The 54,456-nt window shown below is 71.5% G+C and carries 52 protein-coding genes and 1 tRNA gene (1 of these 53 only partly in view); 28 read left to right on the plus strand and 25 right to left on the minus strand.

Features of this window, described 5'->3' with window-relative positions; all coding sequences use genetic code 11:
* The 6 genes from V7Q31_RS05080 to V7Q31_RS05105 all read right to left on the minus strand — a co-directional run.
* Positions 1-100: 4Fe-4S binding protein (locus V7Q31_RS05080; RefSeq protein ID WP_333832656.1), on the minus strand; the 100-nt coding region annotated here is incomplete at its 3' end.
* A 16-nt stretch (positions 101-116) separates the two neighbouring features.
* Positions 117-3,026, minus strand: coding sequence for a formate dehydrogenase subunit alpha (locus V7Q31_RS05085; protein ID WP_333832598.1), 2,910 nt, complete (start codon positions 3,024-3,026; stop codon positions 117-119).
* A gap of 70 nt (positions 3,027-3,096) precedes the next feature.
* The gene (locus V7Q31_RS05090; protein ID WP_333832599.1) at positions 3,097-3,285 is read right to left on the minus strand and encodes a twin-arginine translocation pathway signal protein; all 189 of its coding nucleotides are present in this window, start codon (positions 3,283-3,285) and stop codon (positions 3,097-3,099) included.
* A gap of 82 nt (positions 3,286-3,367) precedes the next feature.
* Entirely contained in the window at positions 3,368-3,976 is a 609-nt protein-coding gene (locus tag V7Q31_RS05095) for a TorD/DmsD family molecular chaperone (protein WP_333832600.1), read from the minus strand.
* A gap of 118 nt (positions 3,977-4,094) precedes the next feature.
* Positions 4,095-4,937, minus strand: a complete 843-nt coding sequence (locus tag V7Q31_RS05100; RefSeq protein WP_333832601.1) for a DUF3306 domain-containing protein — start codon at positions 4,935-4,937, stop codon at positions 4,095-4,097.
* On the minus strand, positions 4,934-5,503 hold the full coding sequence (locus tag V7Q31_RS05105) for a DUF3305 domain-containing protein (protein WP_333832602.1): 570 nt from the start codon (positions 5,501-5,503) through the stop codon (positions 4,934-4,936). Before V7Q31_RS05105 ends, V7Q31_RS05100 begins: the two co-directional genes overlap by 4 nt.
* A gap of 92 nt (positions 5,504-5,595) precedes the next feature.
* On the opposite strand from V7Q31_RS05105, the gene V7Q31_RS05110 reads away from it, so the two are divergent.
* Genes V7Q31_RS05110 through V7Q31_RS05120 form a run of 3 tightly spaced genes read left to right on the plus strand, consistent with a single transcriptional unit; the run spans position 5,596 to position 9,811 of the window.
* On the plus strand, positions 5,596-7,659 hold the full coding sequence (locus V7Q31_RS05110; RefSeq protein WP_333832603.1) for a 4Fe-4S binding protein: 2,064 nt from the start codon (positions 5,596-5,598) through the stop codon (positions 7,657-7,659).
* Positions 7,656-9,059 carry a multicopper oxidase family protein gene (locus V7Q31_RS05115; protein WP_333832604.1) on the plus strand — a complete coding sequence of 468 codons (1,404 nt, stop codon included), beginning with the start codon at positions 7,656-7,658 and terminating at the stop codon, positions 9,057-9,059. Before V7Q31_RS05110 ends, V7Q31_RS05115 begins: the two co-directional genes overlap by 4 nt.
* A 2-nt stretch (positions 9,060-9,061) precedes the next feature.
* Positions 9,062-9,811: an SDR family oxidoreductase gene (locus V7Q31_RS05120; RefSeq protein WP_333832605.1), complete on the plus strand. Its 750-nt coding sequence runs from the start codon at positions 9,062-9,064 to the stop codon at positions 9,809-9,811.
* Between the two features lie 16 nt (positions 9,812-9,827).
* On the opposite strand, the gene V7Q31_RS05125 is transcribed toward V7Q31_RS05120, so the two are convergent.
* Positions 9,828-10,694, minus strand: coding sequence for a hydroxymethylglutaryl-CoA lyase (locus tag V7Q31_RS05125; RefSeq protein WP_333832606.1), 867 nt, complete (start codon positions 10,692-10,694; stop codon positions 9,828-9,830).
* A 153-nt stretch (positions 10,695-10,847) separates the two neighbouring features.
* On the opposite strand from V7Q31_RS05125, the gene V7Q31_RS05130 reads away from it, so the two are divergent.
* Both V7Q31_RS05130 and V7Q31_RS05135 read left to right on the plus strand, forming a co-directional pair.
* A complete protein-coding gene (locus tag V7Q31_RS05130; RefSeq protein WP_333832607.1) occupies positions 10,848-12,647 on the plus strand; it encodes an NAD(P)/FAD-dependent oxidoreductase in 1,800 nt (599 codons plus the stop codon).
* A 231-nt stretch (positions 12,648-12,878) separates the two neighbouring features.
* The gene (locus V7Q31_RS05135; RefSeq protein ID WP_333832657.1) at positions 12,879-14,111 is read left to right on the plus strand and encodes a glycerate kinase type-2 family protein; all 1,233 of its coding nucleotides are present in this window, start codon (positions 12,879-12,881) and stop codon (positions 14,109-14,111) included.
* A 133-nt stretch (positions 14,112-14,244) separates the two neighbouring features.
* On the opposite strand, the gene V7Q31_RS05140 is transcribed toward V7Q31_RS05135, so the two are convergent.
* Positions 14,245-14,997, minus strand: coding sequence for an adenosylcobinamide-GDP ribazoletransferase (locus V7Q31_RS05140; protein WP_333832608.1), 753 nt, complete (start codon positions 14,995-14,997; stop codon positions 14,245-14,247).
* Positions 14,998-15,068: 71 nt separating this feature from the next.
* Here V7Q31_RS05140 and cobT point away from each other — a divergent pair, with 71 nt between their 5' ends.
* The 6 genes from cobT to V7Q31_RS05170 all read left to right on the plus strand — a co-directional run bounded on the left by cobT (position 15,069) and on the right by V7Q31_RS05170 (position 20,219).
* Positions 15,069-16,085, plus strand: a complete 1,017-nt coding sequence (gene cobT, locus V7Q31_RS05145; RefSeq protein WP_333832609.1) for a nicotinate-nucleotide--dimethylbenzimidazole phosphoribosyltransferase — start codon at positions 15,069-15,071, stop codon at positions 16,083-16,085.
* A gap of 76 nt (positions 16,086-16,161) precedes the next feature.
* Positions 16,162-17,934, plus strand: coding sequence for an SLC13 family permease (locus V7Q31_RS05150; RefSeq protein WP_333832610.1), 1,773 nt, complete (start codon positions 16,162-16,164; stop codon positions 17,932-17,934).
* Positions 17,935-18,082: 148 nt separating this feature from the next.
* Positions 18,083-18,158, plus strand: a tRNA-Glu gene (locus tag V7Q31_RS05155).
* Between the two features lie 103 nt (positions 18,159-18,261).
* Complete coding sequence (locus V7Q31_RS05160; protein ID WP_333832611.1) at positions 18,262-18,891, plus strand: CDP-alcohol phosphatidyltransferase family protein; 630 nt, start codon at positions 18,262-18,264, stop codon at positions 18,889-18,891.
* Positions 18,892-18,900: 9 nt separating this feature from the next.
* A complete protein-coding gene (locus tag V7Q31_RS05165) occupies positions 18,901-19,863 on the plus strand; it encodes an ornithine cyclodeaminase family protein (RefSeq protein WP_333832612.1) in 963 nt (320 codons plus the stop codon).
* Positions 19,860-20,219 (plus strand): VanZ family protein, encoded by a 360-nt coding sequence (locus V7Q31_RS05170; protein ID WP_333832613.1) that lies wholly within the window; start codon positions 19,860-19,862, stop codon positions 20,217-20,219. The genes V7Q31_RS05165 and V7Q31_RS05170 overlap by 4 nt, the downstream gene beginning before the upstream one ends.
* Here the strand turns inward: V7Q31_RS05170 and V7Q31_RS05175 are convergent.
* From V7Q31_RS05175 to V7Q31_RS05200, 6 genes are all read right to left on the minus strand, one after another.
* Positions 20,194-21,210, minus strand: a complete 1,017-nt coding sequence (locus tag V7Q31_RS05175) for a threonine ammonia-lyase (RefSeq protein ID WP_333832614.1) — start codon at positions 21,208-21,210, stop codon at positions 20,194-20,196. The two genes, V7Q31_RS05170 and V7Q31_RS05175, sit on opposite strands and share 26 nt — an antisense overlap.
* Entirely contained in the window at positions 21,138-22,082 is a 945-nt protein-coding gene (locus V7Q31_RS05180) for an alpha/beta fold hydrolase (protein ID WP_333832615.1), read from the minus strand. The genes V7Q31_RS05175 and V7Q31_RS05180 overlap by 73 nt, the downstream gene beginning before the upstream one ends.
* On the minus strand, positions 22,079-22,771 hold the full coding sequence (locus tag V7Q31_RS05185; protein ID WP_333832616.1) for a haloacid dehalogenase type II: 693 nt from the start codon (positions 22,769-22,771) through the stop codon (positions 22,079-22,081). Before V7Q31_RS05185 ends, V7Q31_RS05180 begins: the two co-directional genes overlap by 4 nt.
* Before the next feature lie 70 nt (positions 22,772-22,841).
* A complete protein-coding gene (locus V7Q31_RS05190) occupies positions 22,842-24,755 on the minus strand; it encodes a lytic transglycosylase domain-containing protein (RefSeq protein ID WP_333832617.1) in 1,914 nt (637 codons plus the stop codon).
* A 411-nt stretch (positions 24,756-25,166) separates the two neighbouring features.
* Positions 25,167-25,862, minus strand: coding sequence for an EI24 domain-containing protein (locus V7Q31_RS05195; protein ID WP_333832618.1), 696 nt, complete (start codon positions 25,860-25,862; stop codon positions 25,167-25,169).
* Between the two features lies 1 nt (position 25,863).
* Positions 25,864-26,451 (minus strand): nitroreductase family protein, encoded by a 588-nt coding sequence (locus V7Q31_RS05200; protein ID WP_333832619.1) that lies wholly within the window; start codon positions 26,449-26,451, stop codon positions 25,864-25,866.
* A gap of 126 nt (positions 26,452-26,577) precedes the next feature.
* On the opposite strand from V7Q31_RS05200, the gene V7Q31_RS05205 reads away from it, so the two are divergent.
* Positions 26,578-27,687, plus strand: a complete 1,110-nt coding sequence (locus V7Q31_RS05205) for a trypsin-like peptidase domain-containing protein (RefSeq protein ID WP_333832620.1) — start codon at positions 26,578-26,580, stop codon at positions 27,685-27,687.
* Positions 27,688-27,751: 64 nt separating this feature from the next.
* On the plus strand, positions 27,752-28,300 hold the full coding sequence (locus V7Q31_RS05210) for a hypothetical protein (RefSeq protein ID WP_333832621.1): 549 nt from the start codon (positions 27,752-27,754) through the stop codon (positions 28,298-28,300).
* Positions 28,301-28,334: 34 nt separating this feature from the next.
* Here the strand turns inward: V7Q31_RS05210 and V7Q31_RS05215 are convergent, their stop codons facing one another.
* The gene (locus tag V7Q31_RS05215; protein ID WP_333832622.1) at positions 28,335-29,102 is read right to left on the minus strand and encodes an SDR family NAD(P)-dependent oxidoreductase; all 768 of its coding nucleotides are present in this window, start codon (positions 29,100-29,102) and stop codon (positions 28,335-28,337) included.
* Between the two features lie 111 nt (positions 29,103-29,213).
* Between V7Q31_RS05215 and V7Q31_RS05220 the strand changes: the two genes are divergently transcribed.
* Together V7Q31_RS05220 and V7Q31_RS05225 are read left to right on the plus strand one after the other, a co-directional pair.
* Positions 29,214-29,417 carry a twin transmembrane helix small protein gene (locus V7Q31_RS05220; protein ID WP_333832623.1) on the plus strand — a complete coding sequence of 68 codons (204 nt, stop codon included), beginning with the start codon at positions 29,214-29,216 and terminating at the stop codon, positions 29,415-29,417.
* Positions 29,418-29,420: 3 nt separating this feature from the next.
* Positions 29,421-29,993 (plus strand): cob(I)yrinic acid a,c-diamide adenosyltransferase, encoded by a 573-nt coding sequence (locus V7Q31_RS05225; protein ID WP_333832624.1) that lies wholly within the window; start codon positions 29,421-29,423, stop codon positions 29,991-29,993.
* A 46-nt stretch (positions 29,994-30,039) separates the two neighbouring features.
* Here the strand turns inward: V7Q31_RS05225 and V7Q31_RS05230 are convergent, their stop codons facing one another.
* Positions 30,040-30,231 (minus strand): hypothetical protein, encoded by a 192-nt coding sequence (locus V7Q31_RS05230; RefSeq protein WP_333832625.1) that lies wholly within the window; start codon positions 30,229-30,231, stop codon positions 30,040-30,042.
* Positions 30,232-30,541: 310 nt separating this feature from the next.
* Between V7Q31_RS05230 and V7Q31_RS05235 the strand changes: the two genes are divergently transcribed.
* Both V7Q31_RS05235 and V7Q31_RS05240 read left to right on the plus strand, forming a co-directional pair.
* Complete coding sequence (locus tag V7Q31_RS05235) at positions 30,542-31,303, plus strand: electron transfer flavoprotein subunit beta/FixA family protein (RefSeq protein WP_333832626.1); 762 nt, start codon at positions 30,542-30,544, stop codon at positions 31,301-31,303.
* 1 nt (position 31,304) lies between these two features.
* Positions 31,305-32,234: an electron transfer flavoprotein subunit alpha/FixB family protein gene (locus V7Q31_RS05240; RefSeq protein WP_333832627.1), complete on the plus strand. Its 930-nt coding sequence runs from the start codon at positions 31,305-31,307 to the stop codon at positions 32,232-32,234.
* 59 nt (positions 32,235-32,293) lie between these two features.
* On the opposite strand, the gene gfa is transcribed toward V7Q31_RS05240, so the two are convergent.
* From gfa to kynU, 3 genes are all read right to left on the minus strand, one after another.
* Complete coding sequence (gfa, locus tag V7Q31_RS05245) at positions 32,294-32,926, minus strand: S-(hydroxymethyl)glutathione synthase (protein WP_333832628.1); 633 nt, start codon at positions 32,924-32,926, stop codon at positions 32,294-32,296.
* Positions 32,927-33,031: 105 nt separating this feature from the next.
* Entirely contained in the window at positions 33,032-33,769 is a 738-nt protein-coding gene (locus V7Q31_RS05250) for a HugZ family pyridoxamine 5'-phosphate oxidase (RefSeq protein WP_333832629.1), read from the minus strand.
* A 19-nt stretch (positions 33,770-33,788) separates the two neighbouring features.
* A complete protein-coding gene (kynU, locus tag V7Q31_RS05255) occupies positions 33,789-35,012 on the minus strand; it encodes a kynureninase (protein ID WP_333832630.1) in 1,224 nt (407 codons plus the stop codon).
* Positions 35,013-35,149: 137 nt separating this feature from the next.
* Between kynU and V7Q31_RS05260 the strand changes: the two genes are divergently transcribed.
* From V7Q31_RS05260 to V7Q31_RS05285, 6 genes are all read left to right on the plus strand, one after another.
* Positions 35,150-36,439, plus strand: coding sequence for an NAD(P)/FAD-dependent oxidoreductase (locus tag V7Q31_RS05260; RefSeq protein WP_333832631.1), 1,290 nt, complete (start codon positions 35,150-35,152; stop codon positions 36,437-36,439).
* A gap of 36 nt (positions 36,440-36,475) precedes the next feature.
* Positions 36,476-38,131: an alpha-glucosidase gene (locus V7Q31_RS05265; protein ID WP_442976362.1), complete on the plus strand. Its 1,656-nt coding sequence runs from the start codon at positions 36,476-36,478 to the stop codon at positions 38,129-38,131.
* 345 nt (positions 38,132-38,476) lie between these two features.
* Positions 38,477-39,235 (plus strand): heme ABC transporter permease, encoded by a 759-nt coding sequence (locus tag V7Q31_RS05270; protein WP_333832632.1) that lies wholly within the window; start codon positions 38,477-38,479, stop codon positions 39,233-39,235.
* Entirely contained in the window at positions 39,235-39,405 is a 171-nt protein-coding gene (gene ccmD / locus V7Q31_RS05275; RefSeq protein ID WP_333832633.1) for a heme exporter protein CcmD, read from the plus strand. Before V7Q31_RS05270 ends, ccmD begins: the two co-directional genes overlap by 1 nt.
* A gap of 19 nt (positions 39,406-39,424) precedes the next feature.
* On the plus strand, positions 39,425-40,012 hold the full coding sequence (locus V7Q31_RS05280) for a DsbE family thiol:disulfide interchange protein (protein WP_333832634.1): 588 nt from the start codon (positions 39,425-39,427) through the stop codon (positions 40,010-40,012).
* A 61-nt stretch (positions 40,013-40,073) separates the two neighbouring features.
* Positions 40,074-41,666 carry an MBL fold metallo-hydrolase gene (locus tag V7Q31_RS05285; RefSeq protein WP_333832635.1) on the plus strand — a complete coding sequence of 531 codons (1,593 nt, stop codon included), beginning with the start codon at positions 40,074-40,076 and terminating at the stop codon, positions 41,664-41,666.
* Between the two features lie 10 nt (positions 41,667-41,676).
* Here the strand turns inward: V7Q31_RS05285 and V7Q31_RS05290 are convergent, their stop codons facing one another.
* The 4 genes from V7Q31_RS05290 to V7Q31_RS05305 form a co-directional block, all read right to left on the minus strand.
* A complete protein-coding gene (locus V7Q31_RS05290; RefSeq protein ID WP_333832636.1) occupies positions 41,677-43,194 on the minus strand; it encodes a tripartite tricarboxylate transporter permease in 1,518 nt (505 codons plus the stop codon).
* Positions 43,195-43,206: 12 nt separating this feature from the next.
* Positions 43,207-43,704, minus strand: coding sequence for a tripartite tricarboxylate transporter TctB family protein (locus V7Q31_RS05295; RefSeq protein ID WP_333832637.1), 498 nt, complete (start codon positions 43,702-43,704; stop codon positions 43,207-43,209).
* Between the two features lie 95 nt (positions 43,705-43,799).
* Entirely contained in the window at positions 43,800-44,777 is a 978-nt protein-coding gene (locus V7Q31_RS05300) for a Bug family tripartite tricarboxylate transporter substrate binding protein (RefSeq protein WP_333832638.1), read from the minus strand.
* A 230-nt stretch (positions 44,778-45,007) separates the two neighbouring features.
* Positions 45,008-45,379, minus strand: a complete 372-nt coding sequence (locus tag V7Q31_RS05305; RefSeq protein ID WP_333832639.1) for a response regulator — start codon at positions 45,377-45,379, stop codon at positions 45,008-45,010.
* Between the two features lie 347 nt (positions 45,380-45,726).
* Here V7Q31_RS05305 and V7Q31_RS05310 point away from each other — a divergent pair, with 347 nt between their 5' ends.
* The 4 genes from V7Q31_RS05310 to V7Q31_RS05325 all read left to right on the plus strand — a co-directional run bounded on the left by V7Q31_RS05310 (position 45,727) and on the right by V7Q31_RS05325 (position 52,595).
* On the plus strand, positions 45,727-46,572 hold the full coding sequence (locus V7Q31_RS05310) for a helix-turn-helix transcriptional regulator (RefSeq protein ID WP_333832640.1): 846 nt from the start codon (positions 45,727-45,729) through the stop codon (positions 46,570-46,572).
* Positions 46,573-46,753: 181 nt separating this feature from the next.
* Positions 46,754-50,110 (plus strand): transglutaminase family protein, encoded by a 3,357-nt coding sequence (locus tag V7Q31_RS05315; protein ID WP_333832641.1) that lies wholly within the window; start codon positions 46,754-46,756, stop codon positions 50,108-50,110.
* Positions 50,111-50,271: 161 nt separating this feature from the next.
* Complete coding sequence (locus V7Q31_RS05320; RefSeq protein ID WP_333832642.1) at positions 50,272-51,096, plus strand: hypothetical protein; 825 nt, start codon at positions 50,272-50,274, stop codon at positions 51,094-51,096.
* A 158-nt stretch (positions 51,097-51,254) separates the two neighbouring features.
* Positions 51,255-52,595: a DUF2125 domain-containing protein gene (locus tag V7Q31_RS05325; RefSeq protein WP_333832643.1), complete on the plus strand. Its 1,341-nt coding sequence runs from the start codon at positions 51,255-51,257 to the stop codon at positions 52,593-52,595.
* A gap of 10 nt (positions 52,596-52,605) precedes the next feature.
* On the opposite strand, the gene V7Q31_RS05330 is transcribed toward V7Q31_RS05325, so the two are convergent.
* Together V7Q31_RS05330 and V7Q31_RS05335 are read right to left on the minus strand one after the other, a co-directional pair.
* The gene (locus V7Q31_RS05330) at positions 52,606-53,373 is read right to left on the minus strand and encodes an HpcH/HpaI aldolase family protein (protein WP_333832644.1); all 768 of its coding nucleotides are present in this window, start codon (positions 53,371-53,373) and stop codon (positions 52,606-52,608) included.
* A complete protein-coding gene (locus V7Q31_RS05335; protein WP_333832645.1) occupies positions 53,357-54,082 on the minus strand; it encodes a class II aldolase/adducin family protein in 726 nt (241 codons plus the stop codon). The genes V7Q31_RS05330 and V7Q31_RS05335 overlap by 17 nt, the downstream gene beginning before the upstream one ends.
* A gap of 143 nt (positions 54,083-54,225) precedes the next feature.
* On the opposite strand from V7Q31_RS05335, the gene V7Q31_RS05340 reads away from it, so the two are divergent.
* Positions 54,226-54,456, plus strand: partial view of a 1,4-dihydroxy-2-naphthoate polyprenyltransferase gene (locus tag V7Q31_RS05340; protein WP_333832646.1) — the 5' portion only. It continues 690 nt past the right edge of the window; only the first 231 of its 921 coding nucleotides appear in the window; the start codon lies at positions 54,226-54,228; its stop codon lies off the right edge, out of view.

A 54,456-nucleotide genomic window follows, 5' to 3' on the forward strand; every position in this document is an offset into this window, starting at 1 on the left:
TGATGCCCCAGGGCACCTCGTGCTCGTTCTTGCAGGCCGTGACGCAGGCGTTGCACTCGATGCAGCGCTCGGCGTCGCAGAGGAACTTCATGCGTGCCATTTACTGTGATCCTCCCTCAGGCCCGCTCGATCCGGCAGAGCGTGGCTTTCGTCTCCTGCATCTGCGTGACGGAGTCGTAGCCATAGGTCTGCGCGGTGTTCGAGCTTTCGCCCAGCACGTAGGGGTCCGCGCCCTGCGGGTATTTCGACCGCAGATCCGCGCCCTGATAGAAGCCGCCGAAATGGTAGGGCATGAAGGCCACGCCCTGGCCGACCCGGTTGGTGACCATCGCCATCACCCGGATCTTGCCGCCCTCGGGGCCGTGCAGCCACACCATCTCGCCGTCGCGGACGCCCAGATCGTTGGCGTCGCGCGGGTTGATCTCGACGAACATGTCCTGCTGGAGTTCCGCAAGCCAGGGGTTCGACCGGGTCTCCTCGCCGCCGCCCTCGTACTCCACCAATCGGCCGGAGGTGAGGATGATCGGGAAGTCCTTGGAGAAGTCCTTCTCCTGGATCGAGGCGTAGAGCGTCGGCACGCGCCAAGCCTTGCGGTCGGTGTAGGTGCCGTATTCCGCCACCAGATCGCGCCGCGGCGTGTAGAGCGGCTCGCGGTGCAGCGGAACCGGGTCCGGGAAGGTCCACACCACGGCGCGGGCCTTGCCGTTGCCGAAGGGCGCGCAGCCATGCTTGAGCGCGACGCGCTGGATGCCGCCCGACAGGTCGGTCTTCCAGTTGACGTCGCCAATCTTCTCGACCGAGCCGGCCACCGCGAGGATCTTCTGCCGTTCGGCGTCGGTCAGGTCGCCGTCCCAGCCGAGATCCATGAGCATCTTCATGGTGAACTCGGGGTAGCCGTCTTGGATTTCCGAGCCGACCGGATAGACGCCGTCGGCCAGCAAGCTCGCGCCTTCCCGCTCGACGCCGAAGCCCGCGCGGAAGCCCATGCCGCCGTCCATGACCGGAACCGTCACGTCGTAGAGGTTCGGCGAGCCGGGGTGCTTGACCTCAGCCGTGCCCCAGGCCGGCCAGGGCAGGCCGTAATAGTCGCCGTCGCAGGGGCCGCCATTGGCGCGCAGCGTCGTCTTGTCGAAGGTGTGCTGGTTGGCCATGTGCAGCTTCAGCCGTTCGGGCGTCTGGCTGGTGATGCCGATCGTCCACATGCCGCCCAGATACTCCTTGGCGACATCCTCGATCACCGGCTCGTCGCCCTGGATCGCGATGTTGCGGAACATCCGGTCGGTGAAGCCGAACTTGTCCGCGAACATCTTGATGATCACGTGGTCGGGCTTGCTCTCGAACATCGGCGCCATGATCTGCTCGCGCCACTGGATCGAGCGGTTGGACGCCGTCACCGAGCCGGTGGTCTCGAACTGGGTCGCGGCCGGCAGCAGGTAGCAGTTGTCCTTGCGGTCGTGCAGCACGGCCGAAACAGTCGGGAACGGATCGACCACGACCAGCAGGTCGAGCTTCTCCATCGCCGTCTTCATCTCGGTCATGCGGGTCTGCGAGTTCGGCGCGTGACCCCAGAGCACCATCGCCCGGGTGTTGTCGGGCTGGTCGATGTTCTCCTTGGCTTCGAGGACGCCGTCGATCCAGCGCGACACCGGGATGCCGCTCTCGTTCATCAGGAACTTGTCCTTGCCGTCCGCGCCCTTGATGGTGGCGAAGCGGCTCTTCAGCCAGTCGAGATCCTCGCCCCAGACGCGCGCCCAGTGGGCCCAGGCGCCGGCCACGAGGCCGTAATAGCCCGGCAGCGTGTCCGACAGCACGCCGAAATCGGTCGCGCCCTGCACGTTGTCATGGCCGCGGAAGATGTTCGTGCCGCCGCCGGCCTTGCCCATGTTGCCGAGCGCCAGCTGCAGGATGCAGTAGGCGCGGGTGTTGTTGTTGCCGTTGGTGTGCTGGGTGCCGCCCATGCACCACACGACGGTGCCGGGACGGTTGTTGACCAGCGTGCGGGCCACCCGCTCGAGCTGCGAGCCCGGCGTGCCGGTGACGCGCTCGACTTCCGCCGGGTTCCACTTGGCGACTTCGGCCTTGATCTGGTCCATGCCCCAGACGCGGGTGCGCAGGAACTCCTTGTCCTCCCACCCGTTCTCGAAGATGTGCCACAGGATGCCCCAGACCAGCGCGACGTCGGTGCCGGGCCGGAAGCGGACATATTCGTCGGCATGCGCCGCGGTGCGCGTGAAGCGCGGGTCGCAGACGATGAGCTTCGAGTTGTTCTGCTCCTTGGCGCGCAGGATGTGCAGCAGCGACACCGGATGCGCCTCGGCGGGGTTGCCCCCGATGAAGAACATCGCCTTGGAGTTGAACATGTCGTTGGTGGAGTTGGTCATCGCGCCGTAACCCCACGTGTTCGCGACGCCCGCGACCGTGGTGGAGTGGCAGATGCGCGCCTGGTGGTCGACGTTGTTCGACCCCCAATAGGCTGCGAACTTCCGGTAGAGATAGGCCTGCTCGTTGTTGAACTTGGCCGAGCCGAGCCAGTAGACGCTGTCAGGGCCGCTTTCTTCGCGGATCTTCAGCATCTTGTCGCCGATCTCGTTAATGGCGGTGGCCCAGTCGATGCGGGTCCACTGGCCGTCCACGAGCTTCATCGGGTATTTCAGGCGGCGTTCGCCATGCGCATGCTCGCGCACCGCCGAGCCCTTGGCGCAATGGGCGCCGAGGTTGAACGGGCTGTCCCAGCCGGGCTCCTGCCCGATCCAGACGCCGTTCGAGACTTCCGCGATCACCGAGCAGCCCACCGAGCAGTGGGTGCAGACGGATTTCTTCAGCTCCACCGCCCCCTGGACGGCGGACGCCGCTTCGGCGGGCCGCGTGGCCCCGAAGTTCAGCGCGGCGGCGGCGGCGAGGCCGCCCACGGCGAGACCGGAACCACGGAGGAAGCTGCGGCGGTCGACGGTTTTTTCAGCGATGCGGGTCAGGGCCGAGACCGGGCGGGGGGCCATTCCAACCCCACCCGTTTTTCTCCTGAGCATGTGCGTTTCTCCTGTGACGCGCGGCCGTTGCCGACCGACGACATGGGGTTTCAGTTGCGACGGCGGCCGATCAGAACCGGCAGCTGTCGATGTAGGCCTTGACGTGCGCCGTCTCGCGGTAGCCGTCGCCGGCCGCCGTCTCGACGGACGCGCTCGCGGCGCTCGCGCCGGTCGCCGAGGCGACGCCGGCGCCCACGGCGCCGACCGAGGCGAGGCGGAGGAAATCGCGGCGGCTGGCCGCGGCGTCCTTCTCTGCCATTGTGCTCTCCCTCCAATTTGCGCCGCCTGCGCGGCGCTCCATCCCGGGGGCGCGAGCCCCCGAACTCCCCGGCTGCGCGCCTTCAGGCCTGCAGGCGGAAACCCGTCTTCTCGATCTCGACGAAGGCCGCGCCCAGCGCGCCGACAGGGGCGTAAAGCCCCGCGAACACCGCCTTCTCGAGGTCCGAGAAGAAATGCCCCGCCCAGGGGGCGAGGTGGCGGTTGTAGAAATCGCGCTGTTCGGCCAGGGGGACGGGTCCGCGGTAGCGGCCCCTGATCAGCCCCGCCATCATGTCGCACAGGCTCGCGATGTGGTCCTCGGGCTCGCTGACATGCTCGGCGCGCGCGATGCCGAGGCGGGCCATGTCGTCGCGCAGCGTGGCGAGCGGCTTCTCGTTCAGGAAGCCCGTCAGATAGTAGCTGGCGTAGGGCAGCAGCTCGCCGCGCCCGACGCCGATGAACAGGTCGGTGTACTCGCGGTCGGCGCGTTTCACGTCGAACTGCGCCGCGCGCTCGGCGAGCAGGCCGAAGGCCTTTCCCACCGCGCCTTCGCCGGGCTCGATCGCCGCGCAGCTCTTCAGAAGCTCGGCGGAGGGCGACCGCGCGAGGAGGGCGGCGAGAAGATCGTAGACGTTCGCCCGGATCTGATCTTCCTCGGGCAGTAACTGCGCTGCGCGTTCGGTCGCGGACATGCCGCCGACTCTCCGGTCTTGGGGTGTGGATTTGCGCGAAAGAGTTCGCACAAACCACTCTCAGCCAAAGACGCTACGCCCGTTCCAGTATTTCCGTCCAGTGAAAAGCGCTTCGAATTCAGCTCTCGTCAAAGCGAAAGACCATTCGCCGCGGCTTCGGGGGCGTCGCTGCGGCGCCGAATTGCGTTCGCGCTGCAGCATCCGCGTCACGTTGTCCCAAAGCAATTTCGTCGGGATTTGGACTTAAGTCGGAGAGTTCTGTGTCGAACCGGTCCTTTTCTTGTTGCAATGCGGCGGAACGACGCGAATCGGGTGGGCGGACATGCGGCCGCGCCGGCCGGCCGCCGCCGGCCGCCTCCGCGTCGCGCGCGGCCTCTCCCTCGGCGACCGCATCCCCCGGCTCGACCGTCTCCGCGTCCGACTCCGGCTGCTGGACGGCATCTCCCGCCGCTGCGTCCTCCGCCGCCGCGCGCTCCGCCTCCTCTTCCGCCTTGCGCGCCAGCGCCTCGACATGGGCGCGCAGGCCCTGGCCGACGACGTAGCTCGACCGGACGGCTCCCGCGCCGACGGCCGCGTCCGTGTAGTCGTCGGCGTAGTCGCGCAGGCCGTCGAAACAGGCCAGCTGGCTGTCCGGGGTCACCGCCCACATGCGCCGCAGGGCGAGGCGCTTCAGCCGCGACGGCACGCCCGCGCGCAGGAACGCGCGCGCCTGTTCGGTGTCGAGGATGCTGTCCGGGGCGGGCAGATCGAGCCGTTCGAGGATCTCGGCGTCGCTCATCTTCTCCGCTTCGGCGTCGCTGACGGAGGGCGGCCCTTCCCTCTCGGCGTTCTCCGGCGCGGGCGCCGCAGGCTGCGCGGACAGGTCGCGCTGCGCCGCCTCGGTCGCCGCCCGCTCCGCCGCCTCGGCCGCGACCCGGCGCTTGCGCTGCGACCAGCGCGCAAGGAATCCGTCGTCGCTCATGCGCCGCCTCCGCTGCGCCCGCGCGGCTTCAGCTCGCCCGGCGTGCGGAACACGTCGCTCGCCTGCCGCACGCGCGCGTCGCCTTTCGCGTTCGCGAAGGCTGTCGGATCGGCCGGCGCGCGCTGTCGCTTGCGGAACGCCTCTGGCTCGTAGTGGGTCTCGACGAACTCGGCGATCCAGCCCGCCAGCGCCGGGGTGAGGGGGATCCGCTCGATCAGCTCCTCCCCGGTCTCGAGCGTGAGTTGGGCCTCGTGGGGCGAGGCGGTCAGCGCGTGGAGCCGGAAGGGGCGGTCGGCCTCGCCGGTCTTGTGCATCACCGCCCAGATCGACGGCGCGCCGGAATCGAGGTTCTCGGCGTAGGCCTCCGCGTCGGCCCGATGCAGCACGAGCGCCCCCGTCGCGGCGTGGAACTCCACCGCGTCGCCCTCGCGGCGCAGTTCGCGCCAGTCGGCGTCCTCGGCGCCGGGCAGCGCGGCGACGGCGCGCCAGCACCACTGGCTCCAGCGCGTGGCGCCGGGCGTGCGGCGCACCACGATCCCGACAGGTATCGACCTCCTGCGCTCCATTCGCCGCTCTCCCCGTCGCTTGCGCCGTTGCGTGGCGAAGTTAGACTGACTCCAAACACGGCGCAAATCACCGCGCCGCCGAGGAGACGTCGATGAGCCAAAGCGCCGCTGCGCCCCGTCTGTTCCTGTGCGACTGCCTCGGCAGCCAGAGCGTCGATCCCGGGACGGCGGCGCCCGCCTGCGGCGCGACGGCGGAGAGCCCTGCGACGCATCTGTGCCGGCGCGAGATCGGGCGCGTCTCGCAGGCGCTCGAAGCCGGCGCGCAGGTGATCGTCGCCTGCGGGCAGGAGGTCGCCGTGTTCGCGGACCTCGCCGAGGAACTCGGCGCCTCGGACCGGCTGACCTGCGTCGACATCCGCGACCGCGCCGGCTGGAGCGACGAGGGCGCGCAGGCCGGCCCCAAACAGGCGGCGCTGCTGGCGATGGCGCGGGTCTCGGGGCCTGCGACGCCGGCGCTCACGCTGAAATCGGACGGCGCGCTGCTGATCCTCGGCGCCGCCGACGTCGCCATCCCCGCCGCCGAGAAAGTCGCCGACCGCCTCGGCGTCACCGTCATGCTGCCCGCGCCGGAAGAGGCGGTTCCGCCCTCCGACGGCGCGATCCTCGTGACGACGGGGCGCGTCGCTCAGGCCAGCGGCTGGCTCGGCGCCTTCGGGGTGAAGGTGGCGGCCTTCGCCGAGGCCGAGCCTGCGGGGCGCGGCGGCCTGCGCTTCGGGCGGACCCGCGACGGCGCGCAGACCGAATGCGACCTGATCCTCGACCTCACCGGCGGCGCGCCGCTGTTTCCGGCGCATGAGAAGCGCGACGGCTATCTGCGCGCCGACCCGCGCGACCCCGTCGCCGTCGCCGAGGCGCTGCTCAAGGCCACCGCGCTCGTCGGCGAGTTCGAGAAACCCCTCTATGTCGACTTCGACGCCGGGCTCTGCGCCCACACCCGCGCGCGCAAGCAGGGCTGCGACCGCTGCCTGCAGGTCTGCCCCGCCTCCGCCATCGTCCCCGACGGCGACGCGGTGCGCATCGACCCCAACATCTGCGCCGGCTGCGGCGCCTGCGCCGCCGTCTGCCCCTCGGGCGCCGCGAGCTACGCCTATCCGCCGCTCTCCACCCAATGGCGCCGGCTCGACGCGATGGCGCAGGCGTGGCGCGCCGCGGGCGGAAGGGCGTTCCGTCTGCTGCTGCACGACGCTGCGGGGCTCGAATTGATCGAGGCGTCGGCGCGCTTCGGGCGCGGCTTGCCCGCCGACGCGATCCCCTTCGCGCTCAATCAGGCGACGATGGCCGAGCACGGCCACATGCTCGCCGCGCTGGCGATGGGCGCATCCGAAGTCGTCGTCCACCTCCACCCGCGCAAGGCCGACGAAGCCGACGCGCTGAAAGGCCAGATCGCGCTCGCCAACGCGCTTGCGACGGGGGCGGGATTGCCGGGCGCGCGCGCCCGTCTCGTCGAGACCGACGACCCCGACGCGCTCGAGGCCGCCCTCTGGGTCGCGCCCCCCGCGCCGCACAAGGCGCAGCCGATCACCCCGCTCGGAACGCGCCGCGCCGTCACCCGGCAGGCCGTCCGCGCGCTCGGCGCATCGACCGGCTCCATGAAGGAGGCGATCGACCTGCCGGCGGACCTGTTCCCCTCCGGCCCGCCCTATGGCGAGATCAAGGTGAACACCGAGGCCTGCACCCTCTGCCTCGCCTGCGTCTCGGTCTGCCCCTCGGGCGCGCTGCTCGACAACGCGGACCGTCCGCAGCTGCGCTTCATCGAGGACGCGTGTCTGCAATGCGGGATTTGCGCGAACGCCTGCCCGGAGAACGCCATCGCGCTCGCGCCCCGCTACCTCACGACCGCGCAGGCGACCGCCCCGCAAGTTCTCAACGAGGAAGAGCCCTTCGCCTGCGTCGACTGCGGCAAGCTCTTCGGCGTGAAATCCACCATCGAGAAGATCTCCGAAAAGCTCGCCGACAAGCACTGGATGTTCGGCGACGACAAGCGCGTGCGGATGATCCAGATGTGCGACGACTGCCGAATCCGCGCGCAATACCATTCCGACAACAACCCCTTCGCCTTTGGAACGCGCCCGCGGATGCGCACCACCGACGACGACCTCGCCGAGCGCGCCGCATCGCAGGCCGCCGAAGCCGCGAAAGGGAGGACCGAGCATTGAGCCGTCTCAACCGCCGTCATGTCCTCGGCGGGGGCCTCGCCGCCGCGCTCGCCCCCGCCTTCGCCCCCCGCCTCACCCTCGCGCGGGAGGGCGACGTGCAGGTGCTGACCGCCGCCCCCGCCACCGCGCCCCTCGGCGCGCCGGAACTGCCGGACACGGGCGTCTGGGCCTATGACGGGCAAGTTCCCGGCCCGCTCATCCGCGCCACGGCGGGCGAGCGCGTGCGCGTCCTGCTGCGCAACGGGCTCGACCAGCCGACGACCATCCACTGGCACGGAATCCGCATCGACAACGCGATGGACGGCGTGCCGCACATGACCCAACACCCCGCGCCCCCGGGCGGCGAGTTCCTCTACGACTTCGTCGCGCCGGACGCGGGGACCTTCTGGTATCACCCCCATTCGAGCGCATGGGAGCAGGTCGCGCGCGGCCTCTACGGTCCGCTCATCGTCGATCCCCCCGGCGGGCCAGAGGCCCCGCGCGAGCTCGTCGCGATGGTCGACGACTGGCGGCTGACCGAGGACGGGCAAATCCATGAGAGCTTCGGCTCAGGTCACGACGCGAGCCATGCCGGCCGCCTCGGCAACTGGCTGACGGTCAACGGCCGCTCGTCGCCCGGCTACCCCGCCCGCCCCGGCGAGACGCTGCGGCTGCGGCTGATCTCCCCCGCCAACGCCCGCATCATGTCCTTCGACTTCGCCGGGTTCGCGCCGCTCCTTCTCGCGCTCGACGCCGCCGCGCTCGACGCGCCCGAGCCGGTCGACGGCCCGGTCGCCCTCGCCCCCGGTCAGCGCGCCGACCTCTGGCTCACCATGCCCGACGCGCCCGGCGTGGCCCTCGTGCATGAAGTCTCGACGGGCGAGCCCACCGACGCCTTCGCCTTCGAGATCGCCGGCGACCCCGCCGCCGCCGCCGCGCCGCCGCCTCTCATGCCGTGGGGCCAGCGCGCGCCGGACCTCTCCGCCGCCCGCGTCGCGATGCTGCGCATGGAGGGCGGCGCGATGCGCTGGTTGGCGCAGGCCGAGCACAAGGGCGAAGTCCTCGACGGTCGCGCGCTCGCCGAACGCGGCCAGTTCTGGGCCTTCAACGGCGTCGCCGACATGCCGCCCGAGCCGCTGATCACGCTGCGCCGCGGCGAGACCGCGATCCTCGCCATGCGCAACGACACCCGCTGGCGCCACGCCATGCACCTGCACGGCATGCATTTCCGCGTCGTCGCCCGCAACGGCGCCGAAACGCTGGAGCCGTGGCGCGACACCGTCCTAATGCAGCCCGGCGAAGCGATCGACGCGGCCTTCAGCGCCGACAATCCCGGCGACTGGATGCTCCACTGCCACATGCTCTCCCACGCCGAATCCGGGATGCACACATGGATTCGAATTCTGCCGGACCCGGTCTGACAATGTCCGTCGAAGGCAAGACCGTGCTGGTCACCGGCGCCAGCCGCGGCATCGGGCGGGCCACCGCCGAGGCTTTCCTCGCCGCCGGCGCCCGCGTGGCGCTGGCCGCGCGCGACGAAGCCGCCATCGCCGCGATCGCCGAAGCGCATGGCGACCGCGCCCACGCCATGGCCTGCGACGTGTCCGACCCCGCATCGGTGGACGCGCTCTATGCGCGCATCGCCGACGCCTTCGGCCGCCTCGACGTCGTGTTCAACAACGCCGGCGCCGCGATGTTCTCCACGCCGGTCGGCGATGTCGGCTGGGAGGACTGGCGGCGCGTGCTGTCGGTCAATCTCGACGGCGCTTTCCTGATCGCGCGCGGCGCTTTCCGCATGATGCGCGAGCAGCAGCCGCAGGGCGGGCGGATCGTCAACAACGGCTCGATCTCGGCCCATGCGCCGCGCCCCGGCTCGGTCGCCTACACCGCCTCCAAACATGCGATCACCGGGCTGACGAAATCCCTCTCGCTCGACGGGCGGCCTTACGGCATCGCCTGCGGCCAGATCGACATCGGCAACGCCGCGACCGACATGACCGCCGCGATGGCGAAGGGCGTGCCGCAGGCGGACGGGCGGCTGGCCGTCGAGCCGCTGATGGATGTGCGCCATGTCGCCGACGCGGTGGTCCACATGGCCGGACTGCCGCTCACCGCCAATGTCCAGTTCATGACGCTGACGGCGACGAACATGCCCTATCTCGGGCGCGGCTGACGCGCCCCGCTCGGCCTCAGTCCTCCTCCGCGTCGCCCCGCATGTCGAGCGCGAGCGCCGCGGCCCGCGCGAGGCGGCCCATGTCGATCCCGGTCGCCACGCCCAGCTTCTCCATCCGCGCGACCAGCGCTCCGGTGGCGACGTTCCCCGGGGCCCCCGGCGCGAAGGGGCAGCCGCCCAGCCCCCCCACGGCGGCGTCGAACACGCGCAGCCCCAGATCCATCGCCGCCTCGACATTGGCGAGCGCCCGCCCGCCCGTATCGTGGAAATGGCCCGCCAGCGTCTCGGGCGGGGCCGCGCCCTGCGCGCCGAACAGCATCGCGCGCACGGTCTCGGGCGTCCCCGCCCCGATCGTGTCGCCGAGCGAGACTTCGAAACAGCCCATCTCCACCAGCGCCGCGACCCCGCGCGCGACCTGCGCCGGCGCCGTCGGCCCGTCATAGGGGCAGGCGATCACGCAGGAGAGATAGCCGCGCAGCGCAAGCCCGTCCGCCTTCGCCGCCTGCGCGACCTCGGCCAGCCGCGCCATGCTTTCGGCGACGGAGGCGTTGAGATTGGCCCGCGCGAAGCCTTCCGAGGCCGACGCGAACACCGCGATCTCGTCCGCGCCCGCCGCCTTGGCCCGCGCATAGCCCTTGAGGTTCGGCGCGAGCGCGGCGTAGCGCACCCCCGGCGCGCGGGCGATGCCGGCCAGCACCTCCGCGCCGTCCGCCATCTGCGGCACGGCCCCGGGCGCGACGAAGGAGGCCGCCTCGATGCGGCGGAAGCCGCAGCCCGACAGCGCGTCGATCAGCGCGATCTTGGCCTCGGTGGGGATCGGGCGCGGTTCGTTCTGCAGCCCGTCGCGCGGCCCGACTTCGACGATCTCGATGCTGTCCGGCATGGCGGCCCCTCCTCTCCAACCGTCTCGCCTTCTACGCGCATCGCGCGGTTTTCGCTATCGCACCGGGCTCGGCCCGCGTTAGCCTGCGAACGGCGCCGGAGCCGACAGAGCCCCGCGCCGGGAGCGAAACGACACCCCAGGGGAGGACCATCCATGCTCGACATGACGCCCGAGACGCGCGCCGCGCATGTGCTGACGACGCTCGGCGAGGCGCTCGCCGCAGGCGACATCGACCGCGCGGTCGATCTGTTTCAGGACGTCTGCTACTGGCGCGACCTCGTGGCCTTCACCTGGAACATCCGCACCATGGAGGGCAAGGGCGCCGTCCGCGCGATGCTTCAGGCCCAGCTCGGCCATGTGAAGCCGACCGGCTGGACGCTCGACCCGAACGAGGCCGTGACCGAGGAAGGCGGCGTGACGACCGCCTGGTTCAGCTTCGAGACCGGCGTCGCGCGCGGTTACGGGCTGATGCGCCTGCAGGACGGCAAGATCTGGACGCTGCTCACCACCATGTCGGAGCTGAAGGGCCATGAGGAGCCGCTCGGCTTCGAGCGCCCGCTCGGCGCCAAGCACGGCGCGGGCAAGCACCGCCCGAGCTGGAAGGAGGAGCGCGAGGCGGAGGCGCGCACGCTCGGCTACGCGACGCAGCCCTATGCGCTGATCGTCGGCGGCGGGCAGGGCGGCATCGCGCTCGGCGCGCGGCTGCGCCAGCTCGGCGTGCCGACGATCATCGTGGAGAAGAACGAGCGCCCCGGCGACAGCTGGCGCAAGCGCTACAAGTCGCTCTGCCTGCACGACCCGGTCTGGTACGACCACCTGCCCTATCTGCCCTTCCCGCCGAACTGGCCGGTGTTCAGCCCCAAGGACAAGATCGGCGACTGGCTTGAGATGTATGCGCGCATCATGGAGCTGAACTATTGGGGCTCCACCACCTGCAAGTCCGCGACCTACGACGACGCCAAAAAGGAATGGACCGTCGTCGTGGACCGCGCCGGCGAGGAAGTCGTGCTGCGCCCGAAGCAGTTGGTGCTCGCCACCGGCATGTCGGGCAAGCCGAACATGCCGAGCTTCCCCGGCATGGAGAAGTTCAAGGGCGACCAGCACCATTCCTCGCAGCACCCCGGCCCCGACGCCTACAGGGGCGAGAAGGCCGTGGTGATCGGCTCCAACAACTCCGCCCACGACATCTGCGCCGCGCTCTGGGAGAACGACGTGGACGTGACGATGGTGCAGCGGTCCTCCACCCACATCGTGCGCTCGGACACGCTGATGGAGATCGGGCTCGGCGCGCTCTATTCCGAGCAGGCCGTGGCGAACGGGATCGACCACCACAAGGCCGACCTCATTTTCGCCTCCGTCCCTTACGCGATCCTGCACGAGTTCCAGATCCCGCTCTACGACCAGATGAAGGAGCGCGACGCGGAGTTCTATGCGGGGCTTGAGAAGGCCGGCTTCCAGCTCGACTGGGGCGCCGACGGCTCGGGGCTCTTCATGAAATATCTGCGGCGCGGCTCGGGCTATTACATCGACATCGGCGCGAGCCAGCTGATCATCGACGGCGAGATCAAGCTCAAGCACGGGCAGGTGACCGAGATCACCGAGACCGGGGTGAAGCTCGACACCGGCGAGGAGCTGCCGGCGGACGTGATCGTCTACGCGACCGGCTACGGCTCGATGAACGGCTGGGCGGCCGACCTGATCAGCCGGGAGGTCGCGGACAAGGTCGGCAAGTGCTGGGGGCTCGGCTCCGACACGCCGAAGGATCCGGGGCCGTGGGAGGGCGAGCAGCGCAACATGTGGAAGCCGACGCAGCAGGAGGCGCTGTGGTTCCATGGCGGCAACCTGCACCAGTCGCGTCACTACTCTCAGTTCCTGTCGCTCCAGTTGAAGGCGCGGATGGAGGGGATCGCGACGCCCGTCTGGGGCTTGCAGGAAGTCCATCACACCAGTTGACGACGCGGGGTTTCCACCCGCGTCGGTTCCTCCGGCGGGCGCGGCGCACCCGCCGGAGGCCTCCCACGCGACCAACGGAGAGACGACGATGAGCGAGCCGAAGGACCTCGATGCGGATGCGGCGGGTGCGCGCGCCGGCGCGCCCGGCGGCGGTCATCCGGGTCGGGGCCTGCGCGCGTGACGGAACGGGTCGCGGAATTGGCGCCGACGCCCGCCGCGCTGCTGCGGCGGATGTTCGACGCGGCGGTCGCAGCCGCCCAGCCCGATCTCTGCCTGCCGCCGCATCTCCCCGAGCCGCCCCCAGGCGGTCGTCTGGCGGTGCTCGGCGCCGGTAAGGCCTCGGCCGCGATGGCCGCCGCCGCCGAGCGCCATTACGGTCGCCCGCTCGAAGGGTTGGTCGTCACCCGCTACGGCCACGCCGTCGCTTGCGAGGGGGTCGAGATCGTCGAGGCGGCCCATCCGGTTCCCGATGCGGCTGGGCTCGACGCGGCGCGCCGCATGCTCGCCTTCGCGCAGACGCTGGGCGAAGGCGATCTCGCGCTGTGCCTGATCTCGGGCGGCGGGTCGGCCTTGCTGTGCCTGCCCGCCGAGGGCGCGACGCTGGCGGAGAAGCAGTCCCTCAACGCCGCGCTCCTGCGCAGCGGCGCGACCATCGGCGAGATGAACCGCGTGCGCCGACATCTGTCCGCGATCAAGGGCGGGCGTCTGGCCGCCGCCTGCCACCCCGCGCGGGTCGTCAACCTGCTGATGTCCGACGTGCCCGGCGACGACCCGGTCGACATCGCCTCCGGCCCCACGGTCGCCGATCCCACGACCTGCGCGGACGCGCTCGACATCCTCGCCCGCCATTCCATTCCTCTGCCGCCGCATCTGCGCGCGCTGCTCGACGCGGGGAGGACCGAAAGCGTCAAGCCCGGCGACCCCCGCCTCGCACGCGTCGAGACCCGGATCGTCGCCGCGCCGCAGACCTCGCTCGAGGCCGCGGCGGCGGTCGCGCGCGCGGCGGGCGTCCCCGCCTTCATTCTCGGCGACGCGATCGAAGGCGAGGCGCGCGAGGTGGGGATCGTCATGGCCGGGATCGCGCGGCAGATCGCGGCGCGCGGCCAGCCTTTCGCGCGGCCCTGCGTGTTGCTCTCGGGCGGGGAGACCACCGTCGCCGTGCGCGGCGGCGGGCGGGGCGGGCGCAATGTCGAATTCCTTCTGTCGCTCGCCGTGGCGCTCGACGGGCTCGGCGGCGTCCACGCGCTGGCCGCCGACACCGACGGGGCCGACGGGGCCGAGGAGGTCGCCGGCGCGATCTGCGGACCGGACACGCTCGCCCGCGCGGGGGCGCTGGGCCTTTCCGCGCGGGCGCGCCTCGCCGACAACGACGCGCACGCCTTCTTCGAGGCGCTCGGCGATCAGCTGGTCACCGGGCCGACGCTGACCAATGTGAACGACTTCCGCGCCATCCTCGTGACCTGAGCCGTCGCGTCGCCGGCGCGTTTCCTCCGACCCTGGGGCGCAAGCCGACCCGAAAGAAACGATCAACCAGAATTTCCCCTTTAAAAACAACGGTCCTCAACTGGGACCTGCCTCCTTCAGGTCGATCTCCGCCCTAGCGCGCGAGAGCCCCCAGCGCCGCGATCTCTCCCAGAACCTGCGCCGCGCCCAGAACGTCGCCGGTCCTGCCGCCGATCAGCCGCACCGAAACCCACCCGGCGGCGAGCCCCATCGCAAGCGCCAGGGCGAGCGCCGGCCCCGCGGAGACCCCGGCCGCCGCCGCGCCGAGCCCCGTCGCGACGACCAGACCGAGCAGGCAGGCCCCGAGCGCCGGCCGCCCCGCCGAAGCCGCCAGACCGTCCTCGCGCGCCGCGTCGGTCCAGCGCATCAGGAACCCCGTGGCCGCCCGGCTCAGCGCGCCCGACGCCGCCAGCGCCCCGACCGCCTCGACGCCCTCGAAGCTCTGGATCAGGCTCCATTTCGCGACCAGCGCGAGGCACAGCGCCGCCGCGCCGAACGTGCCGACCCTGCTGTCGCGCATGATCTCGAGCCGGCGCGCGCGCGTGTAGCCGCCGCCGAAGCCGTCGGCGCAGTCGGCCAACCCGTCCTCGTGCAGCGCGCCGGTCGCGATCAGATAGAGCGCCAGCGCCGCCGCCGCCGCGAGCCCCGGCGCCGCCCCCGCCGCGCCCAGCGCCCAGAACGCCGCCCCCGCCCCTGCGCCGAGCGCCGCGCCGACGAGGGGATGCGCCCAGACCGCCGCGGCCATCCGCGCCCCCGCCGCCATATGGTCGACCGGCGCGGGGATGCGCGACAGCAGGCTCAGCGCGACGAAGGGGTCGCGCCAGTGAGGCCGGAAAGCGGAGGACATGCGCGACTCGCCGTCTTGCGGGGGACCGGCGCGCAGGCTAGCCGGAGGGCCCCGCCGAAGGAACCGCGCCCATGCCCTTGCCCATGCCCTCGCGCGACGCCTTCCGCGCCGCCCTCGCCGAAGCGCCTCCCCCGGACGCCGCCGCCGCCGCTGCCGCCCGCGCCCGCGACGCCGTCCTGACCAAACCGCCGGGAGCGCTCGGGCGGCTCGAGGAGATCGCGCTCTGGCACGCCGAATGGCTCGGGCCTCGGCGCGGCCCGCTGCGCCGCCCGCAGATCGTGGTCTTCGCCGGGGAGCACGGGGTCGCCGCGCGCGGCGTCTCCGCCTTCCCCTCGGAGGTCACCGGCCAGATGGTGGCGAATTTTCGCACCGGCGGGGCGGCGATCAACCAGTTGGCGCGGGTCCTGGAGGCGTCGCTCGACGTCGTCGCGCTCGCGCCCGGCCTCCCCACCGCCGATTTCACCGCCCGACCGGCGATGGACGAGGCCGGATTTCTCGCCGCGCTGAACGCGGGCTGGGACGCCGTCGACCCCGAGGCGGATCTGCTGATCCCCGGCGAGATGGGGATCGGCGCGACCACCGCCGCCGCGGCGCTGTGCTGCGCGCTCTTCGGCGGCGCGCCCGCCGACTGGGTCGGACGCGGCACCGGGGTGGACGACGACGGCCTCGCGCGCAAGACGCAGGTCGTGGCGGAGGCGCTCGCGACGCACGGCGCGGCGCTGTCGGACCCGCTGGAGGCGCTGCGCCGGCTCGGCGGGCGCGAGATGGCGGCGATGGCGGGCGCGATCGCCGGCGCGCGGGCGCGGCGCGTTCCGGTGCTGCTCGACGGCTTCATCTGCTGCGCCGCCGCCGCGGCGCTCGCGCGCGCGACGCCGGGCGCGCTCGCGCATTGCCGCGCCGGCCATGTCTCGGCGGAGCGCGCCCATCCGCGCCTGCTCGCCGCGCTCGGGATGGAGCCGCTGCTCGATCTGGGGCTGCGGCTCGGCGAGGGCTCCGGGGCCGCAGCGGCGGCGCTGCTCGTCAAGGCGGCGCTCGCGTGCCATCACGGCATGGCGAGCTTCGCCGAGGCTGGCGTGTCGGAGGGCTGAGAACCGCGGGTCGTCGCTGGCGCCTCCGCCCGGCTCCGACTATGCTCTGGGAGACTTAACGACTTCGGAGGCGCGTTTGCCGCTCATCCCTGCCGAGTTCGCGGCCCTGTTCACGCTTGCAGTCCTCGCAGCGACGTTCGCCCTCTTCGTTTCCGAGAAATTCCCGCCGGAAGTCGTCGCCATCGCGTCGCTGTCGGTCCTGTTGCTGTCGGGCGTGCTGCAGAGCGCCGACGCGCTGGCCGCGCTCGCCAATCCCGCGCCGATCACCATCGCCTGCATGTTCATCCTGTCGGGCGCCATGGTGCGCGTGGGCGCGCTCGACGCCGTGACCAGCGTGCTGACCCCGGTGGCGCGCCGCAGCCCAGTCCTCGTGCTCGCGGGTCTGGCGCTGCTCGTTCTGGTCTCGTCGGCCTTCATGAACAACACGCCGGTCGTGGTGATGATGATCCCGGTCGCGCTGAAGATGGCCGAGACCCTCGGGGTCGGCGCGTCCAAGCTGCTGATCCCGCTCTCCTACACGGCGATCCTCGGCGGTACCTGCACGCTGATCGGCACGTCGACCAACCTGCTGGTGGACGGCGTGGCGCGCGGCGCGGGGCTCGCGCCCTTCACCATGTTCGAGATCAGCGGGATCGGCCTGACCGCCTCGGCGATCGGGCTGGTCTATCTGGCGCTGCTCGGGCGGCGGCTCTTGCCCGACCGGCAGGCGCTGGTCGATCACCTCGCCGAGCGCAAGTCGATGAAGTTCATGACCGAGATCGCGATCCCCGAGGGCTCGCCGGTGGCGGGCCGCGGCGTTCTGGGAGTCGAACTGTTCCAGCGCGAGGGGATGCGGGTGATCGACGTGCTGCGCGGCGACGAATCGCTGCGGCGCGCGCTCGGCGACGTGGTTCTGCAGCCCGGCGACCGGGTGGTGCTGCGGACCGGCGTGAACGAACTGCTCGGCCTGCGCAATTCCCGCGCGCTGGCGATGGTCGACAAGCTGTCGGAGAAGAAGACCGTCACCGTGGAGGCGCTGATCTCGCCGGGATGCCGGCTGGTGGGCCGCTCGCTCGGCCAACTGCGCCTGCGCCGCCGATACGGCGTCTATCCGCTGGCGGTGCATCGCCGCGACCAGCGGGCCGGCGTCAAGCTCGACGACGTGGTGGTGCGCGTCGGCGACACGCTGCTGCTCGAGGGCGATCCGGAGGACATCCGCCGCCTCGCCGAGGATGTGGACCTCGTGGAGCTGTCCGCGCCCCGCGCGCGCCCCTATCGCCGCGAGCATGCGCCGCTGGTGATCGGCGTGCTGACCGGCGTGGTGGCGCTGGCCGCGCTCGACGTGATGCCGATCGCGACGCTGGCGCTGATCGGCGTCGCCATCGTGCTGCTGTCGGGATGCATCGACGCAGACGAGGCGTTCGAGAGCGTCGACGGGCGGCTGCTCGCGCTGATCCTCGCAATGCTGGGCGTCGGCGCGGCGCTCGACAAGACCGGGGCGGCGCAGCTTCTGGTGAACGCGGTCGCGCCCTGGCTCGGCGCGGCCCCGCCGGGGCTGGCGCTCTGGGCGCTGATCCTGACGACTTCGGCGCTGACCGAAGCCGTCACCAACAACGCCGTCGCCGTTGTGATGACGCCTATCGCGATCGCGCTGGCGGCGACGCTTGGGGTCGACGCGCGGCCCTTCGTCGTCGGGGTGATGATCGCGGCCTCCGCCTCCTTCGCGACGCCGATCGGCTATCAGACGAACACGCTGGTCTATTCGGTCGGCGGGTATCGCTTCTCCGACTATCTTCGCGTCGGCGGGCCGCTCAACCTGCTGGTGGGGGCGGCGGCGGCGCTCACGATCCCGCTGCTCTGGTCGTTCTGAACGGTTTGCGGCGCGGCGCCTGCGAACCTTCGCCGGTCGCAGACGCTGTCGCAAAAATAACATGCGCCGGGCGCGAGAGCCCGTTTCGCAAGGGGTGGGCGGTTGACACGGGCGGTCTGGCCGCATAATTCCCCGATGTTCCGGCTGCGTCCCCTTCGTCTAGTGGCCCAGGACATCACCCTCTCACGGTGAAGACAGGGGTTCGAGTCCCCTAGGGGATGCCATCGCGGCTGCGGCGGGGTGCGGGGCGCGCCTCGCGAAGGCGCTGCTCGCTCAGGACTGGTGCGTCGCCGCGACATCATGATCGATCGCTTCGTTCAGCCCTTGATGGGCCGTCTTCTCCGGCCCGCTGCGCGCGGGCTGCGCGCGCGCGGCGTCGGGGCGGATTCGGTCACCCTCGCGGGGTTCGTCCTCGGTTTGGCCGGGGCCGCGGCGCTCGCCTTCGGCCAGTTCCTCCCGGCGCTCGCGCTGATCCTCGCCAACCGGATCGCCGACGGGCTCGACGGCGAGGTGGCGCGGCTCGACGGGCCGACCGACCGTGGCGCGTTTCTCGACATCGCGTTCGATTTCGTCTTCTACGCCGCCGTTCCGCTGGGCTTCGCGCTCGCCGATCCGCAGGCCAACGCGCTCGCCGCGGCGATCCTGATCACGGCGTTCGTCGGAACGGGGTCGAGCTTTCTCGCCTTCGCCGCCATCGCCGCGAAACGCGGGCTGCGCGAGGCGGACAGACCTCCCAAGGGCCTGTTCTATCTCGGCGGGTTGACCGAAGGCGGCGAGACCATCGCGGCTTTCGCAGCGATGTGCCTGTGGCCCGCGCTGTTCCCGCAGATCGCGCTCGGCTTCGCGGCCCTGTGCGCCGTCACCACGGCGACGCGCTGGCGGGAGGGATGGCGCATGTTCGGGCCGAATGCCGTCGAGCCGGCGAAGCGCCTCGACAGCGCCGACGCGCCCCGCTAGCGCTGCGCCATGAGATTCGTCACCGCCGCCCAGATCGCCCAGGCCGCGCCTTTTCCCGCGTTGATCGACGCTCTGGAACGCGCCTTCGCCGCCGACCCGCCGGCTTGCGTCGCGCCCCCCCGGGCGCATCGCGCCGTGACCGTCGCGGGCGAGCCCGCGCGGACGCTGCTGACCATGGCGGCTTGGGGCGCGGATGGCGGCGCGGTGGTCAAGCTCGTCAACGTGGTTCCGGCCAATGGCGCGAAGGGCCTGCCCGCCGTGCAGGCGGTGGCGCTGGTCTCCGACCCGGCGACCGGGGCATGGGTCGCGGCGCTGGACGGGGCGGCGCTGACGGCGCGGCGGACGGCTGCGGCGTCGGCGCTCGCGGCGCGCCATCTGGCGCGGGCCGACGCGCGGGCGCTGTGCATGGTCGGCGGCGGCGCGCTGTCGCGCGAGCTGATCGCGGCGCATGCGGCGGTCCGCCCGATCCGCGAGGTGGCGGTCTGGACGCGGCGGCCCGCGCAGGCCGAGGAGGTCGCCGGCTGGGCGCGCGCGCAGGGCTTCGACGCGCGCGCCGTCGGCCCGGCGCCGGAGGCGCTGGCCGAGGCGGTGGGGGCCGCCGACATCGTCTCCTGCGCCACCTTGTCGACAGCTCCGCTCGTGCGGGGGGCCTGGCTGCGTCCGGGCGTCCATCTGGATCTCGTCGGCGCCTTCCGCCCCGACATGCGCGAAACCGACGCCGAAGCGGTCGCGCGCGCGCAGGTCTTCGTCGACACGCGCGCCGGCGCCGAGGGCGAGGCCGGCGACCTGCTGCAGGCGCGCGCGGAAGGCGGGTTCGACTTCGCCGATCTGCGCGCGGACCTCGCCGAGCTCTGCGCGGGCCGAAAGCCGGGGCGCGCCGACGCCGCGGCGATCACGCTCTTCAAGTCGGTCGGCGCTGCGCTGGAGGACCATGTCGCGGCGCGGCTCGTCCTGTCGGAACTCGCTCGATGAGGGGCTGGTCGCGGAGCCGCTGGCGGTGGATTTACGTCGCCGTCGCGACAGGCGTCTTGCTGCTGAGCGTGGCGCCTCTCGGGACGCCGTCGGGGCCGCGTTGGCTTCCGGCGCCGCCGGACAAACTGGCCCATTTCGCATTGCACGCGGCGCTCGGCGCGCTCGCGACGGCGGGCTGGGGGCCGGTCGTCGGCATCGCCTCGGGCCTCTGGCTTGGGTCATGTTTCGAGCTGGCGCAGATCTTCGCACCCGGGCGGAACTTTTCGTTGGGCGATATGGCGGCGAATTTCCTCGGCGCGGTCTGCGGCGTCGTCATCGCCTGGCGGGTCTTCAGACGAGGGCGAGCGCGGCGCTGAACACGGACGGATCGACATTTCCGCCCGAGGCGACGACCATCACGGGGTCTGCGGGGTCGCCGCCCTCGGCGAGGTCGGCGCGGGTCAGAGCCGCGGCCAGCGCCACCGCGCCGCCCGGCTCGAGCGCGAGGCGCAGGCGCGCGAAGGCCTGCGCCATCGCCGAAAGCGCCGCGTCGTCGGATACGGCGATCCCCGGCCCGCACAGCCGCGCCATGACCGGCAGCGTCAGCCGCCCCGGCGCCGGCGTCAGGATCGCGTCGCAGACCGAGCCGGCGCTGCGCGCGTTGCGCTGCGGCGCGCCCGCGCGCAGCGAGCGGGCGACGTCGTCGAACCCCTCCGGCTCGACCGGGCGGACGCGCAGGCCGGGCGCCGCGCCCTCCAGCGCCAGCGCGACGCCCGACGTCAGCCCGCCGCCCCCGCAACAGACCAGCACCTCGGCGCGCGCCACCCCGGCCTCCCGCGCCTGCTCGGCGATCTCGAGCCCGACGGTCCCCTGGCCCGCGATCACCGCGGGATCGTCGAAGGGATGCGCCAGCGCCATCCCCTCGCGCGCGCAGAGGCTTGCGGCCAGCGCGTCGCGATCCTCGCCGCCGGCGCGGTCGTAGAGCGCGAGTTCGGCCCCGAGCGCGCGTGCGCCCTCGCGCTTGGCCGCGGGCGCATCCGCCGGCATGACGATGACAGCGCGCACGCCCAGCAGCCGCGCCGCCAGCGCCACCCCCTGCGCGTGATTGCCCGAGGAGATCGCGACGACGCCGCGCGCCCGGGTCGCGGCGTCGAGCGACGTCAGCTTGCTCCAGGCGCCGCGAAACTTGAACGAGCCGGTGCGCTGGAGCGATTCGGCCTTCACCAGCACCCGCCGCCCCGCCGCGTCGTTGAGCAGGTCGGATTCGAGCAGGGGCGTTCGGACGGCGCGGCCCCTCAGCCGGGAAGCGGCGTCATGGATGTCGGCGAGGGTGGGGGCGGCGCAGGCGTCGGGCGCGTCGTCTCGCATCGGTCGCACTCCTCGAGCAGGGCGCGGATCGCCGCGACCGCGTCTGGTTCGTCGAGAAAGGGCGCATGGCCGCGATCGGCGAGCGTCAGCGCTCGCATCTCGGGCAGCCGCGCCTGCATCTCCAGCAGCGTCTCCGCCGAGAGCAGGTCCGAGCACGCCCCGCGGATCGCGAGCAGCGGCGAGCCCGCGAGCTGCGCGAACTGCGTCCAGAGTTCGGGCGGGTCCTGATCCGCGGCGGCGGAGACCGTGTTGGTCAGCCGCCAGTCGTAATCGGGCGCGGGGGCCCCCTCGGCGTCGACATAGAGGCGGTGCGCGTAGGCCAGCCACTCCGTCTGTGTGAGGCGCGGGAACTGGGCGATCTGCGCGCGCTTCAGCATCTCCGCCGCCTCCTCCCAGGAATGGAACCGTTTCGGCGACAGGGCGAGGCCGGCGACGATGCGCAGCAGGCCCCTCTTCTCGATGCGCGGGCCGATGTCGTTCAGCACCGTTCCGGCGATCAGGCTGCGGCGCATTTGCGCGATCAGCATCGCCTGAATGCCGCCGCGCGAGGTGCCGACGATCACGGCCCGCGCGACGCCGAGCCCGTCGAGCGCGTGCAGGATGTCGCCGGTTTCGGTGATCACGTTGTAGTTCTGCGGGTTGGGGTCGTGGTCGGACTTTCCGCGCCCGCGCATCACGATGGTGAGCACCCGCCGCTCCGGCGCGAGAATTTCGGCGAGCGCCGAAAAGTCGCGTTCGCCGCGCGTCAGCCCGGGCAGGCACAGCACGGGCAGGCGGCCCGGCGGGGCGCGGTCGCAATCGGCGACGAACAACTTCAGGCCGTCGATGGTCTCGACCCACCGCTCCGCCCAGAGTGTCGCCGGCGCGCTCACAACGTCGCGGCGATCGCCGGGACTGCGGCGAGCGACTTGGCGACGTGGCGGGGCTCGCGCGGGATGCGGTCGGCCGGCGCGCCGTCGCGGTTGACCCACATGGTGTGGAAGCCGTAGGCGGTCGCCGACGCCGCGTCCCAGTAGTTCGACGAGACGAACAGCACTTCGCCCGGACTCTCGACGCCGAAATGCGCGCCGACGAGGTCGTAGACGGCGCGCGCGGGCTTGAACACGCCCGCCTCCTCGACGCTGATTACCTTGTCGAAGAGCCCCGTCAGGCCCGAGGCGCGCAGCGCGCCGCCGAGCATGTCGGGCGAGCCGTTCGACAGGATCGCGGTCTTGTGTTCGGCCTCCTTCAACCGCCGCAGCATCGACTCGACTTCAGGATAGGGCGGCAACTTCAGATAGAGTTCGCGCAGCCGCAGGCGCAAGTCGCGGTCGTCGAGCCCGAGCGTCTCCATCGCGTAGTCCAGCGCGTCGCAGGTGACGTCCCAGAAATCGACATGGACGCCGGTGACGGCGCGGATCCATGTGTATTCGAGCTGTTTGCGCCGCCAGAGCTCCGACAGGCGCGGCCAGTGCTCCTTCAGCGCCGCGCGCCCCGGTTCCTGCGCGGCCTCGCGCGCGGCGCCGGCGACGTCGAAGAGGGTGCCGTAAGCGTCGAAGACGCACAGTCTCGAGCGCAGCATCGCCGCCATCCCGTCCGCTCCCCCGTCTCGCCGGCGGTTGGCTCCGCCGGCTCTGATCGTTTCGCCGGCGTCAGCCGGCGCGGCGCGTCAGGGACGCCGCGAAGCCGCCGCCGGCCAGCGCCTCCGCGCCGCCCAGCCGCGCGCGGTAGACATGCAGACTCTCCATCACGCGCTGAACGTAATTGCGGGTCTCGCGAAAGGGAATGCTCTCGATCCAGTCGACCGCGTCGACGCCGCCCTCGCGCGGATCGCCGAACTGCGCGATCCAGGCGTCGACGCGCTGCGGGCCGGCGTTGTAGGCCGCCGTCGCCATGATCTTCGCGCCGCCGAACCGGTCGAGCATCTCGGCCAGATAGGCCGAGCCGAGCCTTGCGTTGTAGGCCGGGTCCGTGGTCAGCCGGTCGCGGTCGTAGCTCAGGCCGAGGCTGCGGGCGGTCGCCTGCGCGGTCGCCGGCATCAGCTGCATGAGCCCGCGCGCGCCGGCGGAGCTGACCGCCTCGGGGTTCAGCTCGCTCTCGGTGCGGGCGATCGCCTTGGCGAGCGCGGGCTCGACGCGGTCGACCCGGGCGAGGCTGTCATGCAGGGGATAGTAGAGCGGCAGGATCACATGCCCCTTCGCCGCAGCGGTCTTGCCGATGCGGATGGCGAGTTCGGGCCGGCCCATCCGCAGCGCCAGCGCGCCGAGCTGCGCGAAAGTCTCGCGGTCCCCGGCGATGTCAGCGGCGTGCAGCAGGAACAGCCGCGCGCGCTGGGTGTGGCCGGCGCGCTGCAACAGCTCGGCGGCGCGCGCGAGGTCGTTGCGGCGCAGCAGCGGGTCGGGGGCGGGCAGCGGCGCCTCGTCGGAGAGCGCCTGGCCGATGTCGCGGCCGATCTTCTCGGCGGCGAGCTGGCCGTAGAAGCTCGTCGCGTGCTCGGCGCCGGCCTCGAACCAGCGCCGCGCCGCCGACGCGTCGCCCATCTCCTCATGCGCGCGCCCCAGCCAGTAGCCGGCGCGCCCGAGGCTGATCGGCGTCGAGACGGCGCGGCGATGCGCGTCGAAATGCGCCGCGGCGCGCTTCGGGTCGCGCAGGCCCCGGAGCGCGATCCAGCCGGAAAGCCATTCCAGCTCGGCGAAGCGCGCGCCGTCCGAGAGCTGATGGAGGCTCGCCAGCCGATAGGCCTCGGCGACGCGCCCCGAGCGCAGCGCCGCGCGGGCGAGCCTCTCGCGACGCGCGGCCCACAACTCGGGCCGCCCGAGCGCCGCGGCCGAGCCGGTGCGCTGCTGGAGCAACTGCTCCGCCTCGGGGTCGCGGTCCGCCCCGATGCGCCAGAGGAAGCGCTCATAGGCGAGGCCGGCGTCGTTCGACAGCGCGGCGGGAACCCGCGCGATCAGCGCGTCGACGCCGTTGGCGCGCGCCCGCAGCGCCAGCCGCGCCTCTGCGAGCGCCCGCCAGTCCGCGCCGACGAACGGCATGATCGCGCGCGCCTGCTCCGTCTCGCCGCGCCAGAGCATCTCGTCGAGCCGGGCCGTCGCGAGGCGCCGGGTCAATTCCGGGTGGCGCGCCTGAAACGTCTCGCGCTCGGCCTGGGTCAGCGGCAGCGTCGTCCAGGCGGCTGCGAGGATCTCCTGGCCCTGCGCGCCGCCGACCGCCTGCGCCAGCGCGAGCGCGCCCGAGCCGGTTTGCGGCGGCGCCGCGCCGAAGAAGGCGCGCAGCGCGGCGGCGGAGGTCGTGGGCGGCATCGCGCGTTCCGACTCGCGCCGGATCGCGTCGGCGCGCGGCCAGTCGGGGCGGGCGGCGAGGAAGGCGGCGGCTTCGGCGAAGCTCGCCTCGCCCCGCGTCAGCGCGCGCCATCGCGTCAGGTCGCGCGCGACCGGGTCGCGCAGGCGCGCCGCCGCCTGCGCCGCCGCAGGGTCCACCGAATCGGCCAGATCGAGCGCCGCGCCGAGCGCCGCGGCCTCATCCGCGCGGGCGACGGGCGTCGACGTCGCCGAGATCAGCGCCAAAAACGTCAATCCGACCGAAAGAAGCCGCCAAAGCCGCATCTTCGCACCTTTTTTCGCTGTCCGGATCTCAGGCGATCCGAGGGTATCGGAGCGATCCTCGCAGTTCAAATCCTAAGCTGGAGTGCATCGCCGTCCGCCGTGCGCAGCATAGCCCTTCGGACCGGTGGGAGGCGGACGAAATTTTCCCTCGCCGGAGGCGGGGGCGCGCGCTACCTTTCGCGTCGTTGCAAATTCAGGGAGCACCGCGACATGAAGAGCATCATTCTCGCCGCCGCGCTGATGGCTTTCGCCGGCGCCGCCGCCGCCCAGCAGTGCGGGGGCTTCAAGGAAGCCGACGCGCCGATCGTCAAGCCGGCCCCGACCACCTGACCGACGCGACCGGGCGGCGCGGCTGCGTCGCCCGGAGCCGGATCACGCGGCCTTCAGCCGCGTCGCCCGGTGGTAGAGATGCGTCGCCGCCGCCACGCCGATCAGCGGCGCGAAAAGATTGGCGATCGGAACGATCAGGGCCGCCGCGATCGCCGCTCCGATCCCCCAAGCCGACAGCCGCCAGCGCCGCCGCAGCGCAGCCGCCTGCGCCCGGTCCATGCGGCGAAGCGCAACCGTCTCGAGATATTCCCGCCCCAACAGCCAGCCGTTGATCGCGACGAATGTGAAGGGCGCGAGCGGCGCGGCGATCAGATAGACGATAAGCGCCAGAGTGTTGCCCAGCGCCATCGCCCCGAGCAGACCGAGGCTCGCGCGGAGTTGCGTCGCGAGGGGAACGGGCCGGGCGGGCGGCAGATCGCGGTAGCTGCGCCGCTCGACCGCATCGACGATCTCGTCGAGAAACACCCCGATGAACAGCGCCGCCACCGGCAACATCAGAAAGGCCGACGCGACCAGCGCCGCCGCGCCGAACAGCGCGCCGCCGACCCCGCCGCCTATCTCGACGGGATCGAGAAAAGGCAGGTCGATCGCGAAGCCCTCGCCGACGCCGAGCGCCCATCCCGCAAGCGCGAAGGCGCCGGCGAGCAGCGCCAGCGTCAGCCCGACCGCCTTGGCCGCGACGACCCAGAACGCCGCGTGGCCGAGTTCGCCGAGCGCGCGGGCGAGGTCTCCCAGCATCTCAACGCTCCAGCCAGGTGGTCAGCGCCGCGACGTCGGGGCGGGGGCGGTCCGGCGGCGGCGCGGTCTCGCTTCCCAGATGGATGAAGCCCGCGACCCATTCGCGCTCGCGCAGTCCGAGCGTCGCGCTCAGAAAGGGCTGGTCGGTCGCGGCCCAGCCGCTCAGCCAATTGGCGCCCCAGCCCGCCGCCAGCGCCGCGTTGAGCAACGACAGGCAGACCGCGCCCGCCGAGAGCGCCTGCTCGTGCTCGGGGATCTTCTCCGACGCTTTCGGCGCGGCGACCACCGCCACCGCCAGCGCGCCCTGCATGAAGGCGCTCGCCGCCTTATCCGCCGCCTCCGCGTCGTGGCCGAGTTCGGCGGCGCGGCGGCGCACGGCGTCGGCGACGCGCGCCCTTGCGGCCCCGGCGATCACAACGAAGCGCCAGGGTTCGAGCTTGCCGTGGTCGGGCACGCGCGCGGCGGCGGTCAGCAGCACATGCAGTTCGGCGGGCGTCGGCCCCGGCTCGACGAGGCTGCGCGCGGGGCGGGAGCGGCGCGACAGCAGGAAGTCGAGCACGTCGGGGCGCGGCGAAAGCGGGGCGGTCATGCGGGGGCCTCCAGAGGAACGCGCCCCGAGGGGTGGGGGCGGGCGGCGGCGCTGTCAAGCGCGGCCCCTCGGTTGACCCGTTCGGCGCCGTCACCAGATACGTTCCGCACCTGACGGAGACTGACGATGCGTTCCGCTCTCGCCGCACCTCTCGCTTGGGCGCTGGCCTTGGGGCTGGCGCTAGCGCCCCTGCTCGCCCCGCCGCTCGGCGCGCAGACGCGCGTCGCGCCGCGCGACGCGACCGAAATCCAGCTCTCCTTCGCGCCGGTCGTCAAGCGCGCCGCCCCGGCCGTCGTCAACATCTACACCCGCAAGCTGGTGCGCGACCGCGTCGGCCCGTTCCGGGGCGACCCGTTCTTCGACCAGTTCTTCCGCAATTTCGGCGGGCTGCAGCAGCAGCGGCTGGAGAATTCGCTCGGCTCGGGCGTGATCATGCGCGCCGAGGGCGTCGTGGTCACCAACGCGCATGTGATCGAGAACGCGGTGGCCGTGCGGGTCGCGCTGTCGGACCGGCGCGAATTCGACGCCGAGGTGATCTTCGCCGACGCGCCGAGCGACCTGGCGGTGCTGCGCCTGCGCGGCGCGCGCGACCTGCCGACCCTCGAGGTCCGCGGCTCGGATACGCTCGAAGTCGGCGATCTCGCGCTGGCCATCGGCAACCCCTACGGCGTCGGCCAGACGGTGACGTCGGGGATCGTCTCGGGGCTCGCGCGGACGGCGGGGCGGAGGGGCTCCGGCTATTTCATCCAGACCGACGCGGCGATCAATCCGGGCAATTCGGGCGGCGCGCTGGTCGACGCGCAAGGCCGGCTGATCGGGGTGAACACGGCGATTCTCAGCCGCTCGGGCGGGTCGGTCGGCATCGGCTTCGCGATCCCCGCAGAGCTGGTGGAGCAGGCCGTCGAGAGCGCGCTGGATGGTTCGCGCACGTTGCCCCGGCCCTGGGCGGGGATGCGCGGCCAGAGCGTGGACGCGGCCATCGCCCGCAGCCTCGGCATGGCGCGCCCCGCCGGCGTGATCGTCGCCGAACTGCATCCGGCGAGCCCGCTGCGCGCCGCCGGGCTGCGCCGCGGCGACGTGGTGCTTCGGCTGAACGGCGAGCCGGTGGACACGCCGGAGGCGTTCGCCTTCCGGCTCGCCGCCCTCGGCGTCGGCGGCGAGGCCGAGCTCGACTATCTGCGCGACGGGCGCGAGCGGCGCGCGCGGATGGCGCTTGTCGAGGCGCCGAAGGGCTGAGGACGGTTGACGTCGGGCGCGGCCTGGCGCTTTCTGTGCGCGCCAACGCCCGAAAGGACAGCAGATGATCCGCGCCGCCGCAGCAGCCTTCGCCCTCGCCCTCGCCGGATGCGCGACGGCCGGACCGACCGAAGCCGTCCGCTCCACTGGCGGCGAAGTCCGCGCCGTGGTGCAGAGCGTCGACATGACCAACCGCGAAGTGCTGCTGCGCTTCGAGGACGGGGCGGTGGAGAGCTTCACCGCTGGCCCCGAAGTCCGCAATCTCGCCCAGCTCGAAGCGGGCGACACGGTGGTCGCGCTGGTGGAGGAGATCGTCTCGCTGCGCCTCGCGCGCCCTGAAGACGTCCCGGCCGCCGCTGTCGCCGCGGAGCGCGCGCCTGCGGGCGAGCGGCCCGGCTTCGCGGCGATCAGCGGGATCTCGACGGTGGTGACCGTCGTCGGCTACGACGCCGAGACGCATCTCGCGACCTTCACGACGCCAGCGGGCGAGACGCTGACCCGCGAGGTCGCGCCCGAGATGCGCGAGTTCGCCGCCGCGCGTCAGCCCGGGGATCGGGTGTTCGTCGAGGTGTTCGATCTGGTGGCCGTCGGGGTCGAGGAAGTCGCGCCCTGAGCCCTGTTCTCCGAGCGCCGTCCCCTTAGTCGCGTCAGCGCGCGCCCATCCGGAGCGCGCCGTCGAGCCGCAGGACGGCGCCGTTGAGATAGCCGTTCTCGACGATTGCGCGGACGAGGGCTGCGTATTCCGACGGCGCGCCGAGACGCGGCGGCCATGTCACCTGTCCCGACAGGCTGTCCTGTGCGTCCTGCGGCAGCCCGCGCACCATCGGCGTGCCGAACAGCCCCGGCGCGATGGCGACGACGCGCACGCCGATCCCGGCGAGCTCGCGCGCCGCGGGCAGCGTCAGCGCGGCGACGCCGCCCTTGGACGCCGCATAGGCGGCCTGGCCGATCTGCCCCTCGTAAGCTGCGATCGAGGCGGTGTTGACGATCACCCCCCGCGCCCCGTCGCCGTCGAGCGGGGCGAGCCCGGCCATGCCGGCGGCGGCCTGCGTCATCACCCGCATCGTGCCGAACAGGTTGACGTCGAGCACCCGCGCGAACAGCGCCATGTCGTGCGGACCCGCGCGCCCGACGATTCGCGCCGCAGGCGCAACGCCGGCGCAGTTCACCGCGATCCGCGCCGCGCCATGGGCCGCCCTGGCTGCGGCGAAGGCGGCGGCGACGCTGTCGTCCGAGGTCACGTCGGTCTCGACGAACAACGCGCCGATCTCGCGCGCGAGCGCCGCGCCGCGCGCGGCGTCGCGGTCGAGCAGCGCCACGGGCGCGCCGGCGGCGACGAGCATCCGCGCCGTCGCCTCGCCCAATCCGCTCGCCGCGCCGGTCACCAGCGCGGGCGTCTGCGCTCCGAGGATCATCGCAGCCCCTCCCGTTTGCGCCACTCTGGGAGATTATCGGCGGCGGCGCCATGGGGCGAAAATTGCGACGCGGCCATGGCCAAGCGCCGCCGTGCGGATTAAGACCGGCGCATGTCCAGCGCCCTGACCTATGTCACCGTCGTCGCCTGCCTCGCGGTTCTCGCGGTGCTTCTGCTCGGCTTCATGAGCTTCGCAAAGGGCGGCGAGTTCAATCGCCGCTGGTCGAACAAGCTGATGCGGCTGCGCGTGGCGCTGCAGGCGGCGGCCGTGGTTCTGATCGTCGTCCTCGCCTGGGCGCTGCGCAACGGAGGCTGACGCATGGTCGTGCTCAACCGCATCTACACCCGCACCGGCGACGCCGGCGAGACCGCGCTCGGCGACGGCGCGCGCGTCGCCAAGCACGCGCTGCGCGTCTCCGCCTATGGCACGGTCGACGAGACCAACGCGACCATCGGGCTCGCGCGTCTGCATGCGGAGGGCGAGATGGACGCGGCGCTGGGGCGCATTCAGAACGACCTGTTCGATCTCGGCGCCGATCTCTGCGTTCCCGATGCGGGGCGCGACGCCGAAGCCGAATATCCGCCCTTGCGCATGGTCGCCGCGCAGACGGAGCGGCTGGAGCGCGAGATCGACGAGATGAACGCGAGGCTTCAGCCGCTGCGGAGCTTTATCCTGCCGGGGGGGGCGGCGCTGGCGGCGCACCTGCATCTCTGCCGCACGGTGGCGCGGCGGGCGGAACGGCTCACTGTGGAACTCGCGGCCGCCGAGCCGGTCAATGCGGCCGCGCTCACTTTTCTGAACCGCCTGTCAGACTGGTTCTTCGTCGCCGGTCGCATCGCCAACGACACGGGGAATGCGGATGTTCTCTGGACGCCCGGAGCCAACCGCTAAGCTGTGCGCGCCGCCGGCGATCGGCATCCGGCGACGCGGCTCGTCGTTAGGCGGCGGGTCTCAGCATCGCGAAACCGCAGATCGCTCCGCCAAGAACGGCCAGAGCAGGCGGGAGCCCCGTAACCGTTAGCGCGTCGAGCGCGACAGCTGCGAAATCCTCGACTCCCAGTTCCATCGATTCGGCGGCCAGCGGTACGGCGAGCGCCGCCAGCGTAGCAAGCCACGTCAGTTTTCCCATGAGGCACCCGTTCACTCTTAAACTCAGATGACAATGCTGCACACGCACATTTGATTCAAGTCAAAGATTAATGACGTCGCCCACGCGTGTTGATTTGCACAACGAAGCGCCGCCCGGTCATGCTGCGGCGCAAGATCGCGGCGCCGCGTGAATGCCCGGCCCGGTCTGGTCAGGCTCGCAAGCGGCGCCAAGTGGCGCTAAGGAACGGGGCCGCGTCGCGACGCGGTCGATTCGGGTCGGCGTAGCCGACCGCAACGCCGGCGCCTGCTCCGTTCCAAGAGCTTCGCCGCGCAGGAGGAGAGACGCGCAGATGAAAGTGCTGGTGCCGGTCAAGCGCGTGATCGACTACAACGTGAAGGTGCGCGTCAAGGCGGACCAGTCCGGCGTCGATCTCGCCAACATCAAGATGTCGATGAACCCGTTCGACGAAGTCGCCGTCGAGGAGGCGATCCGCCTCCGCGAAGCCGGCAAGGCGACCGAGATCGTCGCCGTCTCGATCGGCGTGAAGCAGGCGCAGGAGACGCTGCGCACGGCGCTGGCCATGGGCGCCGACCGCGCGATCCTGATCGAGGCCGCCGAGACGCCCGAGACGGACATCGAACCGCTGGCGGTGGCGAAGCTGCTGGCGAAGATCGTCGCCGAGGAAGCCCCGGGCCTCGTGCTGATGGGCAAGCAGGCGATCGACAACGACCTGAACGCGACCGGGCAGATGCTCGCGGCGCTGCTCGGCTGGCCGCAGGCGACATTCGCCTCGAAAGTCGAGATCGACGGCGACGGGGCGAAGGTGTCGCGGGAGGTCGACGGCGGCATCCAGACGATCCGCGTCAAGACCCCCTGCGTGATCACCGTTGATTTGCGGCTTAACGAGCCGCGCTACGCCTCGCTTCCCAACATCATGAAGGCCAAGAAGAAGCCGCTCGACGTCAAGACGCCCGCCGATTACGGCGTCGACGTCTCGCCCCGGCTCAAGGTCGTCAAGGTGACCGAGCCTCCGGTGCGCAAGGCCGGCGTCAAGGTCGGCTCGGTGGCGGAACTGGTGGACAAGCTCAAGACCGAAGCGGGAGTGCTCTGACATGGCCGTTCTGCTGATCGCCGAGACCCATGGCGGGGCCCTCGTCGCTGACGCCGTCGCCAAGACGCTGACCGCCGCCAAGGCGCTTGGCGGCGACATCCATGTTCTGGTGGCGGGCGAGGGCGTGGCCGAGGCCGCGCAGGCCGCCGCCGCGCTCGACGGCGTGGCGAAAGTGCTGACGGCGGAAGCGCCGGCGCTGGCGCATGGGCTGGCCGAACCGCTCGCCGATCTCGTCGTCGCGCTCGCCTCCGGCTATGACCACGTCGTCGCCCCGGCCAGCACCACCGGCAAGAACGTGGCGCCGCGCATCGCCGCGCTGCTCGACGTGATGGTGCTGACCGACGTGTCGGAGGTGAAGGGTCCGGATGCGTTCGTGCGCCCGATCTACGCCGGCAACGCCTTTCAGGAAGTCGTCTCATCGGACGCGAAGAAAGTGCTGACGATCCGCACGACGAGCTTCGAGCCCTCGGGCGCGCAGGCGCCTGCGCCGATCGAGGCGGTCGCGGCGCCGGCGGTCGCGGGGCTGTCGGACTGGATCGAGGACAGCGTCGCGGCGTCTGACCGGCCGGAGCTGACGGCGGCGAAAGTCGTCGTGGCGGGCGGTCGCGCGCTGGGAAGCAAGGAGAACTTCGCGATGATCGAGGCGATCGCCGACAAGCTCGGCGGCGCGATCGGCGCGAGCCGGGCGGCGGTCGATTCGGGATATGCGCCGAACGACTGGCAGGTCGGCCAGACCGGCAAGGTCGTCGCTCCGCAGCTGTACATCGCCGTCGGCATCTCCGGCGCGATCCAGCATCTCGCTGGGATGAAGGACAGCAAGGTGATCGTCGCGATCAACAAGGACGAGGAGGCGCCGATCTTCCAGGTCGCGGATTACGGGCTCGTCGCCGACCTGTTCGAGGCGCTGCCGGAGCTTGAGAAGGCCCTCTGAGGGGCGCGGCCCCGAGGATACTGCGCGCCCGATGACGGGCGCGCAGGAGCGTCGTCGCGTCAGTGCAGCGCGCCCGACTTCTTCGCGGCATGAGTTGCGATCAAATCCATGATCGGCGGCGACAGGCAATCATAGGGCTCCAGCCCGATCTCGCGCAGCCGGGCGCGGATCGCCGGCATCCGCGACGGATCGACCCCCGACTCGATCACCGACGAGACGAAGGCCGCGAATTCCGGCGGCGACCAGCCCGGCTCGACCGCCAGTTCGGTGTGCACGAAATCCAGCCCGAACAGCGGATGCTCCTTGTTCTCGATCCGCCCGTACATATGCGCGCCGCATCCCGTGCAGGCGTAGCGCTGGATCGCAGCCGCGGGATCGACGATGGCGAGCTTGTCCGCGTTCTTCGTCACCTTCAGGTGATCGCGCGGGACGACGGCGATCTCGGAGAAGATGGCCCCTTCCGGTTTCCAGCACTTGGTGCAGCCGCAGGCGTGGTTGTGGGCGGTCTGCGCCGTGAGGGTGACCTCGACCGGATCGGTCTTGCATTTGCAGCGCAGCACGCCGCCCTTGTGCCCGGGCGCCGCCTTCCACAGGCCCCGGTCGATCTGCGGGTGTATCCTGACGCCGGAGGTGTCGATCCTGGGTTCTGACGGCTTGTCGCCGCCGCCGAAGAGATTGCCGATAAAGCTCATGCTTCGTCCTCCCGATCCGGGCGATTTTCATTGCGCGCCCGGTGGCGGGATCATGCCAGAAATTGCTGAAATTGAGAAGGAATCGCGACATCGCCGCCGCGACGGTCACACCGCCCGGCGGGCCAGCGCCACCAGCGCAGCGCGCAGCGCGTTTCCGTCCGCCACCGGCGTCATGAATTCGAGCCGCCGCACCGCGTCTCCGCAGGCCAGATCCGCGCCTTCCGGGTCGACACCGGTCAGCGTCCACGCCCCGTCCTCGCCGCCGCAGATCCGGGCGAAATGGCGGACCGACTCGGCGTGGTCGGCGTTCATATGGGCGACCATGCGGGCTTCGGCCTCCGCCAGCCGCGACCAGTCCACGCGCGGCGCGAGGTCGGCGGCCTCCAGCGCATAGGCCTTGCCGAAGCCCGCGTTGAAATCCGCCCGCGCGATCTCGCAGCGCCAGAAGCTGAAATCGCCGAAATCGGCGTAGAGCCCCGCCTTGGGGTGGCGGGCGAGGTAGCGCCGGCGGGCGTCGGCGTCGGCCTCGCGCGCCAGCTTTTCGGCGCGGGCGAACAGCGTGAGGCGCGGATGGGCGAGCGGGTCGCCCTTGCCGGGCTCGCCGATCAGCAGCGAACAGCGCGGCTCGGCTGCGAGCGCGTCGCTGTGGACCGAGAGGCCCGAGGCGAGGAACACCGGCGCGCCTTCGATCAGCGTCGCCAGCGCCACCCGGCTCGCCGAAGGCCAGCCGTCGCCGGGGGCGGCGGTTGCGAGCGCGGCGAAGCGCGCGGTGCGGATCATCCGCTTGGCCTGCGCGCGGGCGGCGTCGTCGACGGGGCGCAGGGCGTCGTCTCTCTCGATCATCGGGGGCCTTTCGGGCGGGTCAGGTCACGGAAGCGCGGATGTGATGCTCGGGCCGGTCCCAGCGCCGCTCATGCAGGATTTCGGCGAGGCGGAAGGCGGCGTCGGCGACGTCCGCGAAGCGCAGATAGAGGGGCGCGAAGCCGAAGCGCATCAGATCGGGCGCGCGGAAATCGCCGATCACCCCCTCGGCGATCAGCGCCTGCACGACGGCGTAGCCATGCGGGCATCGGAACGAGACCTGAGAGCCGCGCTGCGCGGGGTCGCGCGGGCTGGCGAGCGCGATCTCGCCGGGCGGAACCCGCCGCTCGACTTCGGCGATGAAGAGCTCCGACAGCGCGCGCGACTTGGCTGCGAGATCGGCGAGGTCGACCATGTCGAACACGTCCAGCGCGGCGTCGAGCGCGCGCATCGACAGGATCGGCGGCGTGCCGACGCGCAACCGTCCGACCCCCGGCGCCGGGCGGAAGGACGGGTCGAAGGCGAAGGGCGCGGCATGGCCGAACCAGCCCGAGAGGGCGGGGCGCAGGCCGTCCGCCAGATCGGGGCGCACATAGAGGAAGGCCGGCGCGCCCGGGCCGCCGTTGAGATATTTGTAGCCGCAGCCTACGGCGAATTCGGCGCCGCTTTCCGCGAGATCGACCGGAAACGCCCCGGTGGAATGGGCGAGGTCCCAAAGCATGACCGCGCCCGCCGCATGTACGCGCGCAGTCGTCGCGGCGAGGTCGAGTTTCGCCCCGCTGCGGTAGTCGACCTGGGTCAGCAGCGCCACGGCCACCTCCGCGTCGAGCGCCTCGAGCACGCTTTCGCGCGGGACGCGCCGCAGCCGGCCCCGGCCGATCAGCTCGATCAGCCCCTCGGCGATGTAGAGGTCGGTCGGGAAATTGCCTTCGTCGGACAGGATGACGTCGCGCCCCGGGCGCAGGCGCATCGCCGCCGCGAGCAGCTTGAAGACGTTCACCGAGGTCGAGTCGCAGACGACCGTCGCGCCGGGGGCGGCCCCGATCAGCCGGCCGATCCGGTCGCCGAGCCGTTCGGGCAGGTCGACCCATCCATGCGCGGTCCAGCCCCGGATCAGGCTCTCGCCCCATTCGCGCTCGACGACGTCGCGCAGGGTCGCCGCGGCGCGTTTCGGCAGTGGACCCAGAGAGTTGCCGTCGAGATAGATCACCCCTTCGGGCAGGTGGAAGGCGTCGCGGAGACCTGCCAGCGGGTCGGCGGCGTCGAGGGCAGCGGGGTCGGACATCGGGGCCTCCTCCAGTCGGCGCGAGCATAGCCATGCGGGCGCGGCGGGGCGAGAGGGGGCGCGGTCGGCGCCTCTAGCGCATGCCGTCGCCGTCGCGCGGATTTGAACTGTCGGCCCCGGCCCGCTAGGGTGCGCGGATGCAGTTCCTCACGGCCAACGACGCGCCCGGCGCCCATGCCCCGAGCTGGTTTCGCGCCACCGCCAACTCCGCCCCGACCACGGGGCCGCTTTCGGGCGAGACGCGCGCCGACGTTTGCGTGATCGGCGGCGGCTATGCGGGGCTCTCCGCGGCGCTCCATCTCGCGCAGGCCGGTCGCGACGTGGTTCTGCTCGAGGCGCACCGGCTCGGCTGGGGCGCTTCAGGGCGCAATGGCGGACAGCTCTCCTACGGGCCGCGCATCGGCATGGACGTCTATGAGCGGATGCTCGGCCCCGACGACGCCCGCAAGATCTGGGAGATCTCGACCGAGGCGACGCGCCTGACCAAACGCCTGATCGCCGAGCACGCCATCGCTTGCGATCTCAGCCCCGGCCATCTGGAAGCCGCGGCCAAGCCCGGCCACGCCGAGGCGATGCGGCGCGAGGCCGACCATCTCGGGAAGGTCTATGGGCATGAAGGCCTGCGCTGGCTCGACCGCGGGTCCTTGCGCGCCCGCGTCGCCTCGCCGCTCTATCATGGCGGGCTCGACGACCCCGAGGGCGGGCATCTCCACCCGCTGAACTACGCGCTCGGCCTCGCCGATGCGGCGCGGAAGGCCGGCGCGCGGCTGCATGAGCGCTCCGTCGTGCGCGAGATCGGCGAGGGCGTCGCGCGCACCGATGCGGGCGAGGTCCGCGCCGACTGGGTGATCCTCGCCTGCAACGGCTATCTCGACCGGCTGGAGCGCCGCGTCGCCGCGCGGATGATGCCGATCAACAATTTCATCGTCGCGACGGAACCGCTGGGCGCGCGCGCCGATGCGCTGCTGCCCCGCGGCGACTGCGTCGCCGACAGCTGGTTCGTGCTGAACTATTTCCGCCTGTCGCCCGACGGCCGCCTGCTCTTCGGCGGCGGCGAGACCTATTCGCACAAGTTCCCCAGGGACATCGAAGCCCTCGTGCGCAAACCGCTCGAACGCGTCTTCCCGCAGTTGAAGGGGGTGCGGATCGACCATGCCTGGGGCGGCACGCTTTCGGTGACGGCCAACCGCGCGCCGCTGTTCTGGCGCGACGGCAAGCGGCTGCTGTCCATCGGCGGCTGGTCGGGCGCGGGGGTTCACATGGCGACGATGGGCGGCGCGATCGCCGCGGAAGCCGTGCGGGGGACGATGGCGCGCTGGGATGTGCTGGCGCGGGCGGCTTCCGGCCCCTTCCCCGGCGGGGACCGGTTTCGCCCTGCGCTGCTCGCGCTCGCGATGACCTGGTATGCGCTCCGCGACCGCCTCTGACGCCGCAAGGACGCCGAGGACGAAGGAGATACGCCGATGTTCGTCATGCCCGCCCCCGAAACCGCCATCGCGCCGCGCCAGCTCGGCGGGGCGGCCGACTGGTGGCGCGGCGGGGTGATCTATCAGATCTATCCCCGCAGCTTTCTCGACATGAACGGCGACGGCGTCGGCGATCTCGCGGGGATCGCGGCGCGGCTCGACTATGTGGCGAGCCTGGGGGTGGATGCGATCTGGATTTCACCCTTCTTCGTCTCGCCGATGGCCGATTACGGCTACGACGTGTCCGATTACCGCAACGTCGATCCGCTCTTCGGGACGATCGAGGATTTCGACGCGCTGCTCTCGGGGGCGCATCAGCGCGGCCTGCGGGTGATGCTCGACCTCGTGCTGTCGCACACCTCCGACAAGCACCCCTGGTTTCAGGAGAGCCGGCTCGACCGGTCCAACGCGCGGGCCGACTGGTATGTCTGGGCGGACCCGAAACCGGACGGGACGCCGCCCAACAACTGGCTGTCGATCTTCGGCGGCCCCGCCTGGGAATGGGACAGCCGCAGGCGGCAGTATTTCATGCACAATTTTCTCGCGAGCCAGCCCGACCTGAACTTCCACAACCCGGACGTGCAGGAGGCGATGCTCGACGTCGCTCGATACTGGCTGGAGCGCGGGGTGGACGGGTTCCGGCTCGACACGGCGAACATGTACTTCCACGACAAGGAGTTGCGCGACAATCCTCCGGCGGGCGGGCTGATCGTGAACGGCATTCCCGAGCAGAACCCCTATGCGATGCAGCAGCCGATCCACAACATCAGCCGCCCCGAGACGCTGGGCTTCATGGAGCGGCTGCGCGCGTTGATGGACCGGTATCCAGCCACGGCGACGGTGGGCGAGATCGGCGCGGTGACCGACATGTATCGCGCGCTCGCCGACTACACGGCGCCGGGTCGGCTGCACATGGCCTACAGCTTCGACTTTCTGGGGCGCGCCTTCTCGGCGGCGCAGGTGCGCAAGGTGGTCGAGCGGATGGAGGCGATGGGGGAGGGCTGGCCATCCTGGGCCTTCTCCAACCACGACGTCGAGCGGGTGCTGACGCGCTGGGGCCTAGGCGCCGAGGCCGACCGCGCCGGCCCGCTGCTGCTGGCGCTGCTGGCCAGCCTGCGCGGCACGCCCTGCCTGTATCAGGGCGAGGAGCTGGCGCTGCCCGAGGCGGTCGTGCCCTACGAGATGCTCCGCGACCCCTATGGCGTGCGCTTCTGGCCCGACTTCAGGGGGCGGGACGGCTGCCGCACCCCGATGCCGTGGTCGGCCTCGGTGGCGCATGGCGGCTTCACCGCGGGCGAGCCGTGGCTGCCGGTCGGCCCCGACCATCTGTCGCGCGCGGTCTCGCTTCAGGAAGGCGATCCGGCCTCGCCGCTTGAGCGCGCCCGCGCGTTTCTCGCCTGGCGGCGCGAGCGGCCCGAGCTGAAATCGGGCGACATCGCGTTTCACGACGCCGAGGAGCCGGTCCTCGCCTTCACCCGCAGCCTGGGCGACTCACGTCTGCTCTGCGCCTTCAATCTGGGCGGGCGGGCGGCGTCGTTCGACACGGGAGGCTTCGGGCCGGTCAGCCCGTGCCCGGGCCACGGATTTTCCGCCCATCTGGAAGGCGCCGGCGCGGCGCTCGGACCGTTCGACGCATTTTTCGCGATCTACTGAGGCGCCGGGGGCCTGTCGCAGCTTTGACATCTTGAAAATCCGACGTATCGTTTCACTTATCGCTTACGCATCCGCATGAAGCTGACAGTCGGTCCTCAACCCGACGAAGAGCCGAGAGGGGTCATGAAGCAACTGATCGACAGGATCGCCGAGTGGCTCGACGGGCTGTTTCCCGATGCGGCGCCGCAGCCGATCCCGATCCGCGTAAAGGACCGGCGCCGTCGCTGACGCGACGGTCGCGGGAGTTCGGTCCGCCCGCAGCATCTCGCGGCTGCGACGTCAGCGCGCAAGGCCGGCGTCCCACCTCCCGTTGCTGACCGAAACCGGCAGGGCTACATCACTTGCATGTCGATCTGGCGCTTCGCGAACCCGACCAACTTCATGCGCCTTTCCGGCGCGCTGATGCCCGTGATGGCCGTCGGCGGCGCGGCGGCCCTGTTCGTCGGCGTGGTCTGGGGGCTGTTCTTCACCCCGCCCGACTATCAGCAGGGCGACACGGTGCGGATCATGTACATCCATGTCCCCGCCGCGATGATGGCGATCAACATCTATTTCATCATGGCGCTGGCGTCGGCGATCGGGATCATCCGGCGCCACCATGTCTCGTTCCTCGTGGCCAAGGCGGCCGCGCCCATCGGCGCCGGCCTCACGCTCGCCGCGATCCTGACGGGGGCGCTCTGGGGCCAGCCGACCTGGGGCACCTGGTGGGAATGGGACCCCAAGCTGACGTCGATCCTGATCATGCTGTTCTTCTACCTCGGCTATATCGGGCTCTGGGCTGCGATCGACGACCCCGACAAGGCGTCGGACCTGACCGGCGTGCTATGCCTCGTCGGCGTGGTCTTCGCGGTGTTCGCCCGTTACGCCGTCGAGATTTTCGGCGACCAGACGCTGCATCAGGGCGCGTCGCTGTCGCTCGACGCGGAGAGCAATGTCGATCCGGTCTTCTACCGGCCGCTCATCGTGACGGTGGCGGGCTTCTACATGTTCTTCATCGCGCTGCTGCTGCAACGCGCGCGGACCGAGATCCGGCTGCGCCGCACCCGAGCGCTGAGACTCGCCGCCGCTGCGGAAGGCGCAGCGCCCGCCGGAGAGCCCGCCTGATGCTTCAGCCCGGCGCGCATTGGGAGTTCGTGATCGCCGCCTATGCGGGGACTTTCGCGATCATGGCCGCGCTCGTCTGGTTCAGCCTGCGCGCCGACCGCAGGGCGCGGCGCGAACTCGACGAGATGGAAGAGCGCATGCGCGGGAAGCGCCGAATGGGGCCGCGCTGACCCTTCGGAGAGAGCTGCGATGAGCGACGACGCCGCACCGACCGATCGCGCCTCCTTCTGGGGCCGCTTCGCGCCGCTGATCATCTTCCTCGGGCTTGCGGGGATTTTCGGCGGCTATCTGATCGCCACCAACTTCTTCGGTTATCAGCGCGACGCGCTGCCCTCGGCGCTGATCGACAAGCCCGCGCCGATCACCGAACTGCCGCCGCTCTTCGCGGGCGGGCAGGGGATCACGGAGGCCGCGCTCAGGGCCCCGGGCGTCAAGCTGGTCAATGTCTGGGCGAGCTGGTGCGGGCCGTGCCGCGCCGAACACCCGATCCTGATGGAGCTGCAGGCCGAAGGCTTGACCATCCTCGGCATGAACCACCGCGACGCGCCGGAGCAGGCCACCGCCTTCCTGCGCGACCTCGGAGACCCTTATTCCGCCATCGGCGTCGACCGTACGGGCCGGGCGAGCGTGGAATGGGGCGTCTACGGCGTGCCGGAGACCTTCGTGGTCGACGGCGAGGGCCGCATCGTCTTCAAGCATGTCGGCCCGATCCAGCGCCGCGATCTCGAGACGCGCCTGCGCCCCGCCATCGAGGCGGCTGCGGCGAAAGGCGGCTGAGCGGCGCGCTTCCCGCAGCGCGCCGCCTCCGTCAGGATCGCGGCGCAAGGGGGAGGCGCGCATGGCGGTCAGGCTGATCTTTCGCGGCGGCGCGGGGACCGTGACGGGCTCCTGCGCGCTGATCGAGCATCCCGGCGGACGGCTGATGGTCGATTGCGGGATGTTCCAGGGCAACCGCACCACGCGGGAGTTGAACTACGCCGCGTTTCCCTTCGACGCCGCTGAAGTCGACCATCTGCTGCTGACGCACGCCCATATCGACCATAGCGGGCTGATCCCGAAACTTGCGCTGGCGGGCTTCGACGGTCCGGTCCACGCCACCGCCCCCACGCTCGACCTGCTGCGCTTCATGCTGCCCGACAGCGGCGCGATCCAGGAGGGCGAGGTGCGCCGGCTGAACGCGCGGTTCAAGCGCGAGGGCAAGCAGACGGTCGCGCCGATCTACACGCGCGAGGACGCGGAGGCGGCGCTGACTTTGGGGCGCGCGCATCCGCTGGAGGAGTGGTTCGACGTCGGGCGCGGGGCGCGGGCGCGGTTCTGGAATGCGGGCCACATGCTCGGCTCGGCGTCCGTGGAGTTGGCCATCGAGGATGGCGGGGCGCGGCCCTTGCGGCTCCTGTTCTCGGGCGATCTCGGGCCGGACGAGAAAGCGTTCCACGCCCCGCCCGACGCGCCGGAGGGTTACGACTACGTCGTCTGCGAAAGCACCTATGGCGACCGCGAGCGCGAGGATCAGACCGTCGCCCAACGCCGCGAAGCGCTGCGCGCCGAGATCGTCGCGGCGATGGCGCGCGGCGGCAATCTGGTCATCCCCTCCTTCGCGGTCGAGCGCAGCCAGGAGCTGTTGCACGACATCGGCGTGTTGCTGGCGCAGAAGGCGATCCCGAACGGGCCGGTCTTTCTCGACAGCCCGCTCGCGAGCCGCGTCACGGAGGTCTTCGCCCGGCACGCCGGGGAGTTCGACGACATCGACCTCGACGAGGCGGAGCTGTTCCGCCATCCGAGCTTCCGGATCACCGAAAGCGTCGAGGACAGCATGGCGATCAACCGCATCGCCGGCGGGGCCATCGTCATCTCGGCGAGCGGGATGGCGGATGCCGGGCGGATCAAGCACCATCTGCGCAACAATCTCTGGCGCGGCGAGGCGACGGTGCTGTTCGTCGGCTATCAGGCGCCGGGCACGCTCGGCGAGCGCATCCTGTCCGGCGCGCCCCGGGTGCGCATCCATGGCCGCGACGTCGAAGTGCGCGCGACCATCCGCAGCCTGCAGGGCTACTCGGCCCATGCCGATCAGGGCGAGCTTGCGCGCTGGGTGCTGGCGCGCCGGCCGATCCGCGCGGGCCTGTTCCTCAACCATGGCGAAGACGAGGCCCGCCACGCGTTCAAGGCGTTGCTGGAAGCCGAGGGGCTCGGCGGCGCCGAGATCCACCTCCCCGAACTCGACGACGCCTTCGCATTGCGCGCCGACGATGCGCCGCTGCGCGAGGCGACGACGCCGCGGGTCGATCCCGCGCGGCTGCGGCGCGACTGGGCGGACGACCATGTCGACTTCACTCTGCGGCTCGCCCGCGCGCTCGACGCCGCCCCGGATCCTGCGTCGCGCGAGCGCCTGATGGGGCGGCTGCGCGCAGTGCTGGACGAGGCGGGCGGCTGACCGCCCGCGGCTACTGCGCCGCCTTCAGCGCCTCGACGCCGCGCCGCCACAGCGGACGGATCGCAGGCAGCAGGAACAGGAGCGCCGACGCCCCCATGAGCGCCCCCGAGATCGGACGTTCGACGAAGGTCGCGAGATCGCCCTGCGATGAGATAAGCGCCTGCCGGAACGCCTTCTCCAACAGCGGTCCGAGCACCAGCGCCAGCACCAGCGGCGCCAGCGGATAGTCCATCTTGCGCAGCCCGTAGCCGGCGAGGCCGAAGGCGACGATCAGCCAGACGTCATGCATCTTCTGGTTCGGCGCGAAGCCGCCGACGATGCAGAGCAGGATAACCACCCCGGACAGCGCCGCGAACGGCATGCGCAGCGCATAGACGAAGAGCGGGATCAGCGCGATGTTGACGATCACCGCGAAGACATTGGCGGTGTAGAGGCTCGAGATCAGCCCCCAGACGAAATCCGGCTGCTCGATGAACAGCATCGGCCCCGGCGAGAGCCCCCAGATCACCATGCCGCCGAGCAGCAGCGCCGTGGTGGGAGAGCCGGGAATGCCGAGGGTGAGCATCGGCAGGAGCGAGCCGGTGGAAGCTGCGTTGTTGGCCGTCTCCGGCGCCACCACGCCCTCAATGGCCCCCTTGCCGAATTTCTCCGGTGTCTTGGAGCCGGTCTTGGCGAGGCCATAGGCCATCAGCGCCGCCGGCGTCGCGCCCGCAGCCGGCAGAAGTCCGACGAAGAACCCCAGCACCGAGCTGAAGGTCATCAGCTTCCACGTGCGGCGGAGCGCGCGAAATCCCTCGATCAGATCGCGGAAGCCGATGCGCGCGTTCGTCACCTTCGGCGCGCCGCGCGTCTCCTCGATGGTCCAGAGCACCTCGCCGAGACCGTAGACGCCGATGGCGAGCACCAGGAAGCTGATGCCGCTGTAGAAACCGGGCATGTCGAAGAAGATCAGCCGCGGCTGCCCCGAGATCAGGTCGAGCCCAACCGTGCTCAGCACCAGCCCGAGCAGGATCATCGCGAGCGTCTTGAGCACGTCGTCGCCGCCGAGCCCGACGAAGGTCGTGAAGGCGAGCACGACCAGGGCGAATTCCTCCGCCGGGCCGAAGGCGAGCGCGAAATCGGCGAGCGGTTCGGCCAGCAGGGTGAACAAGATCACCGAGATCGTGCCGCCGACGAAGGACGCGGTCGCGGCGGCGATCAGCGCCAGCCCCGCCTTCCCCTGCTGCGCCATCGGGCGGCCGTCGAAGGTCGTGGCCACCGCAGTCGAGGCGCCTGGAATGCCGAGCAGGATCGAACTGATCGCGCCGCCATACATCGCGCCGTAATAGACGGCGGCGAGGAAGATCATCGCCGAAGTCGGCGGGACCAGAAAAGTGATCGGCAGCAGGATCGCGACCCCGTTGACCGAGCCGAGGCCGGGCATGGCGCCGATGAACAGCCCGGCCGTCACGCCGAGCACGATCACCGTGATGTTGAGCAGGCTCAGCGAGGTCGCGAAGCCGTCGGCGAGGTGGACCAGAGTTTCCATTGCGGCGCGACCTCAGAACACGAGACGGTAGAGCGGCCCGAACCACGGCTCGGTGAAGCCTTTCGGCAGGATGATGCGCAGGGTCGCCTCGAAGAACAGGAACAGGACCACCGGCGTCGCGAGGACCATGATCGCGGTCGTTATCCAGCCGATCTTGCCGAAGACGCGCAGGTGGAACAGCAGGAAGAGCGGCAGCGCCACATAGACGCCGGCGACCGTCGTGAGCGCCACCGCCGCGATCGTGCTCAGCGCGACCGTCAGGAAGGGGCGCGCCGATTCGGGATGCATGAAGGGCGTGCGCGCGTAGCGCGACGTCGGGTCCGATCGCCATTCGCGGATCAGAATGGCCGTCGCGATCGCGAACATCGCCGCCGAAAGCCAGAACGGGAACGCTCCGCCGCCGGGGCCGGAGCTCGCCTCCCATCCGATCGGCAAGGCGAGGCCATAGGCCATGAACATGGCGGACAGGGCCATAAGGGCGAGGGCGGTGACGAACTCCGCGACGCGCATCGGCGGATTCCTTGCGAGTGGGAAACGAGGATGGCGAGCGGGACGGCTGCGCCGCCCCGCCCGTCAGGCGCCTGTCCGAAGGGGCCTGGCCGAGATCAGGATTTCAGCGCGTCGAGCAGCGTGGCGTGCTTGTCGCGCTCGGCGAGGAAATAGGCCTGGAGCGCGTCGCCCGTCAGCAACTCCGACTCGAGCGCCTGCTTCTCGGTGTAGGAACGCCACTGCTCGGTCGCATGCAGCTTCTGGAACATGTCGGTGTAGAAGGCGACCGCTTCGGGCGGCATGCCGGCCGGGCCGACGAAGCTGCGCTGCATCTTGTAGACCAGATCGTGGCCGAGTTCGCGCATGGTCGGGGTGTCGGGCAGGGGGGCGATCCGCTCCTCGGTCAGCGCGGCGATGGCGCGCAAACGACCGGCCTGGGCGAAGGAGAGCGCCTCGGACGGGTTGTTGACCGTCGAGTCGACGTGGCCGCCGACGAGGTTCTTGGCCACTTCGCCGCCGCCGCCGAACGGCACATAGGTGAAGTCGAGGCCGAATTCGCGGCTCAGCATCGTGGTGACGAGGCTGTCCTCCTGGCCCTGCCCGGTGCCGCCCATCTTCCACGACCCGCCCGCCGCCTTCACCGCGGCGACGTAATCGTCGAGCGTCTGGATCGGGCTGTCGGCGTTGACCCAGAGCACGAAGGTGTCGAGCGCCATCCGGGCGATGGGGGTGAACTCGGCGATGTCGACGCCGATGTCGGTCTGCAGCGGCGTGGTGTAGTAGCTGTTGAGCGTCGCCATCACGACATGCGCATCGCCCGCCTTGTCCTTGAGATAGCGCAGCGCTTCCGCGCCCGAGCCGCCGCCCTTGTTCACCGGAAGGATCGGCATCGGCGACAGGCGGGCCTGGTCGATCATCGACTGGAACAGCCGCGCGAGCTGGTCGGCGCCGCCGCCCTGCCCCGCCATGATCACGAGTTCGACCGGGCGCGACGGCGTCCAGTCGGCGGCGCGCGCAGGGGTGCCGAAGGCGGTGAGCGCGGCCGCGGCGCCGACGCCGGCGAGCAGGTCGCGTCTGGAAAGGGTATTGGTCATCGATTGGTCCTCCCTGAGCCGACATTGCGGCGAAGGCGCCGGCCATCGCCCGCAGCCGGGCTGCGACTTCTTGGCGCATAGATGGAGAGGTTACCTGAGAGGGCGCAACTTTCAATCCCTCAAGGCGCAAAAAATTTTAAATTGTTCTTCACTCTTTGCGCTGCGCGCGAGAGAGCCGGTCCAAAAGGGTCGAAAAAATCTGGACCGGTCCCCTCTTGGTCTTCGCGGCGTCAGGCCGCGCGCGCCTGCGCCGGGGCGTCCACTGCGGCGCAGAGAGTTTCCAGGTCGATCGGCTTGCGCAGCGTCCGGTCCGCCGACTCGACCGCATCCTCGAAGGCGCCGTCGCGCAGCGCGATCGACCCGGTGACCGCGATCACCTTGATCCGGGGCTGGAACAGCCGCGCCAGACCCGCCAGAACGATGGCGCCGTTGAACGGCATGATGACGTCGCAGATCATCACGTCGAAGGTTTCGGTTTCGAGCGCCGCCGCGGCGGCGTCCCCGTCATGGACCACCCGAACCTCGTGTCCGGCGTCCATCAGCGTCTCCGACCAGATCCAGCACAGATCCGCATCGTCTTCGGCGATCAATACGCGCGCCATCTCATCCCACTCCGCTCCAAACGCCTTTCGGCCTCACCCGTCGCCTTGATGCAGCGCCAAGCGTTACCAACCGGTTTACGACTTTAGTCGTAGTCCCTTCGAATGGAGCGCGTCGAGCGGCGCTAGGGCGTCGAGCAAGCGTCGGCGTGCCGGCCCCGCGATCCGGCTTTCGCAACCCTGATGCGCCGAGGGCAGCGATGGCCTCCTCGCGGCGTTCGGGATTTGCGGCCCGTGCGACGCACCCAGTCGTCGGCGGCGGCGACGCGATATCGAATCTTCGAACTTTAGTAAGATTTTCTGTATCTGTGGTGCTTGGGGATGAGGCGGATAGATCAGAGGCGGCGATCATGCGCCGAGTCCTTCCAGTCGCCGACGCCATTCTGGCCGCCGAAACCCCTGAGGCGATCGGCGAGGCGCTCGGCGGGTTGCGCGACGCCTGGGGCGTCGATCAGGCGACGTTCATCATGCGGGCGCCGGATCGCGCCGACGTCGCGCCGGCGGCAGGAACGCTCCCCGGCGCCGCCGGCATGTGGCTCCGTCGCCGCGGATGGTTTTCGATCGCCTGCGTCGAGCCCGAATGGGTGAGACGCTACGAGGAATTGAGCTTCCAGAATGTCGATCCCGTGGTCCTGACGGCGTCGCGCCGCTTCTCCGCCTTCGACTGGCGAGAGCTCGACTTTTCCGCCCCGAGGTCCGCCGCACTCCGCGCCGAGGCGAGCGCTTATGGCGTCGGCCTGCACGGGCTGACGGTGCCGCTGCATGGCGCCCCAAGTTGCGAGGCCGCATTCTCGGTCATATCGACCGGCGGGCCGGCCGCGTGGGACGCGGTCGTCGCCGAGGGCCTCGGCGATTTCCTGACGATCGCCGCGGCGCTTCAGCAGCGCGCGCACGCGCTGCTCGGTCTTGCGACCGCGCCGCGCCGTGCGCCGGACCTCGATCATGTTGAACGGCGGGCGCTCGCCGGCATCGCCTCGGGGCGTGGCGTCGCCGAGATCGCGGGCGAGTTGCGGTTGACCTGCGCCCAACTTCGCCGCCGCCTCGCGACGGCCCGTGCGAAACTGGGCGCGGAGACCCTCGCGCAGGCGGTCGCGCGAGCTCTGCGCCTTGGAGTTCTGCACCCTCATCCCGACGAGCTCCGATACGGCGGCGCCCGCCCTGTGCGAGACGGCGCGACGCGAAGCGCCTCGTCCTGAGTTTTCGGCCCCGCCGCCGCTGCGCGGATTTCCGAACGGCGCCTGCTTGGGCGCCCATGTATTGGGCGCCCAAGCAGGCCCGGCGCGCCATCGCGGCGCAGCCGGCGCGCCGGCGCTTGCGCCGCGGGCGCGCCGCTGCGCAGGATCGCTCGAGACCTCGCCCCCCGAAGGACGCCGCCCTGTGAGCATCAACGCCGCGATCACCCACCGCACCCGCTACGACTACGACCGGCGGATCGACCTCGGCCCGCAGATCGTGCGCCTGCGCCCCGCTCCGCACAGCCGCACCAAGATCCTCGCCTACAGCCAGAAAGTCAGCCCCGAGCCGCATTTCCTGAACTGGCAGCAGGACCCGTTCGGCAACTACCTCGCCCGCCTCGTCTTTCCCGAGAAGGTGGATCACTTCGAAGTCACGGTGGACCTCGTGGCCGACATGGCCGCCGTCAACCCGTTCGACTTCTTCGTCGAGGACGCCGCCAAGAGCGCCCCCTTCGCCTACAGCCCCGAGGACGCCAAGGACCTCGCCCCCTATCTGGAGACCGGCGCGCAGGGCACGGCCTTCGAGAAGCTCTTTCAGGACCTGCCCAAGAAATTCGAGCACACGGTCGATTTCCTCGTCGCCGCCAATGCGCGCGTGCGTCAGGAGGTGGACTATCTCGTGCGCATGGAGCCCGGCGTGCAGACGCCCGAGGAGACGTTGCGCAAGGGCTCGGGCTCGTGCCGCGATTCGGGCTGGCTGCTGGTGCATCTGATGCGGCGCTGCGGCCTCGCGGCGCGCTTCGTGTCGGGCTACCTGATCCAGCTCACGCCCGACATCAAGGCGGTGGACGGCCCCTCCGGCCCGGCGGCCGACTTCACCGACCTGCACGCCTGGTGCGAAGTCTATGTGCCCGGCGCCGGCTGGATCGGCCTCGACCCGACCTCCGGCCTGCTCGCGGGCGAAGGCCACATCCCGCTCGCCTGCACGCCTTCGCCGCGCTCTGCGGCGCCGATCACCGGCGCGCACGAGCCCTGCGGCGTGGAGTTCTCCTTTGACATGGAGGTCCGGCGCGTGCGCGAGGAGCCGCGCGTCTCGCGCCCCTTCTCCGACGACGCATGGGACGCCATCGACGCCGCCGGACGCGCGGTGGATGCGAAGCTCGCCGCGCAGGACGTGCGGCTGACCATGGGCGGCGAGCCGACCTTCGTCGCCGCCGGCGACCGCGACGCGCCGGAGTGGAACGAGGAGGCGGTCGGCCCGACCAAACGCCTCTACGCCGACCGGCTGATCCGGCGGCTGCAGAAGCGCTTCGCGCCCGGCGGAGTGATCCATCACGGGCAGGGCAAGTGGTATCCCGGCGAGCAGCTGCCGCGCTGGGCGTTCGGGCTCTACTGGCGGCGCGACGGCGAGCCGCTGTGGCTGAACCCCGACCTGATCGCGACCGAGGACGCCGGCGCCTTCGCCTTCGAGGACGCCGAACGCTTCGCCCGCCAGATCGCGGAAGCCCTCGACCTCGACCCCGACGCGGCGCAGCCCGCCTATGAGGACCCCGCCACCTTCGTGCTGAAGGAGGCGATGCTGCCGGACAATCTCGACCCCGCGAACAACCGGCTCGACGACCCGCTTGAGCGGATGCGGCTCGCGCGCGTTTTCGAGCATGGGCTTGGAAAGGCGGTGTCGATGGTGCTGCCGGTCCAGCTCGCCCAGAGTCAGGGCGCGCGCGACTCGCGGCGGCGGCGGCGCTGGCGCTGGACGACCGAGAAATGGCGCACCCGGCGCGGCAAGCTGTTTCTCGCGCCGGGCGACAGCGCGGCGGGCTACCGGCTGCCGCTGACTGCGCTACCCTATCTCTCCGAGAGCGAATATCCTTATCTCAACGAACTCGACCCCTTCGCCGCGCGCGAGACGCTGGCCGCGCCGCGGCTGGCGATGCAGGGGCGCAGCGATGCGGGCTCGGCGGCGGCGGCGGCGATCGCGCCCGCCGGCGTCGCCTTCACGGCGGCCCCGCTCGGCGCCGTCGATCCGCGGCTGGCGATCTTCACCCAGCACGTCCGCACGGCGGTCGCAGTCGAGGTGCGGCACGGGCGGCTCTGCGTGTTCCTGCCGCCGCTGCCTTCGGCCGACGCCTTCGTGGACCTGATCGCCGCCATCGAGGAGGCCGCCGAAGCCGCGCAGACGCCGGTCCAGATCGAAGGCTACGCGCCGCCGCACGACGCGCGCATCAACGTGATCAAGGCGACCCCCGACCCCGGCGTGATCGAGGTGAACGTCCACCCGGCCGCCAGCTGGGAGGAGCAGGTCGCCATCACCGAAGGGCTCTACGACGACGCGCGCCATTGCGGGCTGGAGACGTCGAAATTCCTCTATGACGGCCGCCCGGTCGGATCGGGCGGCGGCAACCATATCGTCGTCGGGGCCGCCGCTGCGCCCGACAGCCCCTTCCTGCGGCGGCCCGACCTTCTCGCCTCGCTGGTGCGCTACTGGCAGAACCACCCGTCGCTGTCCTTCCTGTTCTCCGGTCAGTTCATCGGCCCGACATCCCAGGCGCCGCGGATGGACGAGGCGCGCGACGACATCCTCTACGAGATGGAGATCGCGCTCGCGCAGGTTCCCGCGCCCGGAGGCGACTGCCCGCCCTGGCTGGTGGACCGCATCTTCCGCAACTTGCTGACCGACGCGACCGGCAACACCCACCGCGCCGAGATCTGCATCGACAAGCTCTACTCGCCTGACGGCCCGACCGGGCGGCTGGGCCTCGTCGAGTTCCGCGCCTTCGAGATGCCGCCGCATCCGCGCATGAGCCTCGCCCAGGCGCTGGTGCTGCGCGCGCTGATCGCGCGCTTCTGGGACCGTCCCTACGAAGGCGGGCTGATCCGCTTCGGCCCCGCCCTGCACGACCGCTTCATGCTGCCGCATTTCGTCTGGGCCGATTTCCTCGACGTGCTGGAGGAGACGGGCGGCGCGCTCGGCCTGCGCTTCGACCCCGAATGGTTCCGCGCGCAGTTCGAGTTCCGCTTCCCGCTCGCGGGCGATCTGCGCCGGCGCGAGGTGCTGATGGAGGTCCGCTCGGCGCTCGAACCCTGGCATGTGCTCGGCGAGACCGGTGCGATCGGCGGCACGGTGCGCTATGTGGACAGTTCGCTTGAGCGCGTGCAGATCCGGGTGGAGGGCGACCTGCAGGGCCGCTTCGCCGTCGCCTGCAACGGCTTCGAAGTCCCGCTGACCGCGACCGGGCGGCGCGACGAGTTCGTGGCGGGCGTGCGCTACCGCGCGTGGCGGCCCGCCGAATGCCTCCACCCCACCATCGGCGTGCACGCGCCGCTGCGGCTCGACCTGTGGGACCGCTGGAGCGGACGCAGCGTCGGCGGCTGCATGCTGCATGCGGCCCATCCCGGTGGGCGCAGCTTCGAGACGCAGCCGGTCAACGATCTCGAGGCCGAGGGGCGGCGGATGGCGCGCTTCGATCCCGGCGGCCACCAGCCCGGCGGCTGGGCGCCGCGACCGCCGAGGCTCAGCCCCGAAGCGCCGCTCACGCTCGATCTGCGCCGGCAGGGCTGAGGGCGATCTCCGCCGCCGGCGCGCGCCTTGACGCAACGCTGACAGACCGCTGACACGCCGCTGACAGCCCGCCCGCACTCTGCGCAGAGGGCGGCGTCGGCGGTCGCGACGGCGATCCGCCCCTCTCGCAGCAGACGCGGCCGCGCAAGGAGGGCTGATCGATGGAAGTCTCGACATTCGAACTGATCTTCAAGCCGCAATCGCCCGCAGCGCCTTCGGGCGTCGCCGCCGTGGAGCGGGTGATCCAGGGCTATTTCCTCGCGATCTCCAATCTCGAGGAGCAGGAGTATCGCTACCGCCTCGATTTCGTGGCGCCGCCGCCGGCGGCGGGCTCGCCCAACGCCGCGTTCCGCACGCCCGCCGGCAACACGGTCGTGTTCGTCGATGCCGGCGGCGGCGACAACCAGCAGGGCGTGCTGAACGGGGGGCCGACCGCCACCGTGTTCCGCCCGAGCACCGGCTTCGTGCGCGTGCCGGCGCAGGGCACGGCGCTGGTGGCGGTGCTGCCGAGCGCCTTCGGCCCGCTGCCCGGCGAGCCCACGCCCCTCGTCGTCCCGAACTTCGAAGTGCGCGGCTTCGTGCGCATTTCGCTGCCGGCGGTGCGCAAGCCCGGCGGGCCGTTCTTCCAGACGGTTCCGCAGAGCAAGGGGCCGGTCCGGGTCCTGCTGACGCCGCAGCATCGCGCGACGTTCCTCGATGCGGGCGGGGCGATCACCGACCAGATCCAGACGTCGCTGCCGGTCGCCGGCGGCGCGGCGATCGCGGCGCTGCCGCCGGAGCCCGGCGGGTTCATCGTGTTCGACAGTCTGGTGACGCCGGAGCTCTTCGCGCCGCAGATCGAGGGCCTTTCGCCCGCCGAGCGCGGGGCCATGCTGACGGGCCTGCTCGCCGGCGTCTCGGAGGCGGGCGAGCTGGCCGACCTCAACAAGGAGCTGGCGCCCGAGATCGGGCTCGCCATCGAAAGGCGGACGAAGAAGGACGCCTGAACCAAGGCGGGCGCGCCGAGGCGCGCCCGTTGCGTTGCGCCGCGCGCCGCCGCCTTTCGCCGGGGCTTCGATCCTCGGCGGGCGGTTGACGGCGGGGCGAGCCGGCCCGATCTTCCCGCCGACGCGCTGCGGGCGCGGCGGGATGCAGCGAGGCCGGAATGCGCAGATGGGCGATCGGAGCGGCGGCGCTGGCGCTGCTCGCCGCGGGCGGCGTCGCGGCATGGACCGTCGGCGCCAACCGCATCGACGCCGCAATCGAACGCGAGATCGCCGCCCTCGCCGCGTCCGGCCTGCGGGTGGAGACCGCGACGCGCGGAACGACCGGCTTCCCGTTCCTCTGGCGCTACGAGGCCGAAGGGCTTTCCGTCGCCGATCCGGCGGGGCTGTGGCGGCTCGACGCGCCCCGCGCGCGCGCCGAGATCGCGCAGGGCGCGACGGGCGGGGCGCTTGTGCGGCTGACCCTGCCGGAGGGCGCGGCTCTCGGCGTTCCGGGGCAGGGCGTCTCCTTCGCGGTCGACGCCGAAGGGCTGGAGGTCGCGCCGGCGGAGGCCGCGCCGCTCCGCGCCGCGCGGCTGGCGCTGACCCAGACCGAGGGGCCGGGCGATCTGTCGGCGACCCTGCGCGACGTCGCCCTGCGCGCCGCCCGCGCCGATCCGGGCGCGCGCGCCGCAGCCCTCGACGCCGCGTCGCTCGTCCTGTCGCGCGACGGCGCGACCGCGCGCCTTGAGGAGGTGTCCGCGGCCGCCGAAGCATCCGGCCTCGCCGCGCCGAGCCTCGCCGCGTTTCAGGCCGCGCATGGGGCCGCTTCAGTCTCGGTGACGGCGCGGCGCGGCCAGGCCGAGACGCCGGAGGGCGCTGCGACCTTCGGCCCGGCCCGCATGGCGCTGCGCATCGACGCCGACGGCGCGGCCCTCGAGGCCGCAGCCGAGGACGTGGCGCCGCGCCTCGGCGTGGCGGGCGCCGCGCGCATCCGCTCGGTGGAGGGCGGGATGCGCCTGCCGCTGCGCCCCGGCCCGGAACCCGGGCGCTACGGCATGTGGCTGCGCGCCGACGGCGCCGAAGGCGATGCCGCTTTCTGGGAGGCGCTGGACCCGGACGGCGCTCTCGACCGCAGCGCGGCGACGCTCCAGACGGTGATCTCCGGCGACGCCGACCTGATCGGCCCGGCGGCGGGCCGGCCGCCGCGCCTGACCGTCTCGACTGTCGAGATCGAGCGGTTCCGGGCCGAGGCGCTGGGCGCGCAGATCGACGCGACGGGCCTCCTGCGCATCCGCCCCGGATCCGAGACGCCGGACGGCGAGATCGCCTTGCGGCTGGAAGGCTGGGAGGCGGCGCTCGACGATCTGGGCGCCGCAGGGCTGATCGGACCCGACCAGATGGATTTCGCGCGCGCGATGGCCGAAACCTATGCGCGCCCGGGGGCCGAGCCCGGCGCGCTCGACAGCGTCATCGCGCTGCGCGACGGGGCGGTGTTCGCCAACGGCGTGCGGGTGCGCTGACGCGCCGGGGTCAGCGCAGCCCTTCGTCGCGCGCGCTTGCTGCGGCGCGGGCCGCCTCGACCAGCAGCGCGCAATCGGCGGGGCCGACGACGAAGCGGTAGCCGAGCGCCTTGAGCGCCGCCCAGTCGCGCCCGCCGCCGGTGATCGTGCCGATCATCGCGCCGCGCGCCCTGGCCTTGCCCTCGATCTCCGCCAGCGCCGCCCGCATCTGCGGGCTCTCGCGCTGCGCCATCACGCCGAGCGAGCCGGAGAGGTCGTAAGGCCCGACGAAGCCCAGATCGACGCCGGGGGTTCCCATGATCGCGTCGAAGTCGCGCACGGCGTCGGCGTGCTCGATCTGGACCATCAGCAACAGCTCGTCCGCCGCCTGCGCGGAGTAGTCCGCGTTGGTCCCCCAGCCAGAGGCGCGCACGATGCTCGCCGCATAGCCGCGCCGCCCGAGCGGCGGGTAGCGGCAGAAGGCGGCTGTCTGCGCCGCGATCTCGGCGGAGTTGACCATCGGGACCATCAGCGACCGCGCGCCCCGGTCGAGCGCGCGCTTGAGCGTCGCCTCCTGCGCGTCGGGCACGCGAACGACGGCTTCCGCTCCGGCCGCCTCGACGGCGCGCAGCAGGGCGAGCCCCGCCTCCAGCCCCGCCGCGCCGTGCTCGCAATCGATCACCACCGCGTCCCAACCGGCGAGGACGACCGCTTCGGCGACCTCGGGCGAGCCGAATTGCAGCCAGACCGCGCCGACCGTCTCGCCGGCGGCCAGACGCGCCTTAAGCCGGTTCGCCATCGCGCGCCTCCTCCGGCGGGTCGCGGCGCTCGGGGGCGTCGAAGGCGGGGAGCGCGCCCTCCGGCAGCTCTTGCGGCTGCTTGCCGTAGCTGCGGAACTTCTCCAGCACGCGCTCCATCTCCTCGGGCGGCAGCAGGACCGGCGCGCCCATCTGGCGGGCGATGTGATACTGCTTGGCCAGCGTCTCGACCTCGACCGCCAGCGCCAGAGCCTTCGCCAGCGTCGGCCCGGTCGCGATCTGGCCGTGATTGGCGAGCAGGCAGGCGCGGCGGCCCTCCATCGCCTCCATCATCGCGCCCGAGAGCGCCGCCGTGCCGAAGGTCGCGTAGTCGGCGCAGCGGATGTCCGCGCCGCCGGCGACGGCGATCATGTAATGGAAGGCCGGGATCCCCTCGCGCAGGCAGGACAGGGCGGCGGCGTAGGGCGAGTGGACATGCACCACCGCTTCCGTCTCGGGGCGGCAGCGGTAGAGATCGTGGTGCATCCGCCATTCGGAACTGGGGAGCCAGTCGCCCCAGTAGCCGCCGTCGAGATCCATCAGCACGATCATCTCGTTCTCGAGCAGGTCGTAGGGCACGCCCGAGGGCGTGACGAGGAAGCCTTCCTCGACGCGGGCCGACACGTTGCCCGAGCTTCCGGTGTTGATCCCGAGCGCGTTCATCTCGCGGCAGGTGTGGATGATCTCGTGGCGCAACGTGCGGTGCTTCATCGCGTCCTTTCTCCCCGCGGTCCGGCGATCCGACAGTCAGAGCACAGGCCGGCGCCGGCGCATAGCCGTCGCGCGATTGTCGCGCAGCGAGGATGGACGTAAGGTTTCGGCGTCAATCGTCCCTCGGCAGCCGAAAGTCCGCGATGCGACCTGAGCCCGCGCCGCACGCCCCGAACGAAATCGCCCCGAGCCGCGCGCGGCTGTGGTTCGAGGCGTCGCGCCCGCGCACCCTGCCGGCCTCGCTCGCGCCGGTCGCCATCGGCGTGACGCTCGCCTTCGCGGATGGGGCGGCGCATTGGCCGGCGGCGGCGGCGGCGCTGCTGGGCGCGGCGCTTATCCAGATCGGGGCGAACTACGCCAACGACTACTACGAC

Source organism: Rubrimonas sp. (genome assembly GCF_036788415.1).
Classification (GTDB): Bacteria; Pseudomonadota; Alphaproteobacteria; order Rhodobacterales; family Rhodobacteraceae; genus Rubrimonas.

Excerpts from the sequence above, each read along its gene's own strand:
- V7Q31_RS05085 (WP_333832598.1), bottom strand. The coding sequence starts at position 3,026 with ATGCTCAGGAGAAAAACGGGTGGGGTTGGAATGGCCCCCCGCCCGGTC.
- V7Q31_RS05090 (WP_333832599.1), bottom strand. The coding sequence starts at position 3,285 with ATGGCAGAGAAGGACGCCGCGGCCAGCCGCCGCGATTTCCTCCGCCTC.
- V7Q31_RS05095 (WP_333832600.1), bottom strand. The coding sequence starts at position 3,976 with ATGTCCGCGACCGAACGCGCAGCGCAGTTACTGCCCGAGGAAGATCAG.
- V7Q31_RS05100 (WP_333832601.1), bottom strand. The coding sequence starts at position 4,937 with ATGAGCGACGACGGATTCCTTGCGCGCTGGTCGCAGCGCAAGCGCCGG.
- V7Q31_RS05105 (WP_333832602.1), bottom strand. The coding sequence starts at position 5,503 with ATGGAGCGCAGGAGGTCGATACCTGTCGGGATCGTGGTGCGCCGCACG.
- V7Q31_RS05110 (WP_333832603.1), top strand. The coding sequence starts at position 5,596 with ATGAGCCAAAGCGCCGCTGCGCCCCGTCTGTTCCTGTGCGACTGCCTC.
- V7Q31_RS05120 (WP_333832605.1), top strand. The coding sequence starts at position 9,062 with ATGTCCGTCGAAGGCAAGACCGTGCTGGTCACCGGCGCCAGCCGCGGC.
- V7Q31_RS05125 (WP_333832606.1), bottom strand. The coding sequence starts at position 10,694 with ATGCCGGACAGCATCGAGATCGTCGAAGTCGGGCCGCGCGACGGGCTG.
- V7Q31_RS05130 (WP_333832607.1), top strand. The coding sequence starts at position 10,848 with ATGCTCGACATGACGCCCGAGACGCGCGCCGCGCATGTGCTGACGACG.
- V7Q31_RS05135 (WP_333832657.1), top strand. The coding sequence starts at position 12,879 with ATGTTCGACGCGGCGGTCGCAGCCGCCCAGCCCGATCTCTGCCTGCCG.
- V7Q31_RS05140 (WP_333832608.1), bottom strand. The coding sequence starts at position 14,997 with ATGTCCTCCGCTTTCCGGCCTCACTGGCGCGACCCCTTCGTCGCGCTG.
- cobT (WP_333832609.1), top strand. The coding sequence starts at position 15,069 with ATGCCCTTGCCCATGCCCTCGCGCGACGCCTTCCGCGCCGCCCTCGCC.
- V7Q31_RS05160 (WP_333832611.1), top strand. The coding sequence starts at position 18,262 with ATGGGCCGTCTTCTCCGGCCCGCTGCGCGCGGGCTGCGCGCGCGCGGC.
- V7Q31_RS05165 (WP_333832612.1), top strand. The coding sequence starts at position 18,901 with ATGAGATTCGTCACCGCCGCCCAGATCGCCCAGGCCGCGCCTTTTCCC.
- V7Q31_RS05170 (WP_333832613.1), top strand. The coding sequence starts at position 19,860 with ATGAGGGGCTGGTCGCGGAGCCGCTGGCGGTGGATTTACGTCGCCGTC.
- V7Q31_RS05175 (WP_333832614.1), bottom strand. The coding sequence starts at position 21,210 with ATGCGAGACGACGCGCCCGACGCCTGCGCCGCCCCCACCCTCGCCGAC.
- V7Q31_RS05185 (WP_333832616.1), bottom strand. The coding sequence starts at position 22,771 with ATGCTGCGCTCGAGACTGTGCGTCTTCGACGCTTACGGCACCCTCTTC.
- V7Q31_RS05195 (WP_333832618.1), bottom strand. The coding sequence starts at position 25,862 with ATGCTGGGAGACCTCGCCCGCGCGCTCGGCGAACTCGGCCACGCGGCG.
- V7Q31_RS05200 (WP_333832619.1), bottom strand. The coding sequence starts at position 26,451 with ATGACCGCCCCGCTTTCGCCGCGCCCCGACGTGCTCGACTTCCTGCTG.
- V7Q31_RS05205 (WP_333832620.1), top strand. The coding sequence starts at position 26,578 with ATGCGTTCCGCTCTCGCCGCACCTCTCGCTTGGGCGCTGGCCTTGGGG.
- V7Q31_RS05210 (WP_333832621.1), top strand. The coding sequence starts at position 27,752 with ATGATCCGCGCCGCCGCAGCAGCCTTCGCCCTCGCCCTCGCCGGATGC.
- V7Q31_RS05215 (WP_333832622.1), bottom strand. The coding sequence starts at position 29,102 with ATGATCCTCGGAGCGCAGACGCCCGCGCTGGTGACCGGCGCGGCGAGC.
- V7Q31_RS05220 (WP_333832623.1), top strand. The coding sequence starts at position 29,214 with ATGTCCAGCGCCCTGACCTATGTCACCGTCGTCGCCTGCCTCGCGGTT.
- V7Q31_RS05225 (WP_333832624.1), top strand. The coding sequence starts at position 29,421 with ATGGTCGTGCTCAACCGCATCTACACCCGCACCGGCGACGCCGGCGAG.
- V7Q31_RS05230 (WP_333832625.1), bottom strand. The coding sequence starts at position 30,231 with ATGGGAAAACTGACGTGGCTTGCTACGCTGGCGGCGCTCGCCGTACCG.
- V7Q31_RS05235 (WP_333832626.1), top strand. The coding sequence starts at position 30,542 with ATGAAAGTGCTGGTGCCGGTCAAGCGCGTGATCGACTACAACGTGAAG.
- V7Q31_RS05240 (WP_333832627.1), top strand. The coding sequence starts at position 31,305 with ATGGCCGTTCTGCTGATCGCCGAGACCCATGGCGGGGCCCTCGTCGCT.
- gfa (WP_333832628.1), bottom strand. The coding sequence starts at position 32,926 with ATGAGCTTTATCGGCAATCTCTTCGGCGGCGGCGACAAGCCGTCAGAA.
- V7Q31_RS05250 (WP_333832629.1), bottom strand. The coding sequence starts at position 33,769 with ATGATCGAGAGAGACGACGCCCTGCGCCCCGTCGACGACGCCGCCCGC.
- kynU (WP_333832630.1), bottom strand. The coding sequence starts at position 35,012 with ATGTCCGACCCCGCTGCCCTCGACGCCGCCGACCCGCTGGCAGGTCTC.
- V7Q31_RS05260 (WP_333832631.1), top strand. The coding sequence starts at position 35,150 with ATGCAGTTCCTCACGGCCAACGACGCGCCCGGCGCCCATGCCCCGAGC.
- V7Q31_RS05265 (WP_442976362.1), top strand. The coding sequence starts at position 36,476 with ATGTTCGTCATGCCCGCCCCCGAAACCGCCATCGCGCCGCGCCAGCTC.
- V7Q31_RS05270 (WP_333832632.1), top strand. The coding sequence starts at position 38,477 with ATGTCGATCTGGCGCTTCGCGAACCCGACCAACTTCATGCGCCTTTCC.
- ccmD (WP_333832633.1), top strand. The coding sequence starts at position 39,235 with ATGCTTCAGCCCGGCGCGCATTGGGAGTTCGTGATCGCCGCCTATGCG.
- V7Q31_RS05280 (WP_333832634.1), top strand. The coding sequence starts at position 39,425 with ATGAGCGACGACGCCGCACCGACCGATCGCGCCTCCTTCTGGGGCCGC.
- V7Q31_RS05285 (WP_333832635.1), top strand. The coding sequence starts at position 40,074 with ATGGCGGTCAGGCTGATCTTTCGCGGCGGCGCGGGGACCGTGACGGGC.
- V7Q31_RS05290 (WP_333832636.1), bottom strand. The coding sequence starts at position 43,194 with ATGGAAACTCTGGTCCACCTCGCCGACGGCTTCGCGACCTCGCTGAGC.
- V7Q31_RS05295 (WP_333832637.1), bottom strand. The coding sequence starts at position 43,704 with ATGCGCGTCGCGGAGTTCGTCACCGCCCTCGCCCTTATGGCCCTGTCC.
- V7Q31_RS05300 (WP_333832638.1), bottom strand. The coding sequence starts at position 44,777 with ATGACCAATACCCTTTCCAGACGCGACCTGCTCGCCGGCGTCGGCGCC.
- V7Q31_RS05305 (WP_333832639.1), bottom strand. The coding sequence starts at position 45,379 with ATGGCGCGCGTATTGATCGCCGAAGACGATGCGGATCTGTGCTGGATC.
- V7Q31_RS05310 (WP_333832640.1), top strand. The coding sequence starts at position 45,727 with ATGCGCCGAGTCCTTCCAGTCGCCGACGCCATTCTGGCCGCCGAAACC.
- V7Q31_RS05320 (WP_333832642.1), top strand. The coding sequence starts at position 50,272 with ATGGAAGTCTCGACATTCGAACTGATCTTCAAGCCGCAATCGCCCGCA.
- V7Q31_RS05325 (WP_333832643.1), top strand. The coding sequence starts at position 51,255 with ATGCGCAGATGGGCGATCGGAGCGGCGGCGCTGGCGCTGCTCGCCGCG.
- V7Q31_RS05330 (WP_333832644.1), bottom strand. The coding sequence starts at position 53,373 with ATGGCGAACCGGCTTAAGGCGCGTCTGGCCGCCGGCGAGACGGTCGGC.
- V7Q31_RS05335 (WP_333832645.1), bottom strand. The coding sequence starts at position 54,082 with ATGAAGCACCGCACGTTGCGCCACGAGATCATCCACACCTGCCGCGAG.